This is a genomic window from Bradyrhizobium ivorense, assembly GCF_900696085.1.
Taxonomy (GTDB): Bacteria; Pseudomonadota; Alphaproteobacteria; order Rhizobiales; family Xanthobacteraceae; genus Bradyrhizobium; species Bradyrhizobium ivorense.
The window spans coordinates 173015-230685 of the sequence record NZ_CAADFC020000032.1 but is presented as its reverse complement, the minus strand read 5'-3'; the positions used below and the strand labels follow the sequence as shown (position 1 = coordinate 230685).

At 65.4% G+C, this 57671-nt stretch carries 47 protein-coding genes and 1 pseudogene (2 of these 48 running past the window's edge); 22 read left to right on the top strand and 26 right to left on the bottom strand.

Going from position 1 to position 57671, the window contains the following annotated elements:
• The 4 genes in view from CI41S_RS38365 to CI41S_RS38350 are tightly spaced (at most 33 nt apart) and all read left to right on the top strand, a layout consistent with a single transcriptional unit that may run on beyond the window.
• Positions 1 to 413, top strand: the 3' portion of a protein-coding gene (locus CI41S_RS38365) for an efflux RND transporter permease subunit (protein ID WP_139864202.1). Its footprint begins 2875 nt before the window's first position; 413 of the gene's 3288 nt are visible here — the last part of the coding sequence; its start codon lies beyond the left edge, outside the window; the stop codon is at positions 411 to 413.
• A 33-nt stretch (positions 414 to 446) separates the two neighbouring features.
• Entirely contained in the window at positions 447 to 1898 is a 1452-nt protein-coding gene (locus tag CI41S_RS38360; RefSeq protein WP_139864201.1) for an efflux transporter outer membrane subunit, read from the top strand.
• Positions 1899 to 1906: 8 nt separating this feature from the next.
• A complete protein-coding gene (locus tag CI41S_RS38355) occupies positions 1907 to 2221 on the top strand; it encodes a hypothetical protein (RefSeq protein WP_139864200.1) in 315 nt (104 codons plus the stop codon).
• A gap of 11 nt (positions 2222 to 2232) precedes the next feature.
• The gene (locus tag CI41S_RS38350; RefSeq protein ID WP_244626822.1) at positions 2233 to 2559 is read left to right on the top strand and encodes a BA14K family protein; all 327 of its coding nucleotides are present in this window, start codon (positions 2233 to 2235) and stop codon (positions 2557 to 2559) included.
• A gap of 22 nt (positions 2560 to 2581) precedes the next feature.
• Here CI41S_RS38350 and CI41S_RS38345 read toward each other — a convergent pair whose 3' ends face one another.
• The 11 genes from CI41S_RS38345 to CI41S_RS38295 form a co-directional block, all read right to left on the bottom strand.
• Positions 2582 to 3268 (bottom strand): hypothetical protein, encoded by a 687-nt coding sequence (locus CI41S_RS38345; protein WP_139483993.1) that lies wholly within the window; start codon positions 3266 to 3268, stop codon positions 2582 to 2584.
• Between the two features lie 163 nt (positions 3269 to 3431).
• Entirely contained in the window at positions 3432 to 4523 is a 1092-nt protein-coding gene (locus CI41S_RS38340) for a sensor histidine kinase (protein WP_139864198.1), read from the bottom strand.
• Positions 4520 to 4960: a response regulator gene (locus tag CI41S_RS38335; RefSeq protein WP_139483990.1), complete on the bottom strand. Its 441-nt coding sequence runs from the start codon at positions 4958 to 4960 to the stop codon at positions 4520 to 4522. Before CI41S_RS38335 ends, CI41S_RS38340 begins: the two co-directional genes overlap by 4 nt.
• Entirely contained in the window at positions 4957 to 6477 is a 1521-nt protein-coding gene (locus CI41S_RS38330) for a sensor histidine kinase (protein ID WP_244626823.1), read from the bottom strand. The genes CI41S_RS38335 and CI41S_RS38330 overlap by 4 nt, the downstream gene beginning before the upstream one ends.
• A 109-nt stretch (positions 6478 to 6586) precedes the next feature.
• Positions 6587 to 7945, bottom strand: a complete 1359-nt coding sequence (gene accC / locus CI41S_RS38325; protein ID WP_139483988.1) for an acetyl-CoA carboxylase biotin carboxylase subunit — start codon at positions 7943 to 7945, stop codon at positions 6587 to 6589.
• A 24-nt stretch (positions 7946 to 7969) separates the two neighbouring features.
• On the bottom strand, positions 7970 to 8470 hold the full coding sequence (accB, locus tag CI41S_RS38320) for an acetyl-CoA carboxylase biotin carboxyl carrier protein (RefSeq protein ID WP_139483987.1): 501 nt from the start codon (positions 8468 to 8470) through the stop codon (positions 7970 to 7972).
• Positions 8471 to 8523: 53 nt separating this feature from the next.
• Positions 8524 to 9021, bottom strand: a complete 498-nt coding sequence (gene aroQ / locus CI41S_RS38315) for a type II 3-dehydroquinate dehydratase (protein WP_139483986.1) — start codon at positions 9019 to 9021, stop codon at positions 8524 to 8526.
• A 333-nt stretch (positions 9022 to 9354) separates the two neighbouring features.
• A complete protein-coding gene (locus tag CI41S_RS38310; protein WP_139864196.1) occupies positions 9355 to 10281 on the bottom strand; it encodes a DUF1236 domain-containing protein in 927 nt (308 codons plus the stop codon).
• A gap of 124 nt (positions 10282 to 10405) precedes the next feature.
• Positions 10406 to 11341 (bottom strand): hypothetical protein, encoded by a 936-nt coding sequence (locus CI41S_RS38305; RefSeq protein ID WP_139864195.1) that lies wholly within the window; start codon positions 11339 to 11341, stop codon positions 10406 to 10408.
• A gap of 135 nt (positions 11342 to 11476) precedes the next feature.
• Positions 11477 to 12244, bottom strand: coding sequence for a DsbA family protein (locus tag CI41S_RS38300; protein WP_139864194.1), 768 nt, complete (start codon positions 12242 to 12244; stop codon positions 11477 to 11479).
• An 86-nt stretch (positions 12245 to 12330) separates the two neighbouring features.
• Complete coding sequence (locus tag CI41S_RS38295; protein WP_139864193.1) at positions 12331 to 13743, bottom strand: M48 family metalloprotease; 1413 nt, start codon at positions 13741 to 13743, stop codon at positions 12331 to 12333.
• A 210-nt stretch (positions 13744 to 13953) separates the two neighbouring features.
• Between CI41S_RS38295 and CI41S_RS38290 the strand changes: the two genes are divergently transcribed.
• The 3 genes from CI41S_RS38290 (at position 13954) to CI41S_RS38280 (ending at position 17211) form a co-directional block, all read left to right on the top strand.
• The gene (locus CI41S_RS38290) at positions 13954 to 15141 is read left to right on the top strand and encodes a pyridoxal phosphate-dependent aminotransferase (protein ID WP_139864192.1); all 1188 of its coding nucleotides are present in this window, start codon (positions 13954 to 13956) and stop codon (positions 15139 to 15141) included.
• 91 nt (positions 15142 to 15232) lie between these two features.
• The gene (locus CI41S_RS38285; RefSeq protein WP_430650068.1) at positions 15233 to 15793 is read left to right on the top strand and encodes a biotin transporter BioY; all 561 of its coding nucleotides are present in this window, start codon (positions 15233 to 15235) and stop codon (positions 15791 to 15793) included.
• Positions 15794 to 15876: 83 nt separating this feature from the next.
• Complete coding sequence (locus CI41S_RS38280; RefSeq protein WP_139483980.1) at positions 15877 to 17211, top strand: dicarboxylate/amino acid:cation symporter; 1335 nt, start codon at positions 15877 to 15879, stop codon at positions 17209 to 17211.
• A gap of 56 nt (positions 17212 to 17267) precedes the next feature.
• Here the strand turns inward: CI41S_RS38280 and CI41S_RS38275 are convergent, their stop codons facing one another.
• Positions 17268 to 18500 carry an NAD(P)/FAD-dependent oxidoreductase gene (locus CI41S_RS38275; protein WP_139864191.1) on the bottom strand — a complete coding sequence of 411 codons (1233 nt, stop codon included), beginning with the start codon at positions 18498 to 18500 and terminating at the stop codon, positions 17268 to 17270.
• An 84-nt stretch (positions 18501 to 18584) separates the two neighbouring features.
• Entirely contained in the window at positions 18585 to 21116 is a 2532-nt protein-coding gene (locus tag CI41S_RS38270) for an Rne/Rng family ribonuclease (protein WP_283813183.1), read from the bottom strand.
• A gap of 15 nt (positions 21117 to 21131) precedes the next feature.
• On the opposite strand from CI41S_RS38270, the gene CI41S_RS45110 reads away from it, so the two are divergent.
• The 6 genes from CI41S_RS45110 (at position 21132) to CI41S_RS38245 (ending at position 29720) form a co-directional block, all read left to right on the top strand.
• Positions 21132 to 21845, top strand: coding sequence for a hypothetical protein (locus tag CI41S_RS45110; RefSeq protein ID WP_283813182.1), 714 nt, complete (start codon positions 21132 to 21134; stop codon positions 21843 to 21845).
• A 621-nt stretch (positions 21846 to 22466) separates the two neighbouring features.
• Positions 22467 to 23759: an N-acetylmuramoyl-L-alanine amidase gene (locus tag CI41S_RS38265; protein WP_139483977.1), complete on the top strand. Its 1293-nt coding sequence runs from the start codon at positions 22467 to 22469 to the stop codon at positions 23757 to 23759.
• Between the two features lie 237 nt (positions 23760 to 23996).
• Positions 23997 to 26492, top strand: a complete 2496-nt coding sequence (locus CI41S_RS38260) for a penicillin-binding protein 1A (protein WP_139864189.1) — start codon at positions 23997 to 23999, stop codon at positions 26490 to 26492.
• 205 nt (positions 26493 to 26697) lie between these two features.
• A protein-coding gene (gene prfB / locus CI41S_RS38255; protein WP_139864188.1) for a peptide chain release factor 2 occupies positions 26698 to 27829 on the top strand; the annotation gives its coding sequence in 2 pieces (ribosomal slippage) (positions 26698 to 26766 and positions 26768 to 27829; 1131 coding nt in all).
• A 3-nt stretch (positions 27830 to 27832) separates the two neighbouring features.
• Complete coding sequence (locus tag CI41S_RS38250) at positions 27833 to 28702, top strand: NAD(P)-dependent oxidoreductase (RefSeq protein WP_139864187.1); 870 nt, start codon at positions 27833 to 27835, stop codon at positions 28700 to 28702.
• A gap of 82 nt (positions 28703 to 28784) precedes the next feature.
• Positions 28785 to 29720 carry a DMT family transporter gene (locus CI41S_RS38245; protein WP_139864186.1) on the top strand — a complete coding sequence of 312 codons (936 nt, stop codon included), beginning with the start codon at positions 28785 to 28787 and terminating at the stop codon, positions 29718 to 29720.
• Here the strand turns inward: CI41S_RS38245 and CI41S_RS38240 are convergent.
• Positions 29680 to 31833, bottom strand: a complete 2154-nt coding sequence (locus CI41S_RS38240) for a carbamoyltransferase C-terminal domain-containing protein (RefSeq protein WP_139864185.1) — start codon at positions 31831 to 31833, stop codon at positions 29680 to 29682. The genes CI41S_RS38245 and CI41S_RS38240 overlap by 41 nt on opposite strands.
• 159 nt (positions 31834 to 31992) lie before the next feature.
• Here CI41S_RS38240 and CI41S_RS38235 point away from each other — a divergent pair, with 159 nt between their 5' ends.
• The gene (locus CI41S_RS38235; protein WP_139864184.1) at positions 31993 to 33228 is read left to right on the top strand and encodes an ABC transporter substrate-binding protein; all 1236 of its coding nucleotides are present in this window, start codon (positions 31993 to 31995) and stop codon (positions 33226 to 33228) included.
• A gap of 230 nt (positions 33229 to 33458) precedes the next feature.
• Here CI41S_RS38235 and CI41S_RS38230 read toward each other — a convergent pair whose 3' ends face one another.
• The 6 genes from CI41S_RS38230 to CI41S_RS38210 all read right to left on the bottom strand — a co-directional run bounded on the left by CI41S_RS38230 (position 33459) and on the right by CI41S_RS38210 (position 39805).
• On the bottom strand, positions 33459 to 34775 hold the full coding sequence (locus CI41S_RS38230) for an O-antigen ligase family protein (protein ID WP_139864183.1): 1317 nt from the start codon (positions 34773 to 34775) through the stop codon (positions 33459 to 33461).
• Positions 34776 to 34784: 9 nt separating this feature from the next.
• Positions 34785 to 36203, bottom strand: coding sequence for a glycosyltransferase family 4 protein (locus CI41S_RS38225; RefSeq protein WP_172628359.1), 1419 nt, complete (start codon positions 36201 to 36203; stop codon positions 34785 to 34787).
• On the bottom strand, positions 36200 to 36940 hold the full coding sequence (locus CI41S_RS38220; RefSeq protein WP_139864182.1) for an ABC transporter ATP-binding protein: 741 nt from the start codon (positions 36938 to 36940) through the stop codon (positions 36200 to 36202). Before CI41S_RS38220 ends, CI41S_RS38225 begins: the two co-directional genes overlap by 4 nt.
• A 1-nt stretch (position 36941) precedes the next feature.
• Positions 36942 to 38882, bottom strand: coding sequence for a glycosyltransferase (locus tag CI41S_RS38215; protein ID WP_139864181.1), 1941 nt, complete (start codon positions 38880 to 38882; stop codon positions 36942 to 36944).
• Positions 38883 to 38899: 17 nt separating this feature from the next.
• Positions 38900 to 39064: a hypothetical protein gene (locus CI41S_RS43915; RefSeq protein WP_172628352.1), complete on the bottom strand. Its 165-nt coding sequence runs from the start codon at positions 39062 to 39064 to the stop codon at positions 38900 to 38902.
• A 306-nt stretch (positions 39065 to 39370) separates the two neighbouring features.
• Positions 39371 to 39805 (bottom strand): hypothetical protein, encoded by a 435-nt coding sequence (locus CI41S_RS38210; RefSeq protein ID WP_139864180.1) that lies wholly within the window; start codon positions 39803 to 39805, stop codon positions 39371 to 39373.
• A gap of 159 nt (positions 39806 to 39964) precedes the next feature.
• On the opposite strand from CI41S_RS38210, the gene CI41S_RS38205 reads away from it, so the two are divergent.
• Both CI41S_RS38205 and CI41S_RS38200 read left to right on the top strand, forming a co-directional pair.
• Complete coding sequence (locus CI41S_RS38205; protein ID WP_139483965.1) at positions 39965 to 40840, top strand: DUF6502 family protein; 876 nt, start codon at positions 39965 to 39967, stop codon at positions 40838 to 40840.
• Positions 40837 to 42057 carry a DUF5666 domain-containing protein gene (locus tag CI41S_RS38200; RefSeq protein WP_139864179.1) on the top strand — a complete coding sequence of 407 codons (1221 nt, stop codon included), beginning with the start codon at positions 40837 to 40839 and terminating at the stop codon, positions 42055 to 42057. Before CI41S_RS38205 ends, CI41S_RS38200 begins: the two co-directional genes overlap by 4 nt.
• A gap of 68 nt (positions 42058 to 42125) precedes the next feature.
• On the opposite strand, the gene CI41S_RS38195 is transcribed toward CI41S_RS38200, so the two are convergent.
• A complete protein-coding gene (locus CI41S_RS38195) occupies positions 42126 to 43469 on the bottom strand; it encodes a M23 family metallopeptidase (RefSeq protein ID WP_139864178.1) in 1344 nt (447 codons plus the stop codon).
• A 99-nt stretch (positions 43470 to 43568) separates the two neighbouring features.
• A complete protein-coding gene (bcp, locus tag CI41S_RS38190; protein WP_139864177.1) occupies positions 43569 to 44279 on the bottom strand; it encodes a thioredoxin-dependent thiol peroxidase in 711 nt (236 codons plus the stop codon).
• A 228-nt stretch (positions 44280 to 44507) separates the two neighbouring features.
• Here bcp and CI41S_RS38185 point away from each other — a divergent pair, with 228 nt between their 5' ends.
• Entirely contained in the window at positions 44508 to 48203 is a 3696-nt protein-coding gene (locus tag CI41S_RS38185; protein WP_139864176.1) for a YhdP family protein, read from the top strand.
• Positions 48204 to 48499: 296 nt separating this feature from the next.
• Here the strand turns inward: CI41S_RS38185 and CI41S_RS38180 are convergent, their stop codons facing one another.
• Together CI41S_RS38180 and CI41S_RS38175 are read right to left on the bottom strand one after the other, a co-directional pair.
• Positions 48500 to 49477, bottom strand: coding sequence for a Bug family tripartite tricarboxylate transporter substrate binding protein (locus CI41S_RS38180; RefSeq protein WP_139864175.1), 978 nt, complete (start codon positions 49475 to 49477; stop codon positions 48500 to 48502).
• 166 nt (positions 49478 to 49643) lie between these two features.
• Positions 49644 to 51062 (bottom strand): FAD-binding oxidoreductase, encoded by a 1419-nt coding sequence (locus tag CI41S_RS38175; RefSeq protein WP_139864174.1) that lies wholly within the window; start codon positions 51060 to 51062, stop codon positions 49644 to 49646.
• A gap of 788 nt (positions 51063 to 51850) precedes the next feature.
• Here CI41S_RS38175 and CI41S_RS38170 point away from each other — a divergent pair.
• Positions 51851 to 52588: an HpcH/HpaI aldolase family protein gene (locus CI41S_RS38170; protein ID WP_139864173.1), complete on the top strand. Its 738-nt coding sequence runs from the start codon at positions 51851 to 51853 to the stop codon at positions 52586 to 52588.
• Between the two features lie 133 nt (positions 52589 to 52721).
• Here CI41S_RS38170 and CI41S_RS38165 read toward each other — a convergent pair.
• Positions 52722 to 52859, bottom strand: a pseudogene (locus CI41S_RS38165) (MFS transporter); the annotation flags it as partial.
• Between the two features lie 539 nt (positions 52860 to 53398).
• Between CI41S_RS38165 and CI41S_RS38160 the strand changes: the two are divergent.
• The 4 genes from CI41S_RS38160 to tnpC all read left to right on the top strand — a co-directional run bounded on the left by CI41S_RS38160 (position 53399) and on the right by tnpC (position 56892).
• A complete protein-coding gene (locus CI41S_RS38160; RefSeq protein WP_244626821.1) occupies positions 53399 to 54232 on the top strand; it encodes a hypothetical protein in 834 nt (277 codons plus the stop codon).
• 228 nt (positions 54233 to 54460) lie between these two features.
• Positions 54461 to 54883, top strand: coding sequence for an IS66-like element accessory protein TnpA (gene tnpA, locus CI41S_RS38155; RefSeq protein ID WP_139481344.1), 423 nt, complete (start codon positions 54461 to 54463; stop codon positions 54881 to 54883).
• The gene (tnpB, locus tag CI41S_RS38150) at positions 54880 to 55233 is read left to right on the top strand and encodes an IS66 family insertion sequence element accessory protein TnpB (RefSeq protein WP_139486162.1); all 354 of its coding nucleotides are present in this window, start codon (positions 54880 to 54882) and stop codon (positions 55231 to 55233) included. The genes tnpA and tnpB overlap by 4 nt, the downstream gene beginning before the upstream one ends.
• A gap of 69 nt (positions 55234 to 55302) precedes the next feature.
• Complete coding sequence (gene tnpC / locus CI41S_RS38145; protein ID WP_139864171.1) at positions 55303 to 56892, top strand: IS66 family transposase; 1590 nt, start codon at positions 55303 to 55305, stop codon at positions 56890 to 56892.
• 661 nt (positions 56893 to 57553) lie between these two features.
• On the opposite strand, the gene CI41S_RS38140 is transcribed toward tnpC, so the two are convergent.
• A protein-coding gene (locus CI41S_RS38140; protein WP_139864170.1) for a beta strand repeat-containing protein crosses the window boundary here: on the bottom strand, positions 57554 to 57671 show its final stretch. 3710 nt of this gene lie beyond the right edge of the window; only the last 118 of its 3828 coding nucleotides appear in the window; its start codon lies beyond the right edge, outside the window; it ends in the stop codon at positions 57554 to 57556.

Below are 57671 nucleotides of genomic sequence, written 5' to 3'. Positions count from 1 at the left end.
AGACCGAGTTCAGTATCATGGCGCTGATCGGCGTCATCCTGCTGATCGGCATTGTGAAGAAGAACGCCATCATGATGATCGATTTCGCCCTCGATGCGGAACGCCGGCTCGGGCTGCCGCCGCTCGAGGCGATCAGGGAGGCCTGCCTGCTGCGCTTCCGTCCGATCATGATGACGACGATGGCGGCGCTGCTCGGCGCGGTGCCGCTCGCGGTCGGCATGGGCGATGGCGGCGAGCTGCGCCAGCCGCTCGGCATCGCCATTGTCGGCGGGCTGATCCTGAGCCAGGTTCTGACGCTCTACACGACGCCGGTGATCTACCTCTATCTCGACCGGTTCCGTCTCTGGGCCCAGCGCGCGCGGCGCGGCGCTGCGCCGCGGCTCCCGGGGTCTTCCCTCCAATTGGGCGAGTAAATGCCGACAGGTGCAGCGTTGCGACGTGTTGAGATGTTGCGGAAGCCGGTCCGGCTGCTGCGTGCACCGGCGTTTTGGCTGCGCCGGCAGCCCACGCTCGCCATCGTGGTCGGCCTCGGCCTGTCGGGCTGCGTTCCCGGCGCGGAGCGGCCCGAGCTCAGTCTCGAAGTGCCGGCGAGCTATCGGACCGCCGCGAAGGGCGATGCCGATGCCGCCGTTCCGGCGCTCGCCTGGTGGCGCGGCTTCCGCTCCGCGGAGCTGACCGGGCTGATGGAATCCGCGCAGCTCTACAATTTGGACATCGCGGTCGCGATCGCCCAGGTGGTGCAGGCCGATGCGCAGACCGGCGTCTCCGGCGCCGTGCTGCTGCCGTCGCTGTCGGGGTCGGTGACCGCCCAGCGCCAGGGGTCGGGTGCGTTGAGCGGGGCGGGCGGAACGTTCTCGCAATACAATGCGGGACTGACCGCGAGCTATATCGTGGATTTCTGGGGCAAGAACCGCGCGACGCTGGCGGCCTCGGAGGAGAGCGCCACCGCGTCGCGCTACAATCGTGAGGTGGTCGCGCTGACCACAATGGCGACCGTCGCCAACACCTATTTCCAGGTGCTTGCGGCGCAGGACCAGATCAAGGTGACACGCCGCAACCTCGCCGCCGCCGAACGCATCCTCGCGCTGGTCAAATCGCAATTTTCCGGCGGCACCGCCTCGCAGCTCGACGTGTCGCAGCAGGAGGCGCTGGTCGCGACCCAGCGCGCGGCAATCCCGCCGCTCGAAGTGACGGTGGGACAGAACATCACCGCGCTCGCAGTGCTGGTGGCGCGCGCGCCGGCCAATTTCACGGTGCGCGGCGGCAGCACCACACAGATCTCGGTCCCGCGCGTGACCCCAGGGCTGCCGTCGGAATTGCTCTACCAGCGGCCTGACATCCGCCAGGCCGAGGCGCAGCTGACCTCGGCCAATTTCAGCGTCGATGCGGCGCGCGCGGCGTTCTTCCCGCAGATCCAGCTGACCGCGACCAACGGCTTCCAGAGCGCGGCGCTGGCCTCGCTGTTCGGGCCGGGCGCCTGGTTCTATACGCTGTCCGCCAGTTTGACCCAGCCGCTGTTCGACGGCTTTCAGCTGGAGAGCCAGCTCAAGCTCGCCAAGGGCCAGCAGCTGCAGTTCCTGCAGACCTACCGCAAGGCCGTGCTGTCGGCCTTCGCCGACGTCGAGAATGCGCTGATCGCGCTGCAGAAGTTTACGCTGCAGGAACGCCTGCAGTCCGACGCGGTGGCGAGCTCGCGCAAGGCGTTCGAGGTCGCCGAAACGCAGTTGCGCGGCGGCACGGTCAACCTGATCACGGTGCTGCAGGCGCAGCAGACGCTGTTCACGGCGGAGAACAATCTGGTCACGGTGCGGCTCAACAAGCTGCTCGCGGCGAGCAGCCTGTTCCAGGCGCTCGGCGGCGGCTGGACACCCGCCGGCACGCTGGCGGCGGCGCAATGAGGTCGGTCATGCAGCGGTTCATTCCTGTCGTCGCCCTGGTCGTCGCGCTTGTCTTGGTCCTTGGCCTGCCGTTCGCCGCCCGCGCGCAGCAGCCTGCGCCCAACAGCGTGCCGCTGACCTTCGGGATGACGCCCGATCAGGCCAGCCAGTCGCTCGGCGTGCCCCTGCAATATGTTCGCGGCACACCCGGCAATGAATTGCTGGTGGCGTTGCCCAATGTCAGGGGCAGCATCCTGTCGCGGCGCAGCGATGCGCTCTATCTGCAGTTCGGCAAGGGGCGCCTGCTCGCCTGGAAGGGCGACTGGGGCACCACGCCGCCATGAGGACGAACACCATGACCGTCATGCGAGCACTCATCGCCTGCGCCGCCATCGTGCTCTGCGCGGGCGCGGCCTCGGCGCAGGATCGCCCGCTGCGTTACGGCAGCACCGGCGGCTGGGGCTTTGATGGCCGGGACGACCACCGCGATTTCCGCAGCAACGGCTATTTTCCCGGTAATTTCGCCGCCGATCCCTTTAGCGCCGGGTTTGGTGCGGCAGGCCTGTTCGGCTGGACGCCGCAGCATTCGGCGCGGCCGTATCCGTCGCAGGTGATCTTCGGCGCGCCGTGCCGGGATTGCACGCCGCCCAAAGCGCGGCGGGCGCGCGACAGGCGCGATTGAGCAGGGCGGAGCGCGGGCGCGCTCACCCCTGGATGCGCAGCAGCTCGTTGATGATGCGCGGCTTCATCCAGCCGACCTTGTCGATGATCTCCTGGCGCAGCTCGTCCTTTTCCATCTCGTACTGTTCGCGCGAGATGCCGCGGCCCTGACCGCCGGTGGCGGTGACGCCGTAGGCCTCCAATGCGCACTCATAGCGCTCCTTCCAGGCGACCACGAACTCGTGCACGGCCTTGCTGACGGCAGGCACCGTGCCGGGATGGCCGGCGATGCCGCACAGCTCCTTGGTGCGCTCGTCACCCGCGAGCATCAGCACGTTCCAGTCGTCGAAGCCGATCAGGTTCAGGGAGGCATAGAGGAAGGCGCCGTGCTCGCCGTCCCAGATCGTGTGATCGATCACCAGGAAGGGGACGGCGTTGCAGTAGCCATAGCGGTTGGTCATGTCGCGGTTGAACGCCGCAGCGCGCTCCTCGAGCCGCTTCTTCGCCGCGGCGAACATCGCGATGTAATCCTCGGCGGTCTTGCTGATGTTGCGGGGATCGTCGGGATTGAAGCCGAGCTCGCGCAGCATCGGACCGACCTTCGGATCGTCCCAGAGCTCCTTGGAGAACACGCGGGTCACGCCATCGGCATCCGGGGTCGGACGCATCATCTCCTTGAGCTCGGCGAAGCTGTGCTGCCGCTTTCCGAATGTTGCCTTTTGCCCAAACATCGGGACCGCCTCCTGCAAAGCTGGTGGCGAGAGTGTGGCAAGGGATGTCCAGATATTTCTTAACCGACCGCGGCGTTGCGCGTCCGATTGCGGAACAGGATGACGCAGACGTTAAGACGAACACGACAAATCGATCCAATCTGCCGCCGATCCAGGCGACAGCCTATTTGGCGGCGACGCTCGTCGCCTTCGCCACCGCCGGGCTGACCCGGGCAAACCGCACCACGAAGCGGGTGCCCTTGCGGGCGGGATCGCGCTCGACGCCGGCGTCGAGCTTGGCGGCCATTGCCGTGACGATGCGCTGGCCCATGCCGGTGCCGCGCGGATCGGCCTTGTCGTCGTAGCCGACGCCGTCATCGCTGATCGCCAGCACGACATCGTCGCCCTGCGGCTTCAGCTCGATATCGATCGGGCCGGAGCCGTCGGGATAGGCGTATTTGACCGCATTCATCACCAGCTCGTTGACGATGATGCCGATCGCGACCGCGCGGTCGGGATCGATCTCGATCGGGACGGCTTTCAGCGTCAGCCGCGACATCTTGTTGCCCTCGGCCGACCGCCTGAGATCCTCGAGCAGCGCCTCGAGATACTGGTTCAGCATCACGGTCTTGAAATCTTGCGAGGTATAGAGGCGGCGGTGCACCTGCGCGACCGCGGCGACGCGGCCCATCGCGTTGGTCAGCGCCGCCTTGACGTCGTCCTGGGTGGCCGAATTGGCCTGCAGGTGCAGCAGCGAGGCGATGATCTGCAACGAGTTGCCGACGCGGTGGTTGACCTCGCGGAGCAGCACCTCGCGCTCCGCGGCGAGCGCCGCATAGCGGTCGCGCGAGGCGTGCACTTCGGCTTCCGCCTCGTCGCGCGCCTTCTGGATCGCGGCCTGGCGGATCGCGCCGTTGACCGCGACCTGGAGCAGGGGAATGAACTCGCCCCTGACATCCTTGACCAGGTAATCCGCCGCGCCGGCCTTCAGCGCGGTGACCGCGATCGCGGAGTCCTGCGATGCCGTGACGAACACCACCGGCGGCGCGTCCGGAATTTTCAGGATCTGCTCCAGCGTTTCCAGCCCGTCGAGACCGGGCATGTACTGATCGAGCGCAACGACGTCGATGCCGCCCTGGACCAGCCGGTCGAGACCTTCCTGACCGCTTGCAGCGTGCACGACCTTGAAGCCGGCGCGCGTCAGGCCGCGTTCGACCAGGCGCGCCAAGGTCGCATCGTCGTCGATATAGAGCAGGGTCGGCGGGGGGCTGGTCATATGGCGGCTGGCGGAACCTGAATCACGGAGAAGAACAGGCCAAGCTGGCGTATGGCGTTGGCGAAGCTTTCGTAGTTCACCGGCTTGGTGATGTAGACGTTGCAGCCGAGCTCGTAGCAGCGCTTGATCTCCTGGGAGTCGTCGGTCGTGGTCAGCACCACCACCGGCGTCGACTTGAGGAACTTGTTCTCCTTGACCCGCTTCAGAATATCGATGCCGGTCATGTCGGGGAGATTGAGATCGAGCAGGATGAGCAGAGCCTGGCCCTTGCGCTCGACGGCGGTGCCATCCTTGCCGAACAGATAGTCGACCGCCGCTGTACCGTTGGTGAACGGAACGATCTCATTGTTGACACCCGAGCGCCGGATATTCCGCTCAATCAGCCGGGCATGGCCCTCATCGTCCTCGATCATGATGATGGTAACTGGATCGCTCATGCCGCTTTATCCCGGTTCTTGCCTGTCCATTTCATAGGCAGCGTTATCGTGAAGGTGCTGCCGCTGTTAAGTTCCGATGCTACCGACATGGTGCCGCCTAGTCTGCGCACAAGTGCGCGGACATGGGCAAGACCGATGCCTTGGCCGGGTTTGTCCTGGGTTCCCGCACGACGGAACAAATCGAAGATGCGCTGATGGTCCTTCGGATCGATGCCGCGGCCATTGTCGGTGACCTCGAATATGGCAAAGCCGAGCTTGATGCGGCCGCCGATCGAGATCTCGCCGGGGACGCCGTCCCTGAGGTATTTCAGCGCGTTGTCGATCAGATTGGAGAAGATCTGTTCCAGCGCCAGGCGGTCGCTGACCAGATCGGGCATCGCGCCGACCGCGATGGTCGCGTTGGCTTCGGTCGCCTGATGCGCAACCGTCTTGACGATGCCGTCGATCAGCTCATGGACGTCGATGCGCTCCGGCTTGAACTCGCGGCGGCCCTCGCGGGTGAGATTGAGGATCGCGCTGATCAGCCGGTCCATCTTGGCGATCGAGGATTTGATGAAGCCGAGCGACTCGGTGAAGTCGTCGGATAGCTGTTTGTCGGCGCCTTCGAGCGTGGGCTCCGCCGTGTCGGTGGCGTCATCCGGCATCGCCGGCGCCAGCGACGCCGAGCGGTTCAGCGTGGCGATGCGCTTGAAGATGTCGCCGCGCAATTCCTCCAGCTCGCTGGTGAAGCCCATGATGTTGACCAGCGGCGAGCGCAGGTCGTGGCTGACGATATAGGCGAAACGCTGGATCTCCTCGTTGGCCTCGCGCAAATCGGCGGTGCGTTCGTCGACGGTGGTTTCCAGCGTGATGTTGATGTCGCGGAGCTGCGCCGCGGCCTCGTCGCGGACCCGCGACGATCGCCGCAGCAGCACGAGCGAGAAGGCGGCGAGCGCCAGCACCATGCACGAGCCCGCGATGGTGACCGAGGAGGCCAGCACCTGGGTCTGGTCCGCGGTCGCCCTGCGCATCGCAAACTGGCGGTCCTCCTCGGCGCGCATGTCGCGGCCGATCCTTTCGATCGTCTCCATCGCGTCGGTCGAGGGGCTGTTGCGCAGCAAGGCGATGCTGGTGGCCGCGTCATTGTTCTGGACGCGCTCGATGCCGAGGGCAAATTCGGCCAGCCGCTTGTCGACCGCGGCCTTTAGCCTGGCGCCGTTGGCGACCTGAGCCGGATTGTCGGTGGTGATCCGCGCGAGATGGTCGAGCGCGGCCGGGATGCCTGCCGCCGCCTGCTGATACTCCGCGAGGTATGACGGTGCCGAGGTCAAGAGATAGGCGCGCGTCGCGCTCTCGGCGCGGCGGATTTCGAGCAGCAGGTTGGCAAGCTGGCTCTCGACCTCGACGGTGTGGACGACCTTGGCATTGTCGTCGCGCGCCTTGTTGACCAGCACGACCGACGCCACGCTGATCGCCACCAGCACGACAAAGCCTACCGACAGCAGCAGGATTTGCAGCACAGCGCGCCGTCGTGAGATTGCCGTCACGCGCGTCTCGTCAAATGAATGGCGTACAATGCGTCCCCGTGAAATCTGACAACCCTAGACTACGCCGAAGCGCGGGGCCGGGTTCCACGGGAGGAGCGAATTATTTCCCGGCGTCGGCGCCCTGGCCGGCCAGATACTGCTCCAGCCAGTGGATGTGGTAGTCGCCGTCGATGATGGCGGGCTCGCGGACCAGCGCGCGGAACAGCGGCAGCGTGGTTTCGATGCCGTCGACCACCATCTCGTCCAGCGCGCGGCGCAGCCGCATCAGGCACTCGCCGCGGGTCTTGCCGTGTACGATCAGCTTGCCGACCAACGAATCGTAATAGGGCGGGATCACGTAGCCCTGGTAGACCGCGGAATCGATCCGCACGCCGAGACCGCCCGGCGGATGGAATTGCGTGATCCGCCCGGGCGAGGGCCGGAAGGTCTGCGGGTTTTCCGCGTTGATGCGGCATTCGATGGCGTGGCCGATGATCGCGATGTCGTCCTGCCGCGCCGGCAGGTCGCCGCCGGCCGCGATCCGGATCTGCTCCAGTACGAGGTCGATATCGGTGATGCTTTCGGTGACGGGATGCTCGACCTGGATCCGCGTGTTCATTTCGATGAAGTAGAACTCGCCGTCCTCGTAGAGGAATTCGATGGTGCCGACGCCGAGATACTTCATGTCCCGCATCGCCTTGGCGCAGGTCTCGCCGATTTTCGCGCGCGCGGCTGCGGCGAGCACGGGTGAGGGGCCTTCTTCCCAGACCTTCTGGTGGCGGCGCTGCAGCGAGCAGTCGCGCTCGCCGAGATGGATGGCGCCGCCGCGGCCGTCGCCGAGGATCTGGATCTCGATGTGGCGCGGCTTCTGCAGGTATTTTTCCAGATAGACCGAGGCGTCGCCGAAGGCGGACTTGGCCTCGTTGGCCGCCGTCGACAGCGCCAGCGCGAGGTCGGCCTCGCTGTGCGCGACCTTCATGCCGCGCCCGCCGCCGCCGGCAGCAGCCTTCACCAGCACCGGGAAGCCGATCTCCCTGGCGATCGCCATGGCGTCCTCGTCCGAGGTCACCGCGCCGTCGGAGCCGGGCACCACCGGAATGCCGAGGCGCTTGGCGGTCTTCTTGGCTTCGATCTTGTCGCCCATCAGGCGGATATGCTCGGCCTTCGGGCCGATGAAGTCGAGGTTGTGGTCGGCGAGGATCTCGGCGAAGCGGGCGTTCTCGGACAGGAAGCCGTAGCCGGGATGCACGGCGTCCGCGCCGGTGATCTCGCAGGCCGCGAGCAGCGCCGGCACGTTGAGATAGGAATCCTTCGACGGCGGCGGGCCGATGCAGACGCTCTCATCGGCGAGCCGCACATGCATGGCGTCGGCATCGGCGGTGGAATGCACGGCGACGGTGGAGATGCCGAGCTCCTTGCAGGCGCGCAGCACCCGAAGCGCAATCTCGCCGCGATTGGCTATGAGGATCTTGTCGAACATCGCAGCGCCTGACGTTGACGAAAGCTATTCAATGATGACCAGCGGCTCGCCGAATTCGACGGGCTGGCCGTCCTCGACGAGGATTTGCGTCACCGTGCCCGCGCGAGGCGACGGGATCTGGTTCATCGTCTTCATCGCCTCGATGATCAGAAGCGTCTGGCCGGCGGTCACCTTGGAGCCGACTTCGATGAACGGCTTGGCGCCGGGCTCCGGCGACCAATAGGCGGTGCCGACCATCGGCGAAGGGACGACGCCCGGGTGCTTGGCAAAGTCGGTCGCCGCAGCGGCGGCTGCCGCGGTCGCGACCGCTGCGGCCGGCACGGCGACTGTCGGCATGGCTGTGGGGACCGAGGCGGCAATGCTGACGTTGCGTGCGACACGGACGCGCAGGCCGGCGCGCTCGATCTCGATCTCGGTCAGATTGGTCTCGGCGAGCAGCAGCGCGAGCTCGCGGATGAGCGCGCTGTCGTCGCTCTTCTCGCTCTTGGACTTTGCGGCTGATTTGTCGTCTGGCTGGCGCGCCATGATTCTTCGATCCAAAATCTCTGTCTGGTGACGGGGAACGTCAGGATTGACGATTAAGCCTTTGGCTTGGCGTCTGTCTTGGCATCGGTCTTGTTATCGGGCTTGGCACCGATCTTGGCGGCGAGCCCGATGATCGCGAGCCGATAGCCATCGATGCCGAAGCCGCACAGCGACGCGTAGGCGGCTTTAGCAGTGAACGAGTGATGCCGGAAGCTCTCGCGGGCATGGATGTTGCTGATGTGAACCTCGACCGCGGGGATTTTCACCGCAACCAGCGCATCGTGCAGCGCGATCGAGGTATGGGAATAGCCGCCGGCGTTGATGATGATCCCGGCGGCCTTCTTGGCGTGGGCCTCGTGGATGAAATCGATCAGCTCGCCTTCGCGGTTGGATTGCCGGCAGTCGGCGGTCAGGCCGAACTGCCGCGCGGTATCCGCGCACAGCTTCTCGACGTCGGCCAGGTTGGCGTGGCCGTAGGTCTCGGGCTCGCGCGTCCCCAACAGGTTGAGGTTCGGGCCGTTCAGCACATAGATCGTTCCGGCAGCAGCCATTTCCGAGGGTTCCGGCGCGGGGGTGAAGTGGGCCGGGTTATAGGTAACAACCGGCCGCAGGGGAAGCCTTTAGGTGAGATCTGAACGTCTTCAACAGCTTCGTCTCCCTTGGCAGGTGGCCGCTGTAACCCACGGAAAACGCTGATTAACCAAATTTGGTAGAAGGCGCCCTCGGCGTGCGGTCCCCGCCGCCATCCACTGCCGCGAGCCGGGCCTTGAGCCGCGGGCCTTGGGCCCAACGCAAAACCCGCCCCGAGGGGCCCAGGGGGCCCAAGGGGCGGGTTCGCAAGGCGGCGAGGGCGCATCTTGCCGCCCTCGCATCGAGGCTAAGTGTTAGCCCTCGATGATGTAGACGATCTCATGGGTCTCCGGCTGCACGATCACGTAGCGGCCCTTGACCAGGATGAACTCGTAGCCGCGCCACTGCGGATAGATCGTCACGACGCGCTCCGGCACCGGATAGAAATGCACGCCACTTGGAACACGCGTGCCGACCGATACATTGAAGTTCACGTTGGTGACTTCGCTGACCTTCTCCGACTTGATCGCGGTCGTGATCTGCGACCGCTTCTCGGCCGGCGGAGCCGCGGTGGCCGACGTCGCCGCGTTGCCGGTCGTGGTCTGGGTGCGGCTGGAGTCGTTGGTCTGTGCGCGGTTGGTGTCCGTCCCGCTCTTGCCCTGCGCGTTCTGGTTGGTCTGCGAACCGCTCGGCTCGTTGGTCTGCGCGCGATTGGTGTCGGTCGAGCTCTTGCCCTGAGCGTTCTGGTTGGTCGTGGTGCCGCTCTTGTCGCGCTGCTCGGCATTCATGTTGCCGCTCTTGTCACGCTGCTCGGCCTTCATGTTACCCGACTTGTCGCGCTCCTCGGCCTTCATGTTACCGCTCTTGTCGCGGCCTTCGGCCTTCATGTCCTTGGAGCCCTTGGTCGTCTCATTCTCCGAGCTGGTGCCCTTCGAATGCTGCGTGCTGTCCTGCGCGCCCTTGGAGGCGCCGGACTTGTCGGAGTCCGGCTTCATGCCGGATTCGCTCTGGCCGGACTTGGACTGTCCGGTGGTGGAATGATCGGAACCCTTCATGCCACCGGAATCGTGCTGCATCGTGCCGGACGACGCGCCGCCGGACGAGCCGCCCTGCTGGGTGGCCGCGCCGCCGCCGGCACCCGGCGATTCCTTGCCGGCGCCGCCGGTGCCTTGCGCGTTGGCGAAGCCTGCACCAGCAATCAGCGCTGCCGTGGCGACCGAAATCAGAAAGCGTTTCGACATTGATATTCCTCCTCACATCTCTGCATTGCCCGCGCCGACAACGGAGGAAAGTGCGCGATGTTCCTGACGATTTGTGGTTCCGCGCTAGCCTGTTTGGTGAATGCGCGATGAATGCGAAAACGCTTCAGCCGCAGGCCCAATCGAACTCCATGTCCGCGAGATCAAGCTGGCCATTGCCCCCACCAAAGTTGAAGCCGCCGAAATGCTCCTCGATCTCGAGATAGGTCGGGCTGTATTTCGGCGTCCATTGATTGGGGAACATCGTGCCGCCGAGATGGTTGCGGCGATGCAGCCGTTCGAGCCCGCGCGCCTTGCCGTCGAGCGAATAGGGCGCGACATAGCCGCCGAGCTCGGCCTTGTGCAGCAGATGGTCGCGCGGCGGCTTGCCGACATTGGGATCGCCCTCGCGCAGCGCAAGCGCGATGCCGTAAGCGTGGTGCCCGATCTCGGGGACATGACCGAACAGGCGGTACCAGTATTTCTGCTTCAGCTCTTCGGCGCGCGTGATGCGGCCGACCTGGGCCTCGAACACCGTGCGCGCCGCGCCCTTCTCGATCCAGCGCGGAGGCGGATTGACCTGCAGCAGCGGATTGCCGGCAAGCTCCGGCGGCGCGCAAAGCGGGCCGGCGAACTCGGCTTCGGTCAGCCAGATCGCCACGAAATTGTGGTCGATGATGTCCTTCATCCGGCATTCCGTCGGATGCCGGTGCTGGGCGTAGGTCCAGTACGGCAGCAGATTGCCGTCGGCCGGGCGCTCGATGGTCTCCGCCGCGAGATATCGCGCGACGGCGTCGACCTCGACCGGCTCGTCATATTGCTGATCGGCGAACATCGCGAGCGCGACATAGGCCTCGCCCCTGGCGCGATATTGTGCCGGCAGACGCAGCGTGAAGCAGTGCTGCATCGGAAAGCCGTCATGCGGGCTGAGCGGCCACTGCTCGGGGCGGATGCCGGGCGGCAAGCCGTAGCACCAGCCGTGGTCACGTTCGGTGCCGCGCTGCGGCGGCGTCTGCAGGAGGGTGAGATCGTAGGCAAGGGTCGGCGGAGCCGGCAGGGTCATGGCGCAGCTTTTTCGTGATTGGCAATGGCCCTTTGTTGCAGCGTGCGCGGATGTGGTTCGGTGCTCGCACAACAAAAAATCCGGCTGCGTGGCAGCCGGATTTCGTGCAGTGAAACGAATCTGTTGGCGCGTCGGTCAGCAGGTCGCCTTGCCGCAGCGGGCGATGCCGATCTTCTCCTTGAGATTGTCGACGCCGACCGCGCCGATCACCACCTGCTTGCCGATCACATAGCTCGGCGTGCCGTTCATGCCCATGGATTCGGCGAGGCGGAAGTTCTCCTCGATCGTCGCCTTCACTTCCGGGCTCGCCATGTCCTTCTCGAGCTTGGTCATGTCGAGGCCGATTTCCTTGGCGACCGCCAGCGCGCGCGCCTTGTCAGCGGCGCCGCGGCCGCCGAGCAGCTTCTGATGGAAGTCGAGATACTTCTTGCCGGTCGGGTCCTGCATCCGCACCGCGACCGCGACCTGCGCGGCCTCGACCGAGCCCTGGCTCAGCACCGGGAATTCCTTCAGCACGACCTTCAGCTTGGGATCGGCCTTAATCAGCTCGAGCATGTCGCCCATGGCGCGCTTGCAGTAGCCGCAGTTGTAATCGAAGAACTCGACGAAGGCGACGTCGCCGTCCTTGTTGCCGATGGTGACGCCGCGCGGCGAGTTGAAGATGGTGTCGGCGTTCTTGGCGACGCTCTGCTCATGCTTCTCGGCTTCGGCGGCAGCCTGCCGCTTGCTCAGCTCGTTCATCGCCTCCTCGAGCACCTCGGGATGCGCGATCAGATAGTTGCGGACGATGCTCTCGATGTCGCCGCGCTGGGTGTCGGTGAAGCTTTGCGCGGACGCCGACAGCGGCGCGGCGCAGACGCCGAGCGCAAGCAAGGCGGGGGCGAGAAAACGAAGCGCTGGCATGACAAAATCCTTGTTCGGCGTGGCTCGAAAGACGGCAATGCTATGAGCCGGTTGCGGTGATCGTTGTATGGAACTTCTAATAATTTCTAGTTGTTTTTCTGGCCCGGCATGGGCTTGGCGCTCACAATGTCGTCAGCTTTGACCCAGCCCGGCGTGCCGACGGCGAACCGCGTCTTGGCGCGCGACGCAAGGTCGCGGGCAGTCTTGGTGTCGCCGCGCAGAAAGGCGGCCTGGGCGGAGGCGAGATCGGCCTGGGCGTAGTCGCCCTTGCGGCCATAGGCCATCGCGAGCTGAGTATAGCCGATCGGCGCCTCCGGCTCGCGGGCCACGGCCGCGCGCAGCATGTTGATCGCCTCGTCGGTCAAGGCCTTGTTGTCGGAGGCGACCAGCGCCTGGCCGAGCAGCATCTCGATCAGCGGCGAATTGCCGGAGAGCTGCACCGCGCGGCGTAGCGGCGCGATGGCCTCCGTGGGCCGGCCGCCTTCGAGCAGCGCCTGGCCGCGCAACTCGTAGAAATAGGCATTGTTCGGCTGTGCCTGGATCAGGCCGTCGATCTGCGCGATCGCCGAACGCAGATCGCCGTGCAGATAGGTGGTGATGGCGCGCGCATAGCGCGCCGGCAGGCTGGTGTTCGACAATGGATAGCGGCGGAACACGGTGTCCTGCCGCTCCATGAAGCCGGAGATCTTGGCGCGCATCATGTCGTGACGCAGCTGCAGCGCCGGATCGTCCTTCTTGTCCCAATAGGGGCTGGAGCGCGCCAGTCCCTCCAGCGCCGCGACGCGGTCGACCGGCATCGGGTGCGATTGCATGTAGGGGTCGGCGCCGCGCGCCGCGAACAGGCCCTCGTCGCTGAAGCGCTTGAAGGTCTCGTACATGCCCCTCGGGGACTGGCCGGTCGCGGTGAGGAACCTGACGCCGGCGCGGTCGGCGTTTTCCTCCTGCGCGCGCTGATAGGACAACAGCGTGCGCAGCACCATCGACTGCGGCGCCGAGATCGCCGCCGCGCCCGCGCTGGACAGGCCGTTGCCGACGCCGCCGCGCGCGCCAGCGGCCATCGCGCCGGCCCCGAGCAGCATGGCGATGATCATCTGGGTCTGCGCCTGCGCCAGCTGCTCGCGCATCTTGGCGAGATGGCCGCCGGCCAGATGGCCGGTTTCATGCGCCAGCACGCCGATGATCTGGTTCGGCGTCTCCGACTGCAGCAGCGCGCCATAGTTGACGAAGATGCGGCGGCCATCGGCGACGAAGGCGTTGAACGCGCCGTCGTTGATGATCACGATCTGGATGTTCTGCTTCTCCAGCCCGGCAGCGCGCAGGATCGGGCGGGTATATTCGCGCAACAGCTGCTCGGACTCGGTGTCGCGCAGCACCGGCGGCCCCTTCTGCTGGGCCTGCGCGGTGGCGCCAAGCGCGAGCGCGACCGCCGTAACAAGCGCGGTAAGCTTGAACGCAGTCAGCTTGAAGGTCTTGGTGCGAAGCGCGTGGCGGAACAGCATGGGCGATCTACCGGCGCTGGCTGGCCGCGCCGATTCCGGCCCTGACGAGGGCCTGACGCAGCGTCTTGTTTTTGCAATTGTTCTTCACGCGAACCGGGGTATTCACTGGGCCTGAAAGCGTTATAAGGAGCCACCGAATGCGGCCAGTCTGGGGCGGTAGCCGGTGCGGAACCTGAATTCGGCGAGACGCCGTGCCAATAGCAGAAATCCATGCCTGATGCGACACTGAGAGAGCGTGTGACAAGCCTTTTGACTGCGTCCGGGCGGAGCGATGTTCCCCCGTTCATGGTGATGGACGTGATGGCGGCCGCGGCGCGAATCGAGGCCGCCGGCGGCCACGTTATCCACATGGAGGTCGGCCAACCTGCCGCAGGCGCGCCGCAGCCGGCGATCGCGGCGGCGCAGGCCGCGCTGCAGGACGGGCGGATCGACTATACCTCGGCGCTCGGTATTCCCTCGCTGCGCGAGCGCATCGCGCGGCACTATCGCGAGACCTATGGCTGCACGGTCGCGCCCGACAGGATCGTCGTCACCACGGGTTCGTCGGGCGGTTTCATCCTGGCGTTCCTTGCGATGTTCGAGCCGGGCGATCGGGTCGCGGTGACCGTGCCGGGTTATCCGCCGTACCGGCACATCCTGACCGCGCTCGGCTGCGAGCCGGTACTGATCGAGACCTCAGGCGACACCCGCCATGCGCTGACCGGCGAGGCGCTGCTCGCGGCGCATCGCAAGGCGCCGCTGAAGGGCGTGCTGGTCGGCAGTCCCGCCAACCCGACCGGCACCATGATGTCGCGCGAGGCGCTGTCGAGCCTGATGGCCGCCGCCGACAGCGCCGGCATCCGCTTCATCTCCGACGAGATCTATCACGGGCTCGACTACGCATTCCCCGCGGTGACCGCGGCCGAATTGTCGCCGCAGGCGCTGGTGATCAACTCGTTCTCAAAATACTTCTGCATGACCGGCTGGCGCGTCGGTTGGATGGTGGTGCCCGAGGTGCTGGTGCGGCCGATCGAGCGGTTGCAGCAGAACCTCTCCATCTCGGTGCCGACGCTGTCGCAGATCGCGGCCGAGGCTGCGTTCGAGGGCCGCGAGGAGATGGAAGCGATCAAGCGCGGTTATCAGGAGAACCGCCGCATCCTTATCGAAGGGCTGCCGAAGGCAGGCCTGACGAAATTTTTACCGGCCGACGGCGCATTCTATCTCTATGCCGACGTCTCCGCCTTCACCTCCGACAGCTTCGCGTTCGCCAACGAGATGCTGGAGAAGGCGCATGTCGCGGCGACGCCGGGCGTCGATTTCGATCCGATCCACGGCCGCGCCTTCATCCGCTTCTCCTATGCGCGCTTGGCTGCGGAGATGCAGGAAGCGGTTGCGCGGATCGCGCATTGGCTTAAATAGCCCGCCATCTTCACGAGCCATCCCGGAGTTCATCTTGTCGGTGCAATCGGTTTCGCAGCCCGCCGCCGCGCGGCATTTTCCTCTCGCGTCGGTGCTGTGGCCCGAACAGGCCGGAGAGGCCTCCGGCGCCCTGCGCGCGATCGTGCTGGTCGTGCTCGGCACTGCGCTGATGACCTTATCGGCGAAGGTCAACCTGCCGCTGCCCTATGTGCCGATCACGTTGCAGACGCTGGCGGTGCTGATGATCGGCGCCACCTACGGCTGGCGGCTTGGTAGCGCGACCATGATCGCCTATCTCGTCGAGGGCGCGCTCGGCATGCCCGTGTTCGCCGGTCCGGTCGGCGGTCTCGCGCCGCTGCTCGGGCCGACCGCAGGCTATCTGTTTGGATTCGTTCTGGCCGCGTTCGTCACCGGCTTTCTCGCCGAACGCGGCTGGGACCGCAGCGCGACCTGGCTGTTTGTGGCGATGGCGATCGGCCACGCCGTCATATTCGCGGCGGGTTTCGGCTGGCTCGCCTTCGGCACCGGGCTCGGCGTCGGGAAGGCCTGGCTGGTCGGCGTCGTGCCGTTCATGGCCGCGACCCTGGTCAAGAATGCGCTGGGCGCCGCGCTGGTGCGGGCCGCCAGGCGGCTGGCGGATCGCCGCGGCTAAGCGGCAGGCATCCACAGTTCCATTTGACTTGCGCAGCCAAGTTGATCTTGGCTGTTCCCATCATTTCTGAGGGGGAGTGACACATGGCAACGACGTCAGTTGCCACGGGCGCGCCGGCGGCTGCCGCCGCCAAGCCGTGGTATAAAGTTCTCTACGTCCAGGTCCTGATCGCCATCGTGCTCGGCGCACTGGTCGGCTGGCTGTGGCCGAACCTTGCCACCAACGAATGGATCAAGGCGCTCGGCGACGGCTTCATCAAGTTGATCAAGATGGTGATCGCGCCGATCATCTTCTGCACCGTCGTGTCCGGCATCGCGCATATCCAGGACGCCAAGAAGGTCGGCCGCATCGGCGTCAAGGCGCTGGTCTATTTCGAGGTGGTCTCGACCTTCGCGCTGGTGATCGGGCTGATCGTCGGCAATCTGATCAAGCCCGGTGCGGGCTTCGGCAACGCGGCGGCGAACGCCCAGGCGGTCGCCGGCTACGCCAAGCAGGCCGAGGCGCAGAAGAGCGTCGACTTCGTGCTGCACATCATCCCGGACACCGTGGTCGGTGCCTTCGCGCAGGGCGAGATCCTGCAGGTGCTGCTGTTCTCGGTGCTGTTCGGCTTCGCCATCATGAGCCTCGGCGAACGCGGCCACACCATCCGTTCGTTCATCGACGATGCGGCGCATGCCGTGTTCGGCGTGATCTCGATCGTGATGCGCGCCGCGCCGATCGGCGCGTTCGGTGCGATGGCGTACACCATCGGCAAGTTCGGCACCGGCGCGATCCTCAATTTGGTCGGCCTGATCGCGACGTTCTATTTGACCGCCGCGCTGTTCGTGTTCGTGGTGCTCGGCATCATCGCGCGGATGGCCGGGTTCTCGATCTTCAAGTTCCTGGCCTACATCAAGGACGAGCTCTTGATCGTGCTCGGCACCTCGTCCTCCGAAAGCGCGCTCCCATCGCTGATGGAGAAGCTGGAGCGGCTCGGCTGCTCCAAATCGGTGGTCGGCCTCGTGGTGCCGACGGGCTATTCGTTCAACCTCGACGGCACCAACATCTACATGACCTTGGCGACGCTGTTCATCGCCCAGGCACTCGGCTACGACCTCTCGTTCAGCCAGCAGCTCACGATCCTGGTGGTGGCGATGCTGACCTCGAAGGGGGCGTCCGGCATCACCGGCGCCGGCTTCATCACGCTGGCGGCGACGCTTGCGGTGGTCGATCCGCGGCTCGTGCCGGGCATGGCGATCGTGCTCGGCATCGACAAGTTCATGAGCGAGTGCCGTGCGCTGACCAATCTGTGCGGCAACGGCGTTGCCTGCGTGATCGTCGCCTGGTGGGAGGGCGAACTCGATCGCGGCAAGCTCAACGCCAATCTCGCCAGGCAGATCGATCCGACTGACATGGAGACGGCGCTGACGACGGATTAGAGCATGATCCGGAAAAGTGTGAAGCGGTTTTCCGAAAAGATCATGCTCAATAGAGATTAGAACCGATCGATGCGATACGGCGAGGTGTCCACTGCGGGGGCCTCGCCGTTCATCATTTCGGCGAGCAGTTTCCCGGTGGCGGGGCCGAGCGTAAAGCCCTGATGGCCGTGGCCGAAATTCACCCACAGGCCGCGATGCGTCGGGACGGGCCCGAGCACCGGCAGCATGTCGATCGAGCAGGGGCGGGTGCCGAACCACGGCTCGGGCTCGACGCGGCTCCCGATGTCGAGCAGGCCGCGCGCGGCGGCTTCGGCGTGGCCGAGCTGAATCGGCGTCGCAGGAGCGTCCGGACTGGTCAGCTCCGCGCCGGTGGTGATGCGGATTCCCTTCGCCATCGGCGCCATCGCGTAACCCATGGCGGTATCCACCAGCGGCAGGTCGAGCGAGCGGCCGCCTTGATAGTGCATGTGGTAGCCGCGCTTGCGCACCAGCGGAATCCGGTAGCCGAATTTTTGCAGCAGATCGGGTGACCACGGCCCGAGCGTGACAACGACATGGGCTGCGTCGATCCGGCCGGAGGCCGTGTCGACGGACCAGCCGGATCTGGTTTCGGTCAGTGTCTGCGCATCGCCGCGCAGCAGCGTGCCGCCGAGACGCTCGAACAATCCGGCATAGGCCGAGACGAGACCGCCGGGATCCGACACGGTCCAGGGCTCGAGCCAGTGAATGGCGCCGGGCAGGTCGTCGCGCAGGATCGGTTCGGCCTTTGCAAGCTCGCTGCCGTTGAGGACACGAAACTTCACGCCGAAGTCGCGCTGGTTCTCTTCAGCGATCGCAGTCGCCGCCGCCAGCGCGGCCGGATCGCGGTACAGGATACGAAAGCCGGCGCGGCGGATCAGGTTGTCGGCATGGGCCTCGCGGATCAGCGTGTCGTGCTCCGCCGTGGCGTGGGCGATCAGGCGTGCCCAGGCAAGGGTGGCTTCGCGATGCCGCTCGGGTGTCGAGTGCCACCAATAGCGCAGCAGCGGGCCGGCATGCTGCGGCAGCGATGCCAGCCGATAGCGGACGTCGTTGGTGCGGCCCATCGCGATCCGCGCCAGCGTGGCAAAATCGCGCGGCATCGGATAGGGCCGCACGGCCTCGCTCTGAATGATCCCGGCATTGCCGTAGCTGGTCTCCCGGCCGGGCTCCCTGCGGTCGACCAGCGTCACCGACCAGCCGCGCCGCTGCAGGTGCAGCGCCGTGCCGACGCCCACCATGCCGCCACCAAGTACGATTGCGCTTTGCATTGAAGCTGTTCTCTCCGGCGTCTGATGCGCGGTTCGCCAATAAAAACGCCCGGCTTGCACCGGGCGCTTTAACTCATGGGAAGGTCAGTTGCCGCCGCCGAAGCGGCGCGACCACCAGCCCTTGCGGGCGGGAGCCTCGGTTGCGGCGGCAGGCTCCGGCTCCGCGAGCGGGGCGGGGGCCGGGGGCGGCTCCTCGGCCGGGCTCTGCACCAGCGTGGGCGCCGGCGTTTCCGCCTGTGGGCTCGAGCTGAAGCTGACCTTCTCGCGCACGGTCGACCGACGCCGGGCGGCGCGGTCGGTTTCCGCCGGCGCGTCCTCGGTCACGGCCGCGGCCGCTTCAACGACCTCGGGCGCAGGCGCAGCGACAGCCTCGGCCGGCTGCAGCTCGCGCGGCACGGCAACCACCTCGGGCACCTCGAGCACCGGAGCCGGCTGCAACATGCCCTCGAAGTCGGCGACCGCATCGGCAGCCTCCGGCGTCGGGGCCGGGCTCAGCTCGTCGGAGATCGATCCCGCAAGACCTTCATCGGCTCCGCCACCGCCACGCCGGCGGCGGCCGCCACGACGTCCGCGGCGGCGCGGGCGACGCTCGCCATTGGCGGCCTGGTCGCCGCCCGCAAAGCCTTGCTGCTCGTCGCCCTCTTCATCGTCGCCTTCGCCGTCCTCGGTCGCGACTGCCTCGCCGCCCTCGGGCAGCACATGCATGAGCTCGCCGTCCTCGCGCGGCGGCTGGGCGGACTCGCGCTCCTCGCGGTCACCGCCGCGGCCGCGCCGCCGGCGCCGCCGCTTGCGGCGTTGACCGTCGCCTTCGCCCTCGGCAGCGGCTTCCTCGCCGGCCGCCTGGTCGTCGGCGAGGCCCTCGGTCTCATCGGTCTCGACCTCGGCCTCGTACTCGAACGATTCCTCGTCGTCGTCGGCCTCTTCGGCCTGCGCTGGCGCGGCTGCGGCCTGCGCCGCCAGCAGCGCTTTCGCGGCCTCGAGCGTGTGCACCTGCTCACCGCGGTCGATGATGTAGGACTGGGTGCCGTGCACGGTGGCGTCGGCGACGATCGAGAGCTGCACCTTGAAGGAGTCCTCGAGGTCGCGCAGATGGCCACGCTTGTGATTGAGCACATAGAGCGCGACGTCGGTGCGGGTGCGCACCACGAGATTGTGCGTCGCGCCCTTCATCAGGATTTCCTCGATGCCGCGCAGCAGCTGCAGCGCCACCGACGAGACCGAGCGGACGTGACCCGAGCCGCCGCATTGCGGGCAGGGCTCGGTCGAGCTCTCCAGCACGCTGGCGCGGATGCGCTGGCGCGACATTTCCAGCAGGCCGAAATGCGAGATGCGGCCGACCTGGATCCGCGCGCGGTCCTGGCGCAGGCAGTCGGACAGCTTGCGCTCGACCGCGCGGTTGTTGCGCTTCTCGTCCATGTCGATGAAGTCGATGACGATCAGGCCGGCAAGGTCGCGCAGGCGGAGCTGGCGGGCGACTTCCTCGGCCGCCTCCAGATTGGTCTTGAGCGCGGTGTCCTCGATATGGTGCTCACGGGTGGCGCGCCCCGAGTTGACGTCGATCGAGACCAGCGCCTCGGTCTGGTTGATCACGATGTAGCCGCCGGAGCGCAACTGCACGGTCGGCGAGAACATCGCGTCGAGCTGGCTCTCGACGCCCATCCGCGAGAACAGCGGCTGGCCGTCGCCATAGAGCTTCACCGCACGCACATTCGCCGGCATCAGCATCTTCATGAAGTCGCGGGCTTCGCGGTAGCCGGCATCGCCCGCCACCTGAATCTCGTCGATCTCCTTGTTATAGAGGTCGCGCAGCGAGCGCTTGATCAGCGAGCCTTCCTCGTAGACCAGGGTCGGCGCCTGCGACTTCAGCGTCAGGTCGCGCACCGTCTCCCACATTCGGATCAAATATTCGAAGTCGCGCTTGATCTCCGGCTTGCTGCGCGAGGCGCCGGCGGTGCGCAGGATGATGCCCATGCCCTCGGGCACGTCCAGGTCCTGCACCACTTCCTTCAGCCGCGAACGGTCCTGGGCGGAGGTGATCTTGCGGCTGATGCCGCCGCCGCGCGCGGTGTTGGGCATCAGCACCGCGTAGCGGCCGGCGAGCGACAGATAGGTGGTCAGCGCGGCGCCCTTGTTGCCGCGCTCTTCCTTGACGACCTGCACCAGCATGACCTGTCGGCGCTTGATCACTTCCTGGATCTTGTACTGGCGGCGCGGGCGGAACGGACGCTCCGGAACCTCCTCAAGCACGTCGTCGCCGCCGACGGACTCGACGACGTCTTCCTCGGCCTCTTCGCCGTCGTCCTCATCCTCGTCGTCGGCTTCATCGCCGTTTTCGCTCGGCGCCGCGCCGGCATCCGCGGAGGCGGCTTCGGCAGATCCGGCGGGCTCGGCGACGGCGAGGCCGTCGTCGCTGGCAGCGTGATGTTCATCCGTGGCCGCAAGCTGCACGTCGTCGGCGTGCGCAGCGTTTTCCTCGGCCTGTTCCTCATAAACCCGCTCGGGCTCATGATTGATCTCGACGGGCTCGGCCGGCTCCGGCGCGGCCGACGCCGCGGAGGCCTCGATCACCGCGACGACCGGGTCGGGCTGGACGTCGGTATCCGGCGCCGCGCTCACTTCGTGGGCGTGCTCGTGACCATGTTCATGACCATGGGCGTCGTCATGGTGATGATGATCGCCGTGATCGTGATGGTGGTCGTCGTGATGCTCATGGTCTTGGGCAGGATCTTGGGCATGCGCATGGTCGTGCGCCTCATGCTCGTGACCCTCGTGCGCGGCCACGTCGTGATCGTGGGGCTCGGCCGCGATCGGCTGCTCGAGCGCCTCGTGAGCTTGCGCCTGCGGGTCGGTGGCAGCCTCGATCACCTCGCTCTGGACGCGGTCGCCGTGGCCACGGCGGCGGGCGTTGCGATGGCGGGAGCGGCGGCGATGACCGCGGTTCTCGTGCTCTTCCTCGGCCTCGCGATGCGCGCGCTCGTCGGCCTCGATCAGCGCCTGACGGTCGGCGACCGGGATCTGATAGTAGTCGGGATGAATTTCGCTGAACGCCAGGAAGCCGTGGCGATTGCCGCCATATTCGATGAAGGCGGCCTGCAGCGACGGCTCTACGCGCGTGACCTTGGCGAGATAAATGTTGCCGCGCAGTTGCTTGCGCTGGGCGGTCTCGAAATCAAACTCTTCGACTCGATTGCCACGGACCACGACGACCCGGGTCTCTTCCGGGTGGGTGGCATCGATCAACATCTTGTTGGGCATTTTGCAGCTCTTGACGGCGGCGGGCGCGGTTCATGGCGCGCGCAAACTGCGCCGCCCGGTGACGCGACGGTCCACCTGATTCGGGGGTGAGGGGAAGGCCAAAACGCGTCTGGCGGCGCCGTGCCGGGCGGGAACCCACCGGGATGATGCGACGGGCGAAGCTTTCACCTCGCGTCAGCGCGATCGTCTCGGCGATCCTGGTCGGCAATACAGTCTGGCGCATTAAGCGTCGGCCCGTCTAAACATGGTGGCGGCGAGAAATACCGCCGTATCTTTTGCTGAAAGCTTCGGCGCGGCGCCGAAGCGCCTGCCGGCCATCGCATATCGAGGCCCCAAGGGGTCCGGATAATCGTTTATGCCGGTTCTCAAACCGTCCCTCGGGCGAGAGTGCCTGGGACCGGACGCCGCTCGGGCTCGAAACCGCCCCTCCATGTCAGCCGCGCGCGGCGCTGGCTGTGGAGGGGCCGGAAAAACACGGCGGGATCTTCTGGATCGAAGGTTCCACCGCTGCACCGGGAGGCTGAACGCGACACAACCGGGAGTACTAGCCGTCAGCATCCCGTACATACGTTGATTGGCTGCCGCGTGCAAGGGAAGCGTCGGGAGCGTCGCGGGGCGGCAACACTCGATCCTTTTCGTGCGTCCGTCATTAGCATGCGATTAACCGTGTGGTTTTAATGCGGTAAGAGGCTGCCAAGGAGGCTCGAATCGGTGGCAATTCGCGCAAATCGCCGTGTTTTGCTGGGGAGCGCGCTATTGTGCGCTGCAGCATTGGTGTTTGCCGAAGCAGGTCGCCTGACCGCCGCCGAGGGGCAGCAGAACGCTCAGCCGGCCCCGGCCTCGAATTTCCCGGTCGCATCCGACGCGCGCCTCGCCGGCGACGGCAAACAGACCCGATTCATCCTCGATCTGGACCGTAAGATCGAGTTCCGCGCCTTCCCGTTGGCCGACCCGTATCGCGTCGTGGTCGATATCCCGCAGGTCAATTTCCAGCTCGCTTCCGGCACCGGCTCGAACGGGCGAGGGCTGGTGAAGGCATTCCGCTACGGCCTCGTGATGCCTGGCGGCTCCAGAATCGTGTTCGATCTGACCGGACCGGCAAAGATCGCCAGCTCCTATGTGCTCGACGCCGCCAACGGCCAGCCGCCGCGGCTGGTGCTGGAATTCGAGGAGGTCGATCGCACCAGCTTCACGCAGTCGCTTGCGCCTGAGGCCCGGCCCGAACTGAAGCCCGCGCTCGCCGAGGGCAATGTCGTCGTCCCGCCCGTCACGACGGCGGCGTTGCCGCCGGTCACCGATCCCCGCCCTCTGATCGTGATCGATCCCGGTCATGGTGGCATCGACAATGGCACCCAGTCCGGCGGCGAGCTGGAGAAGAACCTGGTGCTCGGCTTCGGCCTCGCTTTGCGCGACCGGATCGAGAAATCCGGCAAATACCGCGTGGTCATGACGCGGACCGACGACACCTTCATCCCGCTGAATGACCGGGTGAAGCTGGCGCGCAACCAGTCGGCGGCGCTGTTCGTCTCGATCCACGCCGACGCGCTGCCGCGCCGCGAGGGCGATGCCCAGGGCGCCACCATCTACACGCTGTCGGACAAAGCCTCCGACGCCGAAGCCGAGCGGCTCGCCGACACCGAAAACAAGGCCGACGCCATCGGCGGCGTGAATCTGACCGACGAGCCGACCGAGGTCGCCGACATCCTGATCGACCTCGCGCAGCGCGAGACCAAGACCTTTTCCAACCGCTTCGCCCGTCTGCTCGTGGACGAGATGAAGACCACGGCGCGGATGCACAAGCATCCGCTGAAATCGGCGGGCTTCCGGGTGCTGAAGGCGCCCGACGTGCCCTCGGTCTTGGTGGAGCTCGGCTACGTCTCCAACAAGGGCGACCTCGAGCACCTCGTTTCCGAGAACTGGCGGAACAAGACGGTCGGCTCGATGGTCCAGGCGATCGACGCGTTCTTCGCCAAGCGGCTGGCAACTGCCGGATCGGCCAAATGAAATTGGCCGGCTGAAAAGCCCGCCGGCGTTGCCGGGAAGCCCTAGTTTGGCCACAGCGGCAACGGTATAGAAAAGGGGCGACAGGGTTCTTCGGAATCACCCACATTGTTCGGGCCCTTGTATTTTGAGCGTGCGCAAGAATGGCTCCGCCGGGGCCGTGGGGCTTGGTTGGCTTTCGCACTTTTGGACAGGCGCTTCGCAGAAGATTGAGCGCCGGAGGGTAGGGACGGGACTTCGATGCGCCTGCTCGTGCGGTTCATGGGTTTCTTGTTCGCCGCCGGAACCGTGGTGTTTCTGGTTGGCGTCGCCGGGGTTGCCGGCGCGATCTGGCATTTCTCCAAGGATCTGCCGGACTACTCGCAGCTTCAGGACTATGAGCCGCCGGTGATGACCCGCGTGCACGCCTCCGACGGCGCGCTGCTCGGCGAGTACTCCAAGGAACGCCGGCTCTACCTGCCGATCCAGGCGGTGCCGAAGCTCGTGATCAACGCCTTCCTCGCTGCCGAGGACAAGAACTTCTACGAGCACGGCGGCATCGACTATCAGGGCATGGCGCGCGCTGCGATCCTCTACGCGCAGAACTACGGCTCCAACCGCCGCCCGCAGGGCGCGTCGACCATCACCCAGCAGGTCGCGAAGAACTTTCTGCTGACCAACGAGGTCTCGTTCTCGCGCAAGATCAAGGAAGCCTTGCTGGCGATGCGCATCGAGCGCGCCTACTCCAAGGACCGCATCCTCGAGCTCTACCTCAACGAGATCTATCTCGGCCTCGGCGCCTACGGCATCGCCGCCGCATCGCTGGTCTATTTCGACAAGTCGGTCAACGAGCTCACCATCGCGGAGGCGTCCTACCTCGCCGCACTGCCGAAGGCGCCGGCCGCGCTGCACCCGGTGCGCAACCGCGATCGCGCCATCGAGCGCCGCAACTACGTGATCGACCGCCTGCTGGAGAACGGCTGGATCAAGCAGGCCGACGCCGACAAGGCGCGCAAGGAAGCGCTCAACGTCACCAGCCGTTCGAATGGCGCGCACATCTTCGCCGGCGAATATTTCGCCGAGGAAGTCCGCCGCGACATTTTTGAGCGCTACGGCGAGAAGAAGCTCTATGAGGGCGGCCTGTCGGTCCGCACCACGCTCGACCCGAAGATCCAGGTGATGGCGCGCAAGACCATGGCGGCCGGTCTCGTCAACTATGACGAGGCGCAGGGCTGGCGCGGGCCGGTGCAGAAGCTTGCCATCGCCGGCGACTGGGGCGTCAAGCTCGCCGACGTGAAGTCGCTCTCCGACATCTCGCCGTGGCGGATGGCGGTAGTGCTGGAGACCAGCGACCAGTCGGCGCGGATCGGTTTCCAGCCGGGCCGCGAACTCGGTGGCGCGGTCAGCAAGGAACGGCAGACCGGCATCATCACCATGGACGGCGTGCGCTGGGCCAAATCCAAGGGCAAGGCGCCGACGGCGGTCGCGCAGGTGCTGCAGCCGGGCGACGTGATCTACGCTGACCCGCTGGTGAACAAGGACGGCAGCGCGGTCGAAGGTCAGTATCGGCTGCGGCAATTGCCGGAAGTGTCCGGTGCGATGGTGGTGATGGATCCCTGGACCGGCCGCGTGCTCGCGATGGTCGGCGGCTTCTCGTTCGACCAGAGCCAGTTCAACCGCGCGACCCAGGCCTACCGGCAGCCCGGTTCGTCGTTCAAGCCGATCGTCTACTCGTCGGCGCTGGACAACGGCTATACGCCGTCGACCACCGTGATCGACGCGCCGATCGAGATCGATCAGGGGCAGGGCGCCGGGGTGTGGCGTCCGGAAAACTATTCGACCGGCAAATATTACGGCCCGACCACGCTGCGCAACGCGCTGCAGCGCTCGCTCAACACCGTGACGGTGCGGCTGGCGCAGGACATCGGCATGCCCTTGGTCGGCGAATACGCCAAGCGTTTCGGCGTCTATGACGAGTTGCCGAACTACCTGTCCTATGCGCTCGGCGCCGGCGAAACCACGGTCATGCGCATGGTGACGGCGTATTCGATGTTCGCCAATGGCGGCCGCCGGGTGAAACCGACGCTGATCGATCGCATTCAGGACCGCTACGGCCACACCATCTTCAAGCACGACCAGCGCGAATGCCGCGGCTGCGACGCGCCCGGCGGCTGGAAGAACCAGGCGGAGCCGCAGCTGGTCGATCGTCGCGAGCAGGTGCTCGACCCGATGACCGCCTACCAGATCACCGAGATGATGGAAGGCGTGGTCCAGCGCGGCACCGCCACCGTCGTCAAGGAGGTCGGCAAGCCGATCGCCGGCAAGACCGGTACCACCAACGACGAGAAAGACGTCTGGTTCATCGGCTTCTCGCCTGACATTGCCGTCGGCGTCTACATGGGCTTCGACAAGCCGCGCAACATGGGGCGCGCCGCGACCGGCGGTCATATTGCGGCGCCGATCGCGCGCGACTTCCTCAAGCTGGCGCTCGCCGACAAGCCGCCGACCCCGTTCAAGGTTCCGGCCGGCATCAAGCTGATCCGCGTCGATGCCAAGTCCGGCATGCGCGCAGGACCGGGCGAGGGCGGCAACACCATCCTCGAAGCCTTCAAGCCGGGCACCGCACCGCCGGAGAACTACTCGGTGATCGGGGTCGCCGATGCCGATGGCCGCAGCCCGAGCCCGGGTCCGCAGCCGTCGCAAAGCCAGCAGCCTGACGGCAGCAACGTTTTCCTGCGGCCTTTCGGTCTGTATTAGAGCTCCGTTCCGATGCCATCGGAAGGGAGCTCTAGATTGTTGTTTGGACGCGTTTTCTTCACGCAAAACCGGCATCCACTTCGCTGGAAAACGCTCTGGTAATTGTTCCGCCCAAATGCCCGGGACAGCGCTGTCAATCCGATTGCGCTTTGCCGCGCCCGTCGCTACATCCCTCGGAACCTGTTTTCCCAACTCCTGAAAGATCATGCGCGCCGAAATCGAACGCCTTGTTGAAGAGATCAAGCAGTCAGTCGGGCTGCTGAGGAGGCATCTTTGACGTCGAACAATCGACGGCACGCCTCGCGGAGCTGAACAAGCTCGCTGAAGACTCCAATCTCTGGAACGATCCCCAGAAGGCCCAGCGGCTGATGCAGGAGCGCACCTCATTGGAGGACGCGCTCTCTGGAATCGGCAAGGTCGAGCGCGAGCTCGAGGACCAGATCGGCATGATCGAGCTCGGCGAGGCCGAGAACGACGCGGGCGTGGTCTCTGACGCCGAGAAGGCGCTGAAGGACCTGAAGAAGGAAGTCGCCCGGCGCGAGCTCGAGGCGCTGCTCTCCGGCGAGGCCGACAAGTTCGATTCCTATCTCGAGGTCCATGCCGGCGCCGGCGGCACCGAGAGCCAGGACTGGGCGCAGATGCTGCTGCGCATGTACACGCGCTGGGCCGAGAAGCACGGCTTCAAGATCGAGTTTCTCGAAGAATCCCAGGGTGAAGAGGCGGGCATCAAGTCCGCGACGATCCAGATCTCCGGCCACAATGCCTATGGCTGGCTGAAGACCGAAGCCGGCGTGCACCGCCTGGTGCGCATCTCGCCGTTCGATTCCAACGCGCGGCGCCACACCTCGTTCTCGTCGGTGCAGATTTTCCCCGTGATCGACGACTCGATCAAGATCGAGATCAAGGAGAGCGACGTCCGCACCGACACGATGCGGTCGGGCGGCGCCGGCGGCCAGCACGTCAACAAGACCGAGTCGGCGGTGCGCCTGACGCACATTCCGACCGGCATCGCGGTGGTCTGCCAGGCCGGCCGCTCCCAGCACAAGAACCGGGCGCAGGCTTGGGATATGCTGCGCGCGCGGCTCTACGAGATCGAGCTGAAGAAGCGCGAGGAGCAGGCCGCCGCCGACCAGGCCGCCAAGACCGACATCGGCTGGGGCCACCAGATCCGCTCCTACGTGCTGCAGCCCTATCAGATGGTGAAGGATTTGCGCACTGGCGTGCAGACCTCCGATACGTCCGGTGTGCTGGACGGCGACCTCGACGAGTTCATGGCCGCGACCCTGGCGCAGCGTGCCTTCGGCACTGGGCCCGGCGCGGTCGAGGATGTGGATTAGCCCATGCAGCGTGTGGCCTTCATCGGACTGGGACGGATGGGCCACGGCATGGCCGGCCGCTACCTCGATGCCGGCTTCACGGTCACGGTGTGGAATCGCAGCAAGGCCAAGGCCGCGGACCTGATCGCGCGCGGCGCGCAATGGGCGACCTCGCCGGAGGACGCCGCGATCGACGCCGATGCCGTCGTCACCATGGTGGCCGACGATGAAGCCTCGCGCTCGGTCTGGCTGACCAAGGACGGCGCCGCCGCCACCATGAAGGCCGGCACACTCGCGATCGAATGCTCGACGGTTTCCTATCAGCACGCACTCGCGATGGCGCAGGAGCTGCGCAACCGCGGGCTGGTCTACATCGATTGCCCCGTCACCGGGCTGCCGGAAGCGGCGGCCGCGGGCAAGCTGACGCTGCTGGTGGGCGCTGATCCCGCCGACCTCGAACGCGCGCAGCCATATCTGGCGCCGATCGGCAGCACGATCCGGCATTTCGGCGCGGTCGGCACCGGCACCGTGTTCAAGCTGATCAACAATCTGATCGGCGCGGTGCAGATCGCCAGCCTCGCCGAGGGCGTCGCGATCGCCGAACAGGCTGGCCTCGATATGCAGCTGGTGGCCGAGGCGCTGGCGACCGGTGCGGTCGCGAGCCCACAGGTGATCCGCCACAGCAGGCGGATGATCGACCGCAATTTCTCCGGCGCCTCCTTCACCGCGGCGCTGCGCCACAAGGATGCCGAATACGCCGTGCGGCTCGCCGAGACGCTGCTGCCCGGCGTGCCCGTCAGCCGCGCCGCGCTCACGGCCTATGACAAGGCGAAGGCGCATGCGCCCGACGCCGACGAAGGCCAGATGATCGAGATCGTGTCGCGGCCGAAATAGGGCGCGTCAGATATCGGAAATCGGGTGGCCATCGCCGCAGCGGCCGGCTAGTCATCTGCGCCCGCGCAGCTGAGAGCCCGCCATGCCGTCCGCCGACAACAGGATCGATCGCCGCGACTGGGCGCTGCTGGGTCTGCTCTCGGTGCTCTGGGGCGGCTCGTTCTTCTTCAACGGCGTGATCCTGCGCGAACTGCCGCCGCTGACGCTGGTGTTGCTGCGGGTGGCGCTCGGCGCCGTGATCCTGCTGCCGCTGCTGCGGGCCCGCAACATCGCGTTCCCGAAGGGCGTGGCGGGATGGGCGCCGTTCTTTGCGATGGGGCTGTTCAACAACGTCCTGCCGTTCTCGCTGATCGTGTTCGGGCAGACCTACATCCCGAGCGGGCTCGCCTCGATCCTCAATGCGACGACGCCGCTGTTCGCCGTCATCATCATGGCGGCAGCCGGCGAGGAGCGGCTGCAGGCGCGCCGCGTTGCGGGCGTGATCGTCGGCGTGATCGGGGTTGCGATCCTGCACGGCGATGCGCTGGGTTTCGAGAGCCGGCAGGGCATCGGTATCGCGCTGTGTCTCGCCGGTGCCTTCAGCTACGGCATTGCGGCGCTGGTCGGGCGGCGGCTGCCGGTGCATGTGCCGCCGCTGGGCACGGCGGCGTTCCAGATGATGGCTTCTAGCGTGATGATGGCGGTGGTCGCGGCTGTCGTCGACCGGCCCTGGTTGCTGCCGATGCCGCACGCGACGACGTGGGTTGCGGTGCTCGGGCTGGCGGCGCTGTCGACGGCGCTGGCCTATATCGTGTTCTTTCAAATCCTGCAGCGCTCCGGGGCGACCAATGTGATGCTGGTGACGCTGTTGATTCCGGTCACCGCGATGCTGCTCGGTACGCTGGTGCTCGGCGAGCCGGTCGCGCTGCGCGAGGTGATCGGCGCGCTGGTGATATCAAGCGCGCTGCTCGTGATCGACGGCCGCGTGCTGGCGTGGTTCAGCGGCGCGCCTGCTTCCACGCCGCATACCAGCCGGTGAAGCGGCCGCTGTCGCGCTCGCCGCCGTGCCAGGCGGCAAACACCGTGCCGTCGTCGGCGACCAGCAACACCGCATCGAGCCCCTTGGAGCGGCGCAGCGTGTCGATCGCCTGCGCCGGCGTCTGCGCGATCGGCCCTGCGACATTGAACGAGGTGTTGACCGACATCTCGACGCCGATGCGGCGGCCGAGCGCCTTGAGGTAGGCATAGGTGAGGGGATCGTCGGCCTCGCGCACGATCTGGATGCGGCCGGTGCCGTCGGCATGCACCACGGCGGGAATCTTTTCGCGCGCCTCCGGCTTCGAATGCGCGGTCAGCACCATGTAGTTGTAGGCGTTGTAGTTGCCATCCGACGCGCCGTCTTCCAGCTCGAAATAATCGCGCGCCGATTGCAGCGTCGCCATCGGTGCCAGCGGGCGGATCGCCTCGCGGTACTTGACCCGCTCGTTGAGCCGTTCGCGCACATGGGGATCGCAGGGATTGGCGAGGATCGAACGATGCCCGAGCGCGCGCGGGCCGGTCTCGGCCGCGCCCTGGTAGATCGCGATCACGCCGCCATGCGCCACCGCGTAGGCCATCAGGTCGGCGATCGCATCGCGGCTCTCTGGTGTCGAGACGTAGCCGATCGCGGTGGACGCGATGTCGTCGGCGCGAAGGGCCGCACTGATGTCGGCATGCGCCGGCGGCAGGCCGCAATAGAACGCGTGCGACAGCGGCGCGCCGCGCGGGGCACCGGCCATGTGCGCGAACAGCCAGGCGGCGCCGATCGGCACGCCGGGATCGCCGGGCACCGGCGGGATCCACATGTGCAGCCGGGTCTTGCGCTGCTGCGCGCGCTCGAACCACGCCTCGTCGAAATGCTCGAGCAGCCGCATGTTGCCGAGCGCGTTCAGCGCGACCCCGCCGGTCAGCACCAGGCGATCGGTGCCGGTGAGGCGCAGCAGATGATCGATGACATGGATCATCGCGTCCTCGAATACCAGTTGCGTCGCCGCCGCCTTGTCGAGCCGGTCCTTGGTATCGGGGCGATGCTCGATGTCTTCGACGCGCAGCACGGCGTCGGGATTCCACAGCTGGTCGGGCCGCAGCGGCGGACCGAGGATATCGATCAGCGGCTGCTTGTAGGGATTGTCGCCGGGATCGGCATACCAATTGGCCATCGCGCGGTTAAGCCGCACGGTGCCGTTGGGGCCGAGCTGCAGCACGGCCTTCAGCCGCGCATAATACGGATTGGTGGCGCGGTTCATGTCGCCCCAAGCGGCGGCGCCCATGTAGCGGCCTTCGCTGGACAGCCAGGTCCAGCCGCCCTGGCTCGACGACACCACGGTATAGAAGGCGCCGAGCGAATCGAACAGGCTCTCGTTGCAATAGAGCTGCTTCATCTCGCCGTTCTCGGCGACGTAGAGCGAGATCGAGCCGACGTCGCCGGTGCCGTCGAGCACCGCGATCGCGACCGTCTCGCGGCTCTCTGCGAACGGCGAGGCGGTGAACGAGTACCAGGCGTGATTGTCGTGATGCGGCATGCAGATCAGCGGCACCTGTTCGCCGAGCCCGTACATCCGCCCGAGCTTGCGCGACAGCCGCCGCACCTGATCCAGCTGGCGCAGATTGATCGCGGGGGCGATCGGCGCGCGCAGCAGCTTGAGGCTGGGCGGCGCCTCCTCGAGCGAGGTGCGGATCAGCATCGCCAGCAGCGCCGGGTAATCCCAGGTGGTGACGAAGGCCGAGATGTCGCCGATGTCGCGGCCCATCCGCTGCAACACCTTGCGCATGTCGTCGAGCGCGTGCTGCGGAAACTCGTTGGTGTGCTTGTTGCCGGAGAAGCGCTCTTCCTCGTTGTTGACGATCAGGCGCGGGCCGTGCAGCTGCGACACCTCGACCAGCGCGACGCCGGTGTTGTGGGTGCCGGGGCAGGCGAGGCCGGCGATGTAGATGGTCTCGCCGCGCTGCAGCCGCGCGCGGATCTCGGCGATCTTCGCCTGCGCGAAATCGCCGCTGACCTTGTGCAGGCCGCGGCGCGCCAGCTGTGCCTCGCCGAGGCGGCGCGTGAGTTCATAGCCCCACGCCGCCAATCGCGGATGGCGCGGACCGATACGGATTTCCGGCTTAAGCAAACAGAACGCCTCGACTTAAGATCCCCCACCGGGCCTTCAAACACAAATCGCGCCAGGCAACAATGCCGTTTCGCGCAGCGGAAAAAGCCGATGCTTGCCAGCGCTTCGGTGACTTGCGAGACTTGCCGCCAAATCAACGACAAAAATCGGGAGAAAACGATGCCGGCTCGTTTGGGATATATTGGCGCAGCGGTGGCGTTCGCAAGTGCCGCGCTGATCGCGAGCACCGCTTTCGCGCAGAAGAAATACGATCCCGGCGCGACCGATAGCGAAATCAAGATCGGCAATATCATGCCGTACAGCGGCCCGGCCTCGTCCTACGGCGTGATCGGCAAGACCGAGGCCGCGTTCTTCAAGATGATCAATGATCAGGGCGGCATCGGCGGCCGCAAGATCGACTTCATCAGCTATGACGACGCCTATTCGCCGCCGAAGGCGATCGAGCAGGCGCGCAAGCTGGTCGAGAGCGACGAGGTGCTGTTGATCTTCCAGCCGCTCGGCACGCCCTCGAATTCGGCGATCATGAAATACATGAACGCCAAGAAGGTGCCGCAATTGTTCGTCGCCTCTGGCGGCACCAAGTTCGGCGATCCGAAGAATTTTCCGTGGACGATGGGCTTTCAGCCCAACTACCAGAGCGAGGGGCGGATCTACGCCAAATACATTCGCGACAAATTCCCCAACAGCAAGATCGCGGTGTTCTGGCAGAACGACGATGCCGGCAAGGACCAGTTCAAGGGCCTGAAGGACGGGCTCGGCGACAAGGTCAGCATGATCATCGCCGACAAGTCGTATGAGGTCAGCGATCCCTCGATCGATTCCCAGATCGTCGCGCTGCACGATTCCGGCGCCGACATCTTCTTCTCCTGGGCGGCGCCGAAAGGCTCGGCGCAGGCGATCCGCAAGGTCGGCGAGCTCGGCTGGAAACCGAAATTCTTTCTGGCCAACACCGCGACCTCGGTCGCCTCGGTGCTGAAGCCGGCCGGGCTCGAATATTCCAAGGGCATCATCTCGACGGCGTATCTCAAGGACCCGACCGATCCGACCTGGGACAAGGATCCCGCCGTGGTGAAGTGGCGCGCCTTCATGGACAAGTACTATCCCGACGGCGACAAGGCCAACGCCAACAATATCTACGGCTACGTGCAGGCCGAGGCGATGGCGCAGGTCTTGAAGCAGTGCGGCGACAATCTCACCCGCGACAACGTGATGAAGCAGGCCGCCAGCCTGAAGAATTTTCACTCCGACCTGATGCTGCCCGGCATCATGGTCAACACCTCGGCCGACGACTACTACCCGATCGAGCAGATGCAGCTGATGCGCTTCAACGGCGAGGCGTGGGAGCTGTTCGGCGATGTGATCACCGGCGAAGTCGGGCACGACGCGACAAGGTAGGGAACGTTTGGCGCCGCCGTCGATCCCGTCATCCCGCGAAGGCTTCGCCTTTGCGCGGGGACGACGGTGGTCGGTCTGATTGAATTGTCAAACAGCTGGCTCGATGTCATCACCCGCGAAGGCGGGTGATCCAGTATTCCAGAGGCAGTCGTTATTCAGCCGAGACGCCGCGGCGTACTGGATCGCCCGGTCGAGCCGGGCGATGACAGTCGTGGGTGGGGACGCGGTGCTCAGCCCTTCGGGCTGCCCCGGAATGACGACGGAGGATGTTCGACCAGCAGCTTCTCCGGCTTCCGCGCGCGCAGCGCTATGCCGCCGGCGACGCCGACGCCGATCACGTAGATCCAGCCCTCGTGGAAATCGGCGAGATGCGAGTTGAACAGCGAGCTGGTGATGTTCTGCACCACGACGGCAAGCCCGATCCAGCTCGCGAGGTCGCGGCCGGAGAAAAGGCGGAGGTGGCTGTACCAGAGGGCGTAGAGCAGGACGATGCCGGCGAGGCCCCACTGGATCGCGACGTTGAGTGTTTGATTGTGCGGGTTGTTGACCACCTCGGCCTGCAGGCCGGTCTGGCCGAGGGCATCCTGGGTGAACAGATGCCTGATCGCGCCGGTGCCGTGGCCGAGCACCGGTGCCTCGGCAAAGAATTTCAGCGATTTGCGCCAGTAGGTCAGCCGCTGCGCGGTCGAGGCGATGGTCGACGTGTCCTGGGCGCGATACTCGATGCCGATATCGGCGATGCGCTGGCGCAGATAGGGCGAGGTGGTCCAGGCCAGCAGGCTCGCCACCGCGACTGCCGCGAACAGCGCCCGCGTGGCGCGCCGGCCGAGATGCAGGAACGCAAACAGCATCAAGAGCACCGGCATGGTGACCAGCGCGGTGCGCGCCGAGACGACGTAGAGCATGTTGGCGACGAACAGTGCGATCAGCGCCAGACAGCCGGCCGCGGCGGCGAAGCGGCGCGCCCGCAGCGCGGTCCATGCCGGCAGCGCCAGCGCGAAGGCACACAGCGCAAACTCTTGGCTTTGGTCGATGTAGTTCTTCACCGGCACGCCGTCGGACGCGGTGTGGGTGAGCTTCAACTCCGGCCGCGCCAGCACGATCCAGGACAGGATCATCATCAGCATGCACGAGACGAGGAACGCCCAAAACACCTGCGGACCGCGTTGCGAGCGCTTGAAGTAGCCGAGCAGGACTGGCAGCAGCAGCAATTTGCCGAGCGGCTTGAGGCCGTAGAGCCGTTCCGCCCAGCTCGCCTCCGACCACAACAGGCCGAGCAGCGCGAGCACGACCAGCGCCACCGGCAGCGCGCAGGCTGGCGTGGCGAGATCGAGCACGAACTGCTCCCAGTCGACGGTCGGGATCACGGCAACCAGCCAGAGCAGCAGGAATACGGTCAGCGCCGTGGTCGACCACGGCAGCGCCGCCGCGGCGAGCACGATCAGCGCGTCGGTGGTGCTGAGATAGGCGGCCGAACCGGACCAGGTCCTGATACGGTCGCGCCAGCGCGGCACCGGGTTGGCGGTGATGTCGGCGGTTGCAGTCATGGCCTTACGTCACATGCTTTGCGCGGCGAGGCTGTCGAAGGCGGAGACCGCGGCCGCCGCCCTGGATGATGTCGGGCTTTCCGCCGCCGCGCGCGGGGCGAGCAGGTCGCGCGCCTGGCTCTCGTGGCCGAAGCGCGCGGCGAGTTTGGGGCGGCATGCGCGGATCCGCGCGCGCCAGTCGTCCTGCTGCGCCAGCACGCGCCTCACGGACGCGCAGATCGCGTCGGTCGAGAACGGATCGAAATAGTCGGCGAGCTCGCCCGCGACCTCGCGGAACACGGCGATGTCCGAGCACAGCACCGGCGTGTTGGCCGCAAACGCCTCAATGATCGGGACCCCAAAACCTTCGGCGAGGCTCGGCATGATCAGGCCATGCGCGGACGCGAGCAGCGCGGCCTTCTCGTGCTCCTCGACATAGCCGGAGAAGCGGACGTTTTTCGGCAGGTCGGCCATCTTGCTCATGCCGCCGGCATGACCGATCACGACGAGGTCGGCCTGCGGCAGCTTGCGGAAGGCGCGGATCACGATCGCAAGGTTCTTGCGCGGTTCGTTCGAGACGATCACCACAAAACTCGGCCGCGGCGGGGCGGCGGGAGTTGGCGCGACGGCGGGCTTAAGATCGAAGCGGGTGCGCGGATAGACGACGCGGGCCGGAATCTGCGCATATTGCGGCAGCAGGGCGCGGAAGCGGTTCATGCTGTAGTTCGAGACGAAGGCGAGCTCGTCGGCCTGCCGCACGCTGGTGAACAGGCGCGAGAGGAACAGCCGCGTCGCGATGTCGTCGAGCTTGAGATCGGTGATCGGCAACAGATCGTGGATCACGCAGATCACCTTGGCGCCAAGGTCGCGCCGGATCGCGACCCGCGTCGGCGTGTCGACGAGAATGACGTCGTAGCCGCGCGCGTCGATGCGCGGCGGCGGCAGCCGGGTCAGGGCCGAGGTGTCCTGATAGCTGTAGAAGCCGGGCTCGAGCCGGAAGTCGCCGAACAGTTCGAGATGGCGCAGATCGGTCGGAATGTATTCGAGGCCCGCGGTGCGGTTCTCGATCAGCTTGACGGCTGATGGCAGCAGGCCGAGCGAGCGCAGGAATGCGATGATGAATTCCAGCGAGGTGGCGGCGTTGAGCTTGTGACGGAACCAGTCGGCGGTGCGGCGCAGGCCGCCGCGCATGACCGGTGAATTCATGTCGGTCTGATCGAGAAAGCGATACAGCGCGAGCAGCTCGATCAACCGTGAATCCCGCGGCAGCAGTGGGGTCTTGTGCTGGCGGCGGCGCAGCTTGCGATAGCGGCGCGTGGTCTCGACCACGAGCGTCAGGGCATGGCCTTCGGCCGCCAATGAGCGGATCAATTCGCGGGTGAAATGGAAGATGCCGCGCTTGTGGTTGGGCTCGCCGAGCGCCTCGCTGACGACCAAAATCTTCTTCATGCGCGTTTCTCTCTGAGCTCGAGGTGATGCGGGACCGGCGTATCCAGTTGGGCGGTGCTGGCGATGCGGCCGTGGTCGAGATTGATGATGCTGCTGCAGGTGCGGCGCAGCAGTGTGTGGTCGTGTGAGGCGATGATCACGATCGCCGCGGTCTCGACCATCTTGAGCAGCCGCTGTTCGGCCTTGGCGGAAAAATTCTCGTCGACCACGCTGAGCCATTCGTCGAGCAGCAGGATGTCGGCCGGGAAGGCGGTCGCGGTCGCGAACAGCACGCGCATCAGCATGCCCGAGGAGAACATCCGCAGCGGCAGCCGCTGCATCCGCTCCTCGAGCTCGGTGAAAGCCCAGATCTCGTCCAGGATTTTGGGCGTCGGCTTGCGGCCGCTGATTCTGAGCAGCAGGCTGATATTGTCGGCAGCGACGAAGTCGAGATTGACGCCGGCGCCGAGGCCGAGCAGCGGCACGATGTTGCCGCTGACCTCGCGCTGGCCGCCGGTCGGCGGGAACACGCCGGCGATCAGCCGCAGCAAGGTCGACTTGCCGGAGCCGTTCGGCCCGGCGAGCCCGATCCGTGCGCCGGCCCTAGCCTCGAGCGAGATGCGGTCGATTGCACGGATGGTCCGCGTCTCGCTCGCTTCGCCCATCAGGCGGCCGAGCAGGCGGCGCTTCAGCGAGAAGTCGTAGGCGCCGTATAGCGGATAGTCGAGACAGACGTCGCGAAGGTTTATGCTGACCATGCTAGATCCAGAACGCGGCCTTGCGCAGGCGGGCGATGGTCACGGTTGCCGCGACCGCGAGCGCGGCGAGGCAGCCCAGCACATAGAGCAGGCTCGTCGTCGCGACCTGGCCGGTGGCGAGCGGATCGCGCCAGATTGCGAACAGGTGGGTCAGCGGATTGAGCCGCATCACCGCCGCGTTGCGGTCGATCATCTCGGGCGTCCAGATGATCGGCGAGGCCAGGAAGGCCAGCGTCAGCGACGACTCGATGATCGGCTTGATGTCGCGGTAGCGCGTCGCCAGCGCGCCGAGGACGAGACTGAGGGCCAGCGTGCAGACGATGAATAGCGCGAGACCCGGAAGGGCGGCGAGCGCGCCGCCAAAATCCCTCGGTGTCAGCGCGAGCCAGAGCGCGAGCGGCACCGTGGCGTTGTGGAGCGCGAACAGCGCCTGGCGGAAGGTACATTGCAGCAGGAAGATCACCGGCGGCAGCGCGCGGTCCTTGATCAGGCTGGCCGAATTCTGCAGCGCCGTGGTGGCGTCGAGCACGACGCCGTTGAGGAAGGTCCAGGCGGTGAGGCTCGCCGCCAGCATCGGCAGCCGCGCCACCGCACTGGCGTTGGAGAGATGGCCGATGACGGAGCCGAGCACCGCGACCATGATCGCCATCTGGATCGACATCCAGAACGGGCCGAGCAGCGAGCGGACGTAGCGGTGCCGCATGTCCGACCAGGCCAGCGCCGCCGCGATCTGGATCGCGGCGGCGAGGCCGGCCGTTTGGGGACGCAGGCCTGGGGCGGATGAGCCGGCGTCCTTTGCGGCAGCCTGTTCGGCGACCGCCGTGCGGTACACCGTCTCGATTGCTTCCTTGAAGGCCGTGGTCGAATATTTGGTCACGGCGCGGTGGCGCGCGGCCTGACCCATGCGGCGGCGGCGGTCGGTATCGTTGATCAAGGTCTCGATGGCATAGGCGAGCGCTGCGGGATCGCCCGGCGGCACCGTGATCGCCTCGAGCCCGTTGCGCGCGACATGCGGCACGCCGGTGTCGAGCGCGGTGTTGACCACCGGGCGGCCCGCCGCCATCGCCTCGAGCTGCACCAGCCCGAAGGTCTCGGCATTGGTCACCGAGGGCAGCACGAAGACGTCGGCGATCCGCATCAGCTTGACGCGCTCGCTCTCCGCAATCGAGCCGAGCAGGCGGACGCGGTCCTGCAGGCCGTAGTCGCGGATCAACTGCTCGAGGTGCTCGCGCTCGCGGCCCTCGCCGACGATCCAGACCTCGAAATTGCGGCTGTGCGCGGCGCGGACCAGCACGTCAAAACCCTTGTAGGGCACGAGGCGTCCACAGGCGAGCACCAGGCGGCCGCGCGCGTTGACCTCGGTGGGCGGCGCGGCCGGCCGGTCGTATTTCGCGACATCGATGCCGAACGGCACCGCGTGGCACTTGGCGGCAAATTCCTGCAGCAGCGGCGTGGTCTCGACCAGCACCGGATCGGAGACGATGATCGCCGAGGCGCGCCGCAAGGTTCGTCGCATCAAGGGTTCGACGAGGAAGCGCAGCGCCGCGTGCGAGACGATGTCGGCGTGCCAGTGCACCACCAGCGGACGGCTGCGGCCGAGCCCGAGCGCGAACACCAGGTCGGCGAGCGGGAAGGGCGCATGCAGCGCCAGCAGATCGTGCTCGGCGATGCGGCGCCACAGCCGCCACGGATAGGCCGGCGCGGCGGGCAGCGACAGCACGTCGCCGAACGAGCGCACGCGCTCGACCGCGACGTTGTTGACCACGATCCGCCGCTCGCCGGGCGTGCGCGAGCAGACCAACACCGCGGCGGCAAACGTATCCTTCAGTCCGGCGCAGATGTCGCGGATCACCGACAGCGTGCCGCCGAACAGATCGGGGTAGTAGACCTTGAAGATGTGCAGCACCGACGGGCGGCGGGCCGGCTCGTTGACAACGGTCATGGTGGGGCGGCTCCGTGTCAGGCGGCGAACAGGGCGACGACGAACGGCAGCGCCAGCGTCGCCAGGAACAGCAGCGAGCGCAGCACCACCGGCAGCACCGGCTCGATCGGGCCGCACGGGCCTTGCGGTGTGAAACGGAACGTGGGTGCGGCGAGCCGGCCGCGGGCCGAACGAGGAGACATTGCGTCGGATTCCCTGTTTGTGAATTCTGGATACGTGGGAAAATTTCACACGTCAATGGAGCTGGACTAAAAAGTGGGATTATGTCCCACGTGTGGCGGGGCTGAAGAATTTTGTGATCTCGATCGTCATTGCGAGGAGCGACAGCGACGAAGCAATCCATCGCTCCGCGCATGCGGCGGGGTGGATTGGCGTAATCCCACGTCGTCATGGCCAGGTTTGTCCCGGCCATCGACGTCTGCCTTCACGTCACAGTCAAAGACGTGGATGCCCGGGGCAAGCCCGGGCATGACGAGAGCGGGGCTATTTCACGCCGGCTCGGCGGGCGTGCGCTCGGCCGGCTGCAGCAGCAATTGCCTGATGGCGGCGATGTCGAAATGGATTCGCTCGGGCAGCATCGCTGCCGCCGGCCGCTGCAGATCCTGCTCGATCACGACGCGCTTGCCGCCGTCCGGCGTCAGCGCGATCGAGATCGATTTCGCCTGCGGCTCCGTGCGGAGCCCGGCATGGGCGCGGCAGGCATATTCGCCGGAGCGCAGCGCGCCGAAGCCGAAGGCGAGCAGCCGCCCGTAGATGTACAGCGCCACCAGGTCGGTGTCGTCGAAGCGGCGCGGCGAGCCGGGGACCACGCCGGGCAGGCAGGGATAGCCGCCCGCCATCACCATCGACACGAAATCCTCGTAGGGAACCTGGGCGCGGCTGCAGGCGTCTGCAATCGCAACGTCGAATCGGATGGAGGTCATGTGACTTTCCGTGCCGGAGCCCAGCGCCGCCGGAACCGGCAAGCGCATCGCGGCGGCGCTGTGTTTCCGGCGGTGACAGTGTTTCCCATAAGTGGGAAAAAATCACACGTCAAGGGGGTGGGATTGTATCCCACGCCGCGCCCGTAGTAGAACGGCGCAATGGTTGCCAAAGCCCCGAAACCGAAAGCGGGATCGCCTCCGTCGATCGCCGCGGCGAAGCTGCACACGCCGCTGGCGCGGCTGCTGCGGCCGCTGGTCCGGCTTTGCATCCGCGGCGGCATGACGTTTCCGGCGCTGACCCAGCTATTGCGCGAGCTCTACGTCAACGTTGCCGAGCACGATTTCGCGCTCGAAGGCAAGGAGCAGACCGACAGCCGCGTCAGCCTGTTGACCGGCATCCATCGCAAGGAGGTGGCGCGGCTGCGCGGCGCCGGCGCGCCGGTCAACGCGGTGCCGGCGACGCTGTCGCGCACCAGCGCGATCATCGCGCGCTGGCTCGCCGCGCCTGAGTTCACCGACGCCAAGGGCGATCCGCTGCCGCTGCCGCGCACCGCCGAGGGCACCGCGCCGTCGTTCGAGGCGCTGGTCGAATCGATCACCAAGGACGTGCGGCCGCGCGCGGTGCTCGACGAATGGCTCGACCGCAAGCTCGTCACCATCAATGACGACGACGAAATCGTGCTGGTCGAGGAAGCCTTCGTGCCGCACGGTGACGACGATCGCAAATGGCACTATCTCGGCCGCAATCTGCATGACCATGTCGCGGCGGCCGAGGTCAACGTGTCGTCGGCGTCCCCGCGCTTCCTCGAGCGCGCCGTGCATTATGACGGGCTGTCGGCGAAGCTGGCCAAGCGGCTCGAGGGCCGTTCGCGCGAGCTCGCGATGGATGCGCTGAAGGTCGCCAACCGCGAGGCCAACCGCGCGCTGGCCAAGGACAAGGGCGGCGATCATCGCTGGAATTTCGGCATCTACATCTATCGCGAGGGACCCGACGGTCCCGCCGATGATTCCGACGACGAAAGCGGTGCGTCGTGAGCGGTCCCACCATTTCGCGCCGCGCGCTGCTCGCTGCGTTCTGGCTTGCCGGAACCTCGCTGGCCGGCGCGCAAGTCAAAAAACGCGGTAACGACCAGGGCATCGGCGGCACCGGGATCACAGGATCCGATCAGGGCATCGGCGGCACCGGCATTGTCGGCGTGATCCAGCGCTTCGGTTCGATCTACGTCAATGGCGAGCGCATCGCCTATGCGGCCGACGTGCCGGTGAGGATCGATGGTGAGCCGTCGACGGCGAAGGCACTGCACATCGGCCAGGTCGCGCGCGTGGTGGCACGGCGCGGCGCCGACGGCACGCTGTCGACCGGGCGGATCGACGTGGCGAGCGAGGTGACCGGCCCGATCGAGCAGGCGAAATCCGGCGAGCTGACGGTGCTCGGCCAGAAGGTCGCCTGGACCGGCCGCGAGAGCTGGCTGAAGGCGGGCACGCAGGTCGCGGTGTTCGGACTGCGTCGCACCGACGGCGTCATCGTCGCGAGCCTGGTGCAGCAGCGCCACGACACCGCGATGCGCGTCACCGGGCCGCTCGAGCGCGACCGAACCGGCGCGCTGCGGATCGGCGATCTCCGGCTCACCGGTGTCGATGCGGCGCTGGCCGGGCAGCGGGTCCAGGCCGAGGGCCGTGTTGCGCAGGGCGTGATGCAGGTCGCGAAGAGCCGCGCCGACGACTTCTCCGACCTTAGCGGCGCCAACCGGCTGCTGATCGAGGCCTATGTGCGCCGGGTCGGCAGCAATTTGCAGCTCGGCTCCGGCTTCGTCGCGCGCGACAATTCACGCTTTGCGTCGGCTGCCGACACTCGGGTCGTGGTCAACGCCTCGCTCGAGGGGACGCGCAGCCTGCGGGTCGAATCGGTGCAGTCGGTCGGCAAATTCCCCGGCTCGTCGGTGCGCAGTCCTGGCGCGCCGGGACAGCGGCCGGGCGGCATGGGACCTGGCGGGGCGTCCGGCCCCCGCGGTGGCCCAGCGCCTGGTGGTCCCGGTGGTGTGCCGTCCAATCCGCCGATGAGCCACGGTGGCGCGCCGACGCTTGATCCCGGCAACAGCGGTCCATCGGGTCCCGGCGGCTTCGGCTCGCCCGGTGGTGGCGGCGGACCGTTGGGTCCCGGCGGCGGAGGTCCGTTCGGACCCGGTGGGCCCGGCGGTGGATTCGGCGGCGGCGGTCCGGGTGGCGGCATGGGCGGCGGCGGCCGCCGCTGATCATGCGCCAAACAAAATCGGCGCAAGCGGTTCGCTTGCGCCGATCTTCAGATCGCTACAGTGGAGAGCTAGCCCGCGCTGAGCCGCACGCCGGCGCGCAAGAACTTTTGCGGATCGACCGCTTCGCCATCGATGCGGGTCTCATAGTGCAGATGCGGGCCGGTGGAGCGGCCGGTCGAGCCGACCGCGCCGATCACCTGGCCGATCCTCACGTATTCGCCGACCTTGACGCCGATCTCGGAGAGATGGCCGTAGCGGGTCGACAGTCCGTTGCCATGGTCGACCTCGACCATGCGGCCGTAGCCGCCGGCCCAGCCGGCCGACACCACCTTGCCGTTGGCGGTGACGCGCACCGGATCGCCCTGCGCAGCGCGGAAGTCGAGGCCGGTGTGCATCGCAGGCCGGCCGAGGAACGGATCGGTGCGGACGCCGAAGCCGCTGGTGAACTCGACCTCGCCCACGACTGGCTTGCGATAGGGCACCAGCGCCAGCGTCTGGTTCAGCCGCTGCATCTGCGCGCGATTGATGTTGATGCGGTAGAGCTGGCGCTCGAACGCGCCGGCGTCGGCCGAGAGTTTGACCGGGACGAACGGTCCGCCCATGCCCGAGCGCGGCGTTGCCGCTTCGAGCTGCGCCATGTTGAGGCCGAGGTCGGAGATCACGCCGCGCATCCGGCGCAGCCGGGATTCGACGCCGTCCTCGGCGGAGGCGAGCGCCGCCATCTGGCGCCGCTCGACCTGGTCGAGCGAGGTCTGCAGCCGGACCAGCGCGCTGTCGACGCCCTGAACCTTGGCGAACTGGCTCGGCGCCGCCTTGGCGGCCGCGGGGGTGCGCGATTCCAGCCGCGCTTCGCGGTCCGGCGGGGCGACGAAGATCACGGTGTCGCTGATCGGCGACGGTTTTGCGGTGCCGGAGGCGGGCGCGGCCTCGGCGCGGCCCTGCGGCTTGACCGATCCGGTGACGTTGACGTCGGGCAGCGAGCCGAGCGCGGTGGCGCGCGATTCCAGCGCCGACTGGCGCTTCATGATCTGGTCGAGCTTCTGGTCGAACTGCTCCTGGTCGAGCAGCTGGCGGCTGGTGGTGCGATCGACCTTGGCGCGCAGATCGGAGATGCGGTCCTCATAGGCATATTGCATCTCGGCCTGGCGGGCGATCAGCCGGGTCAGGACGTCGTCACGGAAGGCGAAATAGGTGGCGGTCGCGGCCGACCACATGCCGAGCAGGACGACGGTGCCGACCGCGATCCAGAATACCAGCGGCCCGAACCGGACCTGCTTGCCGGCGTGAACGATGGTGTAGCCGGCGCCTGAGGCCGGCATCGCGGCGGCGGCTGGGCGGCGCGCCGGCGTCCGGCCATGGTCATGCGGATGATGATGGGGCTTGTGGTGGTGATGACCGGACCGGCTCGACATCGGTACTCCCGCGGCCGGTCGGAAACACTCCGTACGGCTTGTTTGCGGGGGCGATTTGAGCCCGGCATGGTTAATTTTCAGGAAACGGAACCGCTCCAATCAGAGCGACCGGGCCGCCTCCAGCACCGCGTCGGCATGGCCGTCGACCTTCACATGGCGCCAGACGCGCGCCACCTTGCCGTCTGAATCGACCAGAACCGTGGTGCGAATAATCCCCATGAAGGTCCTGCCATACAACGATTTTTCGCCCCAGACGCCATACGTCTCCAGCATCTGATGCTGCTCATCCGAGATCAGAGGAACCGACAGCTGGTGCTTGTTGCGGAATGACTCCTGCGCCTTAACCGTATCGGCGGAAATGCCCAGCACCTCGGTACCGACAGCGGCGAACGCGCTTTTCAGCCGGGTGAAATCGATCGCCTCCTTGGTGCAGCCGGGGGTGTCGGCGCGAGGGTAGAAGAACAGCACCAGCTTCTTGCCGGCGAAATCCGACAGCGAGACGCTCTCGCCGCCGTCGCGGGGCAGGGTGAAGGCGGGGGCCATGGCCCCTTCGGCGAGGATGGTCCCGGCAGACTTCGCGGCGGCCGGCTTCGCGCTTAACGGTTTCGAGGTGGCCGTGTGCGAGGCTTTGCTTCGAACGGCCGCGGCGCTCCTGGTCTTGACCGGCTGCTTGGCCTTCTTGGCCTTCGCAACCGTTGTGCGGGATTTCGTCGCGGACTTCCTCGTGCTGGTGCCTGCACCGCGCGCAATCTTCGTTGCCGCCCGCTTTCCGGTTGTGTTGGAGGATTTCTTGCGCGTTTTCTTGGACATACGCCTTCCTTTCGTCGCTTTCCGAAGCTCAACCATTGGGGTATTGCGGGTCTCATTCGCGGCGGCCGGATTCGCACCGGCCGCTGGGCAAGTTTGATGGCCAGGGAGTATGGTGACAAGGAATTCGACGCGTTACCCGTCCGTTTGTTGAACCGGCTTTTGTTTGGGTGCTTTCGTCCTTTCTTGGGGCCATCACCGAGTAGCGGTATTAGTCGAGGATTGGCAGCGATGCCGGCACTGGAGCGCTCGATACGGTTCGACGGGCGCGCCGGTGGCGGCGATCAGCTTCAACGCCAGCACCGAGAGGAAATGGCTAGGAATACGTCGCCGCAGGGGCCAAATCCGCGCGCCGAGGCTGATCTCTCGCAATGGGAAGATCACGTCGCGTGGGACGAGCAGGATGAGGCGGCGGGAGACCGTGCGCGCCAATTGCTGTCGCGTTCCAACACCAGCCTGCACCGCTTCACGGATTACTGCGCCGGCATGCAGCGCTGGATGAACCGCGAGCGCTGGCTGCGCCGCATCGGGCTGGTGCTGGCGGTGCTCGTCGTGATCTTCGCCACGTGTTTCGGTGCGCTGTGGTGGCGGCTCGGCGCCGGGCCAATCAACCTCGACATCGCAACGCCGTGGCTTGCCGCCGCGATCGAGGAGAATATCGGCCACGGCAATACCGTCGAGGTCGGCGGCACCCAGATCGAGCGCGCCGGCCGGATCAGGGTCGCGGTGCGTATCCGCGACATCATCGTCCGCGATCGCGACCATGCGGTCGTCGCCAGCGCGCCGAAGGCCGAGGTGCGGCTGTCGGGAACGGCGCTGCTGATGGGACAGCTGCGCGCGGAAAGCCTCAATTTGGTCGACGCGGAACTGTCGGTGCGGATCACGCCCGACGGCTATGTGACGGTGTCCGCCGGCGAAACCGCCAAACCGCTCGCCACCGGTGTAGCCTCCAAGAAAGAGGCCGGGCTGCCGCCGACATTCCCGCGCCCGGGGCCCGGGCCTAGCGCGCAGCAGCAGCCGGTCGCCCCGGAGCCGGCGACACCGGCGCCCGCACCCGATACGGCGCAAAGCGGTCTGCTGGCGGGGCTCGACTGGCTCGACAGCCTCAGCCTGACCGGCCTCGATGGCCAGAACCTCAACGAGATCGGCCTGAAGAACGGCAATCTCGTCGTCGACGACCAGCAGCGCGGCAACAAATGGAGCTTTGAGAATATCAGCCTGAGCCTGCGCCGCCCGCACAATGGCGGCGTGGCGCTCAGCTTCGGCGAGGAGGGCGCAAAGCCCTGGTCGGTGCGGGTCGTGATCGGGCCGCAGGTCGACGGCGTGCGCTCGGTCGACATCAAGGCCGACAAGGTCTCCACCAGCGACATCCTGCTCGCGCTGCGGACCAAGGATCTCACCTATACCGCCGACCTGCCGCTGTCGGGCGAACTGAAGGGCGAGATCGGCCGCGACGGCCTGCCGACCTATTTCCGCGGCAAGATCGCCGCCGGCGCCGGCAATGTCATCGACACCGACACGCCCGACTATCCGATGGCGATCGATTCCGCCGAGATGAGCCTCGAATGGGATTCCGGGCGGCGCGTGCTGCTGGCCCCGATCAAGATCCTCTCGGGCGCCAACCGGATCACGCTGCTCGGCCACCTCGAGCCGCCGAACGACAACGTCACCGACTGGCAGGCGGGCCTGTCGGGCGGCACCATCGTGCTGGCCGGTTCCGACAAGGCCGAACCGCCGCTGATCTTCAACCGCATCAACATCGGCTTCCGCTTCGACACCGACAAGAAGCGCGTGCTGCTGACCCAGGCCGACATCTCCAACGGCGAGATCGGCGTCGCCGGCACCGGCAGCGTCGACTATTCCGGCGAGCCGCGGCTGCAGCTCGGTTTCGCCGGCACGCCGATGTCGGCGTCGGCGCTGAAGCGGATGTGGCCGACCATCATCGTGCCCGAGGTGCGCGAATGGGTGCTGGAGCGGATCGACCGCGGCACGCTCCAGCGCATCGATGTCGGCGTCAATTCGCCGGTGCATAATCTGTCGCGCAAGGGACCGCCGATTCCGGACGACGGCCTCTCGGTCAACATCGTCGCATCCGGCGTCACGGTGCGCCCGGTCGACAAGATGCCGGCGGTGCATGACGCCGACCTGAAGGCGAGGGTGACCGGCCGCACCGCGACCGTCACCATCGGCCAGGGCATCGCCGACACGCCGGCAGGCCGCAAGATCAATTTTTCGGACTTCACCTTCGAGATTCCCGACATGGCGCCCAAGCCGTCGCCGTCGAAGGTCAAGTTCCGGGTCGACGCTTCGGTGCCGGCGGCCGCCGAGATGCTTGCCTCCGAACGGCTCAGCGATCTCTCCGGCCCGCCGATCGATCCCAATTCGAGCAAGGGCAACGTCACCGCCATCATCAATCTCGGCATGCCGGTGAAGGGCGAACTGACCAAGGCCGACACGACCTACTCGGTCACCGCCGATGTCGCCGGCGTAGCCGTCGACAAACTGGTGATGAACCAGAAGCTCGAGGCCAATACGCTCAAGGTGATCGCCAGCAATGCCGGCTTCCAGGTCAAAGGCGACGTCAAGATCAACGGTCAGGCGGCGTCGCTCGACTACCGCAAGCCGGCCGACGGCGATGCCGACGTCAAGCTGCAGGCGACGCTGGATGACGCCGCCCGTGCGCGGTTCGGCATGGATCTCGGCCCGGCAGTGACCGGCGATATCCCGATCAAGCTGTCCGGCAAGATCGGCAGCGGTGACAACAACACCAAGATGGGGATCGAGGCCGATCTCACGCGCTTGAAGCTCGACAACATCCTGCCGGGCTGGGTCAAGGCATCGGGCCGGTCGAGCAAGGCGACCTTCAACGTGGTGCCGAAGGACAAGTCGACCCGGTTCGAGGATATCGTGGTCGACGGCGGCGGCGTCTCGATCAAGGGCTCGCTCGAGGTCGACCAGAACGGCGACCTCGTCAATGCGAACTTCCCGACCTATGCGCCATCGGACGGCGACAAGACCTCGCTGCGGGCCGATCGCGGCCCCGACGGCGTGATGAAGGTGACGATGCGCGGCGACGTGTTCGACGGCCGCGGCTTCCTGAAGTCGGCGATCTCGGGCCGCGATTCCGACACCAAGAACAAGAGCAAGGGCATCGACTTCGATGTCGATCTCAAGCTCGGCGCGGTGATGGGATTCAACGGCGAGGCGGTGCGCGGCGTCGATGCCAAGATCTCGCGCCGCAACGGCTTCTTCAAGGCGTTCACGCTGAACGGCAAGGTCGGACGCGATACCCCTGTTACGGCCGACATCCGTCGTCTGCAGGCCCGCGAGGTGATCTACCTGCAAACCGCCGATGCCGGCGCCTTCCTCCGCTTCATCGATACCTATTCGAAGGTGGCCGGCGGCCAGCTGACATTGGCGATGGAGCCGCCGACGCCCGATCAGGGGTCCAAGGAAGGCCTGATCAATTTGCGCGACTTCTCGGTGAAGGGCGAGACCCAGCTCGACCGCGCCGTCGCGGGCGGCCCCGTCAACACCCAGAACGGCATCGCCTTCGACGCGCTACGCGCCGAGTTCACGCGGCAGAGCGGCAAGCTCTCGATCAGCAACGGCGTCGTCAAGGGACCGAGCATCGGCGCCACCATCGAAGGCAGCATCGACTATGTCGGCAATCAGGTGCGGATGAACGGCACCTTCATTCCGATGTACGGGCTGAACAACATGTTCGGCCAGATCCCGTTCTTCGGCATCTTCCTCGGCGCCGGCAGCAATGAAGGCCTGATCGGCGTCACCTATGAGGTGGTGGGCACGCCGAGCCAGCCGGTGCTGCGCGTCAATCCGATCTCGGCGCTGGCGCCCGGCCTGACGCGCAAGATCTTCGAGTTCAAGCAGTACAGCCCGAACGAGCTGCCGCAGACCAACAATTAGGGCGGCGGTCGATCCATCGCATGCCGGCCCGGGCGGGATGACGAGCCGGGTCAGCGGGCTTCCGCGACTGACATGTCCACGTCGTCGTGGCCGGACTTGTCCTTGCCAAAATGTCGAAAAACAACCCCATGCAAAGTAGCCGTCGAGGTATAATTATACCTGAAGCTCAAGCGTCGAAAGCCCGGGCAGGGCGAGCATCGGAGCGTGGCCGACCGCTTTCGGGTCAAGCAGACACGCGACCTCACGTCGGGGATATCGGCTTGTGGACCCAAAGCTGACCTTAACGGCCCGAGGATTCACTCGATTTTGATGTTTGCGGTTCGGATCACCTTGCTCCACTTTTCGATCTCGGAGGCGATGAGCTTGCTGAAGTCGGCTGATGATCCGGGGAATACTTCTGCGCCAAGCTCGGCGAAACGTGCCTGCAGTTTTGGATCAGCTAATCCCGCGTTGATCTCTTTGTTGAGAGCCTGAACAATTGCCGTAGAGGTGTCGCGTGGCGCAACTAACCCATACCACGTGATCGCGTCGTACTCAGATATGACCTCGCTTATGGAGGGCACATCCGGCAACGTTCGAAATCGATTCGCACTAGATACACCGAGTGCGCGCAACTGCCCGCCTCGAACGTATTCAATCCCTGCAGGCGCTGGAATAAACACGGCCTGCACTTGGCCGCCGATCGCATCCGTGATAGCGGGACCGCCGCCCTTGTAAGGCACATGAACAAGATCGACTCCAGCCAACATCTTGAAGAGCTCAGCTGCCACATGGAGCGTGCTGCCGCGCCCGGCCGATCCATAGTTGATCCTGCCCGGATTGGCCTGCGCGTACGCGATGAATTCAGGGAGCGTTTTCGCAGGTACGGACGGATGGACTACGAGAATGAACGGCACACGCGCGACCGTTGCCACTGGAGCCGCATCCCGAACGAAATTGAAATTGAGCTTGTCATAGAGAGTTGCATTAATGGTGGGCGACGCATCGACCATCAGGAGCGTGTAGCCATCAGGACCAGCCTTGAGCGCCGCTTCCGTTCCAATGTTGCCGTTGGCCCCTGCTCGGTTCTCAATAACGAATTGCTGGCCTAGCCGGTCAGAAAGCCACTGGCCGATCAGGCGGGCTGAAATGTCAGTAGTCCCGGCAGGAGCGAACGGGACGATCATTCGCACCGGCCGTGCGGGATACGTTTGAGCCCACCCGATCCGCAGGAAGGCTGGCGTAACCAAGGCACTCAAACCCAAGTGCAGGACCATTCGACGGGAAAATTTCATGGCGAATCTCCCAATTCGGCAGGTACGCCTCAATGATCAAGAGGGGCAGATCTACTACAGAAACATGGTCTGACTTGAATGGAACCCCGACGTGGCGATGACACTGTGATCCTCACGCACGACGCGTCCGGTCGCCACGGCTGCCCTCCAGCGTGTCCACGAGTGTCTAGCGCGGCGGGATGTTCTGTGCGCCGTGGAATAAATTTCCAGGATCGAATCTGGCCTTGATCTCGGCAAGCCGCTCGTAGAGACGATTGCCATAGGCAGCGCGCACGCGGGTGTCGCCCTCGTCCTCGGTCATGAAATTGATATAACCGGTGCCGCTCGAAAACGGATGGATAGCCGCCCAGTATTCGCGCGCCCATTCGATATGACGGCGATCCTCCTGTGGGTTTTCCCAGGCCGCCTGCACGTTCAACACGTATTGGGCCGTCCGGAAACCGACGGCATTAAGCCCGCGATCGAGTTGGGCAGGAGCGCCGCCCATGTGCATGAACAGAGCAGCGGAATGCGGAGAGGTAATCCGTTCGGCGTGCTCGACCATCGCATCGATCAGGCGCTCGCGCATGTCGGCGAAGAAATCCGACTTCCAGTAATAGCGGCGGCCGAACGGCTGGCCGGAATCGAGCAAAGTCTGATGTGCGATGAACGGCTTTACCGTGATCGTGTCGGCAGCCGGCTTGCCGAAGCTCTTGAGCGCACGTATCACATCCTGTCCGGCGGCAGGATCGCCGGTCCAGCATACTGCAATCGCCGCAATTGCCTTGCCGTGCAACTCCTCGGGCAGGAATGGCGCAGGCGGAGCGATGCGCAGGATGAGCAAGCAGCACAACTCGTCCGGCGCCGTGGCAGTGATCCGACGAAACTGATGCGCAACGTCGCGTGCTTGCACCATCGGGTACACTATCATCCCGCATAGCGCCTGCGGTCCGTGTGGATGTGCTCGGAACTCGAAGGACGTGACGGCGCCAAAATTGCCGCCGCCACCTCGCAGCGCCCAGAACAGATCGGCGTTCTCGGTCTCGCTGGCTTGGAGACGCTCGCCGTCCGCGGTGACAATATCGACGGAAGTCAGATTGTCCGCCGCGTACGCGTACTTGCGAGAGGTCCAGCCGAAACCGCCGCCCATCGTGAACCCAGCAACGCCGGTGTTCGACACGATGCCGCCCGGAACCACCAAGCCGAATGGCTGCGACTCGTGGTCGACATCCCCCCAGATAGCGCCACCCTCTGCCCGCACGATGCGTCTGTCGGGGTCGACGCGCACACTACGCCGCAAGCTCATGTCGATCATCAGCCCGCGATCGCAGAGCGCGGCGCCAGCAATATTGTGCCCGCCGCCTCGAATCGACAGCGGCAGTCCGTTCTCGCGGGCGAAGTTCACACAACTGACGACGTCCGATGCGCCGCTTACCCGCGCGATGAGCGCTGGCTCCCTGGCGATCATGCCGTTCCAGATCGAGCGCGCTTCGTGGTATCCAGCGTCGGAGGGTTGCAGGAGAGTGCCGCGAAGCGACGTACGAAGGCCGGCGATTGCCGCTTGACTCAGTCTGTACTCGGGTTGCTGGGCGAGAGCATGGGCCATGACAACTCTCCAATTTCCACGCCATTGCGGAAGGCGGCACCCATATTTGGGTCTTAGTCTCCTACGCTCCTCGTCGCGCTGCCAGTCCAAAATCTGTACTCACCGGACGGCCGGGGGAGTCTCAAACTGAACGCCCAGAACTGCCGTGCTGCTCGGGTCGAGTACGGTCTGCGGCAGCCCTTACCGGACGCCCAGCATCCCTGTTCTCGGCAAATCCGCTTAGTCCAAGCCAGCGTTCGGAGCGTTGGCGCAGATCCCGGGAACCGTCGAGTTCGATCGCGCCGGAACCAACGGCGGTCTTTACTGAAACATCCCCCATCCATACGCGCGTCATAGTTTGCAGATCGGTCGCTACGTAGAGCCCGACCTCAAATCCGGGATCAATGAGGCAAAGATCGACCTCCTCGCCATTACTCACGAGCCACCATTTCCGCTTCGAGCACCGGAGCCGCTGCGGCACAGCGGAGGCACAATGCGGGAGGTGGAGATGCCGGGTGAACGCCACAAGCTTCGGAATGCAAGCCCGACCGAACCAGCCAAAGCACTCGGCTTTCAGTACACAAGTAAGAACCAGCCGCTTCAGACCGACGCGCCTTGACAATCCGGTTGAGGGGCTTGTGGCCTTCCTCGAGCCTGTACCGAGCACGACCGCTTGTGACCCAGCCGGTTAGGCGCTAGCCATCTCGGCTGAAATTTCTATTGACCGAACGGTTCGGTCAATGCCAAATTTCTTGCGGAACTGAAGAGGGCTGCGCCGCAACTCAACGTGGAAACGCAAGGGGCTTGAGATGGCAGAACCAGCGCCCAAAATCCGTACTACGTTCATCTGCACAATCCCTTCAGCAGTCGTCACGCAAGCGTTGGCGCAGGCAGGTGCAGACGCGGTCGTAATCGACCAGGAGCACGGAGCAATTGGCCCCGAACACCTCCACGCAATGATTGCGTCCACGGCCGGTACAAAATGCCGTCCCATCGTGAGGGTCGGCAGGTGCGATGAGGCCATGGTGAAGCTGGCTCTCGACATGGGAGCCGCAGGGATAACGTTTCCGCTGGTGAACACCGCGCAAGAGGCTGCAGAATGTGTAGCGATGACGCGCTATCCACCCCGGGGGAGGCGTGGCTTTGGCCCTTTCATCGGCCATTCGAGATGGGGAGTATCGCTCGAAGACTATTTGCCCAAGGTTGGGGGCACAATTAGTTGCAACATAATTGTCGAGACCAAGTCAGCGATCGACAACATCGAGGCAATTTGCGCGGTCGAGGGCATCAGTGCCTTGGTCCTTGCGCCGTTCGATCTTTCCGTTGAACTGGGATGCCCCGGCCAGTTCGACACCCCGGACTTTTTGAAGGCCGTTCAACAGTTCGAACGAGCCACGACGGCCGCCAAGGTGCCGAAGTCCGCCGTCGCTCTGACGGAAGAGCAAGTCCAATCTGCCATCGCACGCGGCTATGCGAGTGTGATGATGGGTTGGGACGTTTTGATGCTCAAGAATGCTGCCACAAGGGCAATCCGCTGGACAACCTGATTTCCGTTCCGGCACCGCCGGACTTTCCGCTGCTGGCTCCATTCGGACCTCACCGCACGGGCTACGAACGTCTGCTCACTGGGGACCAGCGGACTTCGGCGGAAGGCCTCCCTTCGCTGGAAGACGCTCTCATTCAGCGCCGCAGCGCCGGCACCACCAAAAACGGGATCGTGCCAGGCACCACGCTGACCAGCGCGAAGGCGATCAGCGGATTGGAGCTGTGGGTCCAGTCATGGATCAGGCCGCCGCTCCAGGAGCCGAACGCCGAACCGCGTGTACTCATAAATCCGGTGTGCGGGCGGGGATAGCGAGGTCTGCGTTGCTCTCAAAAGCCGACATCGACGATGCTTAAGTGAATGTCTGCCAAGGGGCCACAACGGACTAATACTCCAGTCTGGAGAACCGAATGCAGCTTCTGCAGCATGCAAGGACACAACCAGTCTTGCAGCGCAGCTGCGGTCTCCGGGAAGCAGCGCTAGTGTGGATGATGCTCTCGCGATAGCAGAAGATGTCTCAGGGTCAATCGCACGGAAGCGGACTGCCCGGGTCATGTTCAGTTTACCTTCCTTGGACGCGATAGCCGGCATGGTGGATTGGGTGTCAATCGTGTGACCAAATTTGTGCGCCGAATGACAGAGCGCGTCGTGGTTTGGTCCAATTTGGAACAACAACGGAGTCTGAATTGCTGCAAGTACTGGTTCCACCGTATTGCGTACAGCGAGCCAAGAAATGGTCACAAGACTACAGCGAATGCTCAGACGGTTGCCGACACATGTAGCCGACATCAAGGAAAATCCCCGGTGGTTGCCGATGTTTGCGCTGGGACGCCTGATGCTGTTCCGCAACCTCGCATGGAGGTTGACCGCTGCGCCCGAACACATCGATTCCACGAACACGCTTTTCCCGGAACTTGATGTCGAGCAGGTGACGGAGCAGTTGCGGCGAGACGGGTTATTTCAGGGCGTCAGGCTTCCGACCGATATCACCTCGGAAATCTCTTCCTTTGCCCGACGCACGCCCTGTTTCGGCAATTTCGACCGCAAAATTGAGCTGGTCGCCGAGGACCATCGCTCGGTCGAGCTTGCGACAGGGAAAGCCATTGTCACCGGCCACTTCTTCGAACGCGTGCTGGATTGCGAAGCGGCCCGCCGCGTCCAGCAGGATCCGCTATTGTTGCAGATCGCCCAGAACTACCTGGGAGGCGAGGCGCGCGTCACCGCGACGCGGCTGTGGTGGAGCTTTCCGAGCAAGAAGGCGAAAGACTACGACCTCCATTTGGCCTCACAGGACCGGTTTCATTTCGATCTCGATGATTGGCGGATGATCAAGTACTTCTTCTACATCGAAGCGGTTGACGAAAAGTCGGGCCCGCATCTCTATGTCATGGGCAGCCACAGGCAGCGCTTCCTGCGGCACCAGTTCACCCTCACAGTCGGCCACCCCTTGGAGGAGATCGAGCGGACCTATGGCCGCGGAGCAATCGTAAAACTGACGGGCCCTGAAGGCTTCGGCTTTGTCGAGGATCCCTTCGGATTCCATACGGGTTCGCTGGCCAAGCGCGCGCCGCGGCTCGTCCTGGAGATCAGCTTCGGCGTCAGCGAAAAGCTGCACCGTCGTTTCCATGGCGAGCCGGTGATTCAATAGCTGCCAATCGGGCGGTTGCGGCCGACGATTGAGCAATTCCTTCGGCTCTCTGGGGCTCGCTATTGCATTTACGCCGTCAGTGCGATTGCCCGTTCGATGAGGTCTTGAAATCAACCTGCAGTGTATAGGCCGCCAAGCCTTGGTTGAGGGTAAGCGCTTAGCCGGAACCCTTGCTTCGGGATCTGGGTAGCTATGCGAAGAAGCCTCCGGCTTGTACGGAGGTTTGGGATGGGATTGGACAGCAAAAAGGACGTCCATTTGGACGGCTCATCGGCGGGGTCGGTGAGCCGGCTGGAGATCCTTGAAGGGCCGTCCGGACGTCGTGTGCGGTCGGAAGCTGAGAGAGCTCGGATCGCCGCCGAGAGTCTGTTACCCGGCGCCCAGGTATCCGAGGTGGCGCGCAAGCACGGAGCGACGCGCTGGCAGGTCTACGATTGGCGACGGCGGCTTCGACAACGAGGTATGTTGCCGCCGTGCGAGGCGTCTCCACCGACGTTTGCGCCGCTGGTTGTGGAAGATGCGTCGGAGGAGCGTCAGGTTCCGGCGATCAAGCTTGAGATCGCGATCGGCGATGTCGTGCTGCGGACGGATACGGCCATTGATGCTGACCAGCTATCCCGGGTGATCCGTGCGGTGCGAGCGTCACGATGATCGCGGCCGGTGCTGATCTGAAGATTTACGTGGCCACGCGGCCGATCGACTTCCGCTGTGGACACGACGGGCTTGCGGCGAAGGTGCAGGAGATGCTTGGTCTCGATCCGTTCAGCGGCGCGGCCTTCGTGTTCCGATCAAAACGAGCGGACCGGATCAAGATTTTGGTCTGGGACCGAACGGGCCTGGTGTTGGTGCACAAACGCCTCGAAGGTTGCAAGTTCGTTTGGCCAACGATCGCGGACGGCGTGATGCGCATGTCGCCGGCGATGTTCGCGGCCTTGTTCGAGGGGCTGGATTGGAGGTTGGTCCGGCCGGAGGAAGCGCGGCGCCCGCAGGTGGCAGGATAACTGCGGCAGAATGACTCGGAAGCAATTTTGAACATGGCATGCGCGGCGCCGATGTGCTCGAAATAGCGCATGAGCATCGCGGCGCTACGCGACGAAAACGAACGCCTGAAGGCGCTTCTGGCGCAAACGCAGGCGACCTTGAGCGAGCATCAGGGGGCACTGGCGGCGTCGGAGGAAGCGCGACGTCGGCTGGAGGTCATTCTCGGCGAATTGCGACGGGACAAGTTCGGCTCGAAATCCGAGAAGCTACGTCCAGATCAGTACCATTTGCCGCTCGAGGACGTGGAGATCGCGCAAGGCATTCTGGACGCGGCGCAGGAAAGAGCCGAGAAGGTCATCCAGGGACGATCGCGGAGCGATCCGGATCAAGGTTCTCATCGCAATCGCGGCTGCTTGCCTGCCCATTTGCCGCGAGTGGAACGGATCATCGAGCCACCAAGCACGCTCTGCCCGTGCGGTTGTGGCGCCATGACGAAGATCGGTGAGGACGTCAGCAAGCGCCTCGACGTGATCCCGGCGCAATGGCGCGTGCTGGTCACGCGTCGCCCGAAATACATCTGTCGCCGCTGCTCAGGCCCTGTCGCGCAGGCGTACGCACCGGAGCACGTCGTGCCCGGCGGGCTGCCGACCGAAGCGGCCATCGCGCACGTGATCGTCTCCAAATTTGGCGATCATACGCCATTTTACCGTCAGGCCGAGATCTATGCGCGCCAGGGGATCCGGCTTGATCGGGCTACACTGGGCAATTGGGCTGGCCGCGCCTGCTTCCATCTTCAACCCATCGCGGACCACATGCGTCGCCACCTGGCCATGGCGGATCGGCTGTTCATGGATGAGACCAAGGCGCCGGTACTCGATCCGGGGCGCGGCCAAACGAAGAAAGGCTACTTCTGGGCGATCGCCTCAGACGATCGCGGCCACAGCGGTCCAAGTCCGCCAATCGTGTTGTTCAGATATGCCCCCGGTCGCAGCGGTGCCTTCGCGCAGCAGTTCCTGGACGGCTTTGGCGGACGCTTCCTGCAATGCGATGCCTATGACGGCTATGACCGGCTGACCGAAGTCGTTCGACCGCAAGGGCCTTGGACGCTCGTGCATTGCTGGAGCCATTTGCGCCGGCGCTTCGTGAAATTGGTGCGCAACAGCAAATCGCCGATCGCCGAGGCCGCCGTGCGGCACATCGCACAGCTTTACGCCATCGAAGCCATGGTACGCGGCTCATCGCCGGACATCCGGTTGGCCGCGCGCAAAGAGCACTCGCTGCCCATGGTAGCCGCGTTGAAGTCGTGGTTTGAGAAACAGCTGTCGATGATCTCCAGCGGTTCGACGCTCGCGGAGGACATCCGCTATGCCCTCAATCATTGGCAGGGGCTGACCCGCTTCCTCGAAGACGGACGTCTCGAGCTCGACACCAACCCGGTCGAGAACGCCATCCGGCCAATCTGTTTGACCAGGAAAAACGCTCTCTTCGCCGGACATGAAATCGGAGCGGAAAACTGGGCCTTACTGGCCTCGATCGTCGCCACCTGCAAACTCAACGACGTCAATCCGGCCGGCTACATCGCCGAAACACTCGAGGCGATTATCGACGGCCATCCCCATAGCAGAATCGGCGACCTCATGCCGTGGCGCTTCCGCAAGGCGTCAAGCCAGCCTCAATAGGGCCCCGGCTGAGCGCTTACGGGGCGTCTGCACTGTTTCCTCTTTGTCTTGGTCCCCGACGGCTAGTGCTGGCTGGTCATCGCCCGATAAAAGCGGCCTCAGCCCTCAGTATGGTTGGACGCGTGAGCTGATCGCCACCAATTGTCAGTTCTGCTGCTAAACTAGGTCAAATTGAACAAATCAAGAACAAATTGTCATTTTGACCCACACCCGCTGGATCGGGAGCTGACAAAGGGTCTGGCGACTGATAATCGAGGTTTCATTGGCTGGCGTCAGCCACGGAACTCCGTGGCAGCTCGAATTTTGCCGATAATGGCATAGACGGACTGAATCTCGAAGAAGCTGGCCGAACTTCCAATTGTTGAACGTACAAATTCCTAGGAGGCATGTAATGAGATTTAGGCGCCTTTTAGTGCTCTCTGGCTTTTGGCTGGCTGCAGCGTCACCAGCACTTGCGCTGGACGGAAGGCAAGTTCAGTTGGATCACACCATTGTCTACGCGAACAAGAGCTCCCCGCCAGCTGCCCTACGAGAACGCGGTCCGTGTGACGCCTCCGTCGCTTGGGCGGAGATCCAAGCACTACGAGCATTCACACGCATGCGGTGAGGACCTCCGGCCCAGGAGGGCTTGTGCAAGCTCTCCTTTGGCAGGTCCAGCAGCCTACATTTGGTACCGCAAACCAACCCTCGCGCCGCCGGCGGTCAAGTTGTCGCCGAAGCGGGTATCGAGCCGCACAAATCCCGACACTCCGTTTGTCAGGTTGAAGAAGTTGACCGCG

Excerpts from the sequence above, each read along its gene's own strand:
- CI41S_RS38345 (WP_139483993.1), bottom strand. The coding sequence starts at position 3,268 with ATGTTTGGGCAAAAGGCAACATTCGGAAAGCGGCAGCACAGCTTCGCC.
- accB (WP_139483987.1), bottom strand. The coding sequence starts at position 8,470 with ATGGCGCGCCAGCCAGACGACAAATCAGCCGCAAAGTCCAAGAGCGAG.
- CI41S_RS38300 (WP_139864194.1), bottom strand. The coding sequence starts at position 12,244 with ATGCCAGCGCTTCGTTTTCTCGCCCCCGCCTTGCTTGCGCTCGGCGTC.
- CI41S_RS38290 (WP_139864192.1), top strand. The coding sequence starts at position 13,954 with ATGCCTGATGCGACACTGAGAGAGCGTGTGACAAGCCTTTTGACTGCG.
- CI41S_RS38335 (WP_139483990.1), bottom strand. The coding sequence starts at position 4,960 with ATGAGCGATCCAGTTACCATCATCATGATCGAGGACGATGAGGGCCAT.
- CI41S_RS38275 (WP_139864191.1), bottom strand. The coding sequence starts at position 18,500 with ATGCAAAGCGCAATCGTACTTGGTGGCGGCATGGTGGGCGTCGGCACG.
- CI41S_RS38360 (WP_139864201.1), top strand. The coding sequence starts at position 447 with ATGTTGCGGAAGCCGGTCCGGCTGCTGCGTGCACCGGCGTTTTGGCTG.
- CI41S_RS38225 (WP_172628359.1), bottom strand. The coding sequence starts at position 36,203 with ATGAAGAAGATTTTGGTCGTCAGCGAGGCGCTCGGCGAGCCCAACCAC.
- CI41S_RS38170 (WP_139864173.1), top strand. The coding sequence starts at position 51,851 with ATGGCAGAACCAGCGCCCAAAATCCGTACTACGTTCATCTGCACAATC.
- CI41S_RS38280 (WP_139483980.1), top strand. The coding sequence starts at position 15,877 with ATGGCAACGACGTCAGTTGCCACGGGCGCGCCGGCGGCTGCCGCCGCC.
- CI41S_RS38250 (WP_139864187.1), top strand. The coding sequence starts at position 27,833 with ATGCAGCGTGTGGCCTTCATCGGACTGGGACGGATGGGCCACGGCATG.
- aroQ (WP_139483986.1), bottom strand. The coding sequence starts at position 9,021 with ATGGCTGCTGCCGGAACGATCTATGTGCTGAACGGCCCGAACCTCAAC.
- CI41S_RS38355 (WP_139864200.1), top strand. The coding sequence starts at position 1,907 with ATGCAGCGGTTCATTCCTGTCGTCGCCCTGGTCGTCGCGCTTGTCTTG.
- accC (WP_139483988.1), bottom strand. The coding sequence starts at position 7,945 with ATGTTCGACAAGATCCTCATAGCCAATCGCGGCGAGATTGCGCTTCGG.
- CI41S_RS38245 (WP_139864186.1), top strand. The coding sequence starts at position 28,785 with ATGCCGTCCGCCGACAACAGGATCGATCGCCGCGACTGGGCGCTGCTG.
- CI41S_RS38295 (WP_139864193.1), bottom strand. The coding sequence starts at position 13,743 with ATGCTGTTCCGCCACGCGCTTCGCACCAAGACCTTCAAGCTGACTGCG.
- CI41S_RS38340 (WP_139864198.1), bottom strand. The coding sequence starts at position 4,523 with ATGACCAGCCCCCCGCCGACCCTGCTCTATATCGACGACGATGCGACC.
- CI41S_RS38235 (WP_139864184.1), top strand. The coding sequence starts at position 31,993 with ATGCCGGCTCGTTTGGGATATATTGGCGCAGCGGTGGCGTTCGCAAGT.
- CI41S_RS38175 (WP_139864174.1), bottom strand. The coding sequence starts at position 51,062 with ATGGCCCATGCTCTCGCCCAGCAACCCGAGTACAGACTGAGTCAAGCG.
- CI41S_RS38210 (WP_139864180.1), bottom strand. The coding sequence starts at position 39,805 with ATGACCTCCATCCGATTCGACGTTGCGATTGCAGACGCCTGCAGCCGC.
- CI41S_RS38230 (WP_139864183.1), bottom strand. The coding sequence starts at position 34,775 with ATGACTGCAACCGCCGACATCACCGCCAACCCGGTGCCGCGCTGGCGC.
- tnpC (WP_139864171.1), top strand. The coding sequence starts at position 55,303 with ATGAGCATCGCGGCGCTACGCGACGAAAACGAACGCCTGAAGGCGCTT.
- bcp (WP_139864177.1), bottom strand. The coding sequence starts at position 44,279 with ATGTCCAAGAAAACGCGCAAGAAATCCTCCAACACAACCGGAAAGCGG.
- tnpB (WP_139486162.1), top strand. The coding sequence starts at position 54,880 with ATGATCGCGGCCGGTGCTGATCTGAAGATTTACGTGGCCACGCGGCCG.
- CI41S_RS38220 (WP_139864182.1), bottom strand. The coding sequence starts at position 36,940 with ATGGTCAGCATAAACCTTCGCGACGTCTGTCTCGACTATCCGCTATAC.
- CI41S_RS38260 (WP_139864189.1), top strand. The coding sequence starts at position 23,997 with ATGCGCCTGCTCGTGCGGTTCATGGGTTTCTTGTTCGCCGCCGGAACC.
- CI41S_RS43915 (WP_172628352.1), bottom strand. The coding sequence starts at position 39,064 with ATGTCTCCTCGTTCGGCCCGCGGCCGGCTCGCCGCACCCACGTTCCGT.
- CI41S_RS38195 (WP_139864178.1), bottom strand. The coding sequence starts at position 43,469 with ATGTCGAGCCGGTCCGGTCATCACCACCACAAGCCCCATCATCATCCG.
- tnpA (WP_139481344.1), top strand. The coding sequence starts at position 54,461 with ATGGGATTGGACAGCAAAAAGGACGTCCATTTGGACGGCTCATCGGCG.
- CI41S_RS38310 (WP_139864196.1), bottom strand. The coding sequence starts at position 10,281 with ATGTCGAAACGCTTTCTGATTTCGGTCGCCACGGCAGCGCTGATTGCT.
- CI41S_RS38305 (WP_139864195.1), bottom strand. The coding sequence starts at position 11,341 with ATGACCCTGCCGGCTCCGCCGACCCTTGCCTACGATCTCACCCTCCTG.
- CI41S_RS38185 (WP_139864176.1), top strand. The coding sequence starts at position 44,508 with ATGCCGGCACTGGAGCGCTCGATACGGTTCGACGGGCGCGCCGGTGGC.
- CI41S_RS38180 (WP_139864175.1), bottom strand. The coding sequence starts at position 49,477 with ATGAAATTTTCCCGTCGAATGGTCCTGCACTTGGGTTTGAGTGCCTTG.
- CI41S_RS38205 (WP_139483965.1), top strand. The coding sequence starts at position 39,965 with ATGGTTGCCAAAGCCCCGAAACCGAAAGCGGGATCGCCTCCGTCGATC.
- CI41S_RS38215 (WP_139864181.1), bottom strand. The coding sequence starts at position 38,882 with ATGACCGTTGTCAACGAGCCGGCCCGCCGCCCGTCGGTGCTGCACATC.
- CI41S_RS38160 (WP_244626821.1), top strand. The coding sequence starts at position 53,399 with ATGTTTGCGCTGGGACGCCTGATGCTGTTCCGCAACCTCGCATGGAGG.
- CI41S_RS38350 (WP_244626822.1), top strand. The coding sequence starts at position 2,233 with ATGACCGTCATGCGAGCACTCATCGCCTGCGCCGCCATCGTGCTCTGC.